Genomic DNA, 55,974 nt, shown 5'->3' with positions numbered 1-55,974 from the left:
CCGATCGAGCGGTACGTCACCTGGCGAAGGGACGACGGCGAGCTGCTCGACCCGTGGATGCGTGTGCACGAGCGCCTCGGCGCACGGGTCTCGCGCCCGCTGCCCAGGTCGCTGCTGATCACCGGGACGGTCGCGGAGTGGTCGGAGTGGACCGGGTTGGCCTACCCCGAGTCCGGCGACTACGTGTTCCCCGAGGGCCTGGCCCCGCTCACCGTCGACGTGACCTCCGACACCTGCACCTACTGGGAGCCCAACGTCTGGATGGTGCACCCCGACATCTGACCCGCCGAGGAGTCACAAACTCAGCCCCCTCAGCGGCGTGTCGCCGCACCAGTGACCCCTCGGTCGCAGGTCAGCGCCGGATCAGCATCAGCTGCAGCACCGGGAAGGCGAGGACGCTGACGACGGCCGCGGCCAGCCTGGCCTCCCAGTCGGGCCGGATCACCCAGACCAGGATGTTCAGCGCCAGCAGCAGGGCCAGCAGCAGACCGCGCTGCCGCCGGCGTCGTCGCGCGAGCGTGCCGGTGTCGCGGCCGACGGGACGGAAGCCCGGCAGCCGGCCGGTGGTGTGTCGACGTACTGCCTGCGCACGGGACCTCCTGCGCTCGCGTCGTTCGGCCTCGGCGGCCTTGGCGGCCGACCTGATCGCGGCCTCCCGCTCGCGCTCGGTGCGGCGCTGGGCGCGTTCCTTGCTCATGGCCGTGCCGCCGAGGGGTCACTCGTGCAGCGACACGCCGCCGAGAGGCCTGAAGAAGTGACTCCTCGCGCGGTCACAGGGTCGCCACCCAGTTGGCCAGCAGCCGGGCGCCGGCGTCGCCGGACTTCTCGGGGTGGAACTGGGTGGCGCTGAGCGGACCGTTCTCCACGGCGGCGACGAACCGGTCACCGCCGTGCTCGGCCCAGGTCACCAGGGGCTCCTTCGTGCGGCCGCTGGTGCGCAGCAGCCACTCACGGACACCGTAGGAGTGCACGAAGTAGAACCGCTCCCCCTCGACGCCCTCGAACAGCCGGCTGCCGGAAGGGACCTCGACGGTGTTCCACCCCATGTGCGGTACGACGGGGGCGCGCAACCGCTCCACCACGCCGGGCCACTCGTCGAGCCCCTCGGTGTCGACGCCGTGCTCGACGCCGTGCGCGAACAGCACCTGCATGCCGACACAGATGCCGAGCACCGGCCGCCCGCCGGCGAGGCGGCGATCGACGATCTCGTGGCCCTTCACCGCGCGGATCCCCTCGACGCAGGCGGCGAAGGCGCCGACCCCCGGCACGACGAGCCCGTCGGCGTCCTGAGCGGCGGAGCGGTCGGCCGTCAGGGTCACGTCGGCGCCGGCCCGCTCCAGGGCGCGCACCGCCGACCGGAGGTTGCCCGAGCCGTAGTCGAGGACGACCACCGACGCCCGGCCCTCGCCAGGAGAGCCCAGCGTCACAGGCTGCCCTTGGTGGACGGCACGCCCAGCTCGCGCGGGTCGATCGCGACCGCGTCGCGCAGCGCCCGCGCAACCGCCTTGAACTGCGCCTCGACCAGATGGTGCGGGTCGCGGCCGGACAGCACCCGCACGTGCAGCGCGATCTGGGCGTGGAAGGCCAGGGTCTCGAACACGTGCCGGGTCAGCGAGCCGACGAACGGCGCGCCGGTGCCGCCGATCGTCGCGTAGGCCTGCGCGTCGGGCTCGCCGGTGTGCACGCAGTAGGGACGACCCGACACGTCGACGACGCCCTGCACCAGGGCTTCGTCGAGCGGGACGGTGGCGTCGCCGAACCGGCGGATGCCGCGCTTGTCGCCCAGCGCCTCGCGCAGGGCGTCGCCGAGCACGATGGCGGTGTCCTCGACGGAGTGGTGCGCGTCGATGTGGGTGTCGCCGTCGGTCTGCACGGTCAGGTCGATCAGCGAGTGTCGTGAGAACGAGTCGAGCATGTGGTCGTAGAAACCCACGCCCGTGTGCACGTCCGCACGGCCGGTGCCGTCGATGTCGAGCTCGACCAGGACCTTGGACTCCTTGGTCGCACGCTCGATGCGGGCTCGACGCGTCATCCCACTACCTCCACTAGGGCCGCCTTGAAGGCGGCCATCTCGTCGGGCGTCCCGATGGACACCCGCAACCAGCCGTCCGGGCCGGTCTCCCGGATCAGCACCCCCCGGTCGAGCAGGCCCTGCCACACAGCATGCCGGTCGGGGAACCGGCCGAACAACGCGAAGTTGGCGTCGGAGTCGGCGACCTCGTGGCCACGCCCGCGCAGCCACTCCACGGTGCGGTCGCGCTCCGCGCGCAGGTCGTCGACCCTGCCCAGCAGCTCCCCGGTGTGCCGCAGAGCCGCCAGCGCGACGGCCTGGGTGACCGCCGAGAGGTGGTAGGGCAGCCGCACCACGCGCAGCGCGTCCACGATCTCGGCGGACGCGGCCAGGTAGCCGAGCCGGGCTCCGGCCAGCGCAAACGCCTTGCTCATCGTGCGCGACACCGCGAGGTTCGGGGTGGTCGGGAGCAGCTCGAGCGCGCTCGGCGTACCTTCGCGCCGGAACTCCCCGTAGGCCTCGTCGATCACCACGACACCGCCCACCTCGGCGGCCGCCGCACACACCGACGCGACCGTGTCGAGGGGCAGTGCGGTGCCGGTGGGGTTGTTCGGCGACGGGAGCAGCACCACCGAGGGCCGGTGCTCCTTGACCACGGTCACCGCGTGCTCCACGTCGAGCGAGAAGTCCTCAGCACGGTGGCCGACGACCCAGCCGGTCATCGCGTCGCGTGCGTACTCCGGGTACATGGAGTACGTCGGCGCGAAGGACACCGCGGTCCGGCCCGGCCCGCCGAACGCCTGCAGGAGCTGGAGCATCACCTCGTTGGACCCGTTGGCCGCCCACACCTGCCGCGCCGTCACGCCGTGACCGAGGTAGCCGGCCAGCGCCTCTCGCAGCGCGGTGGCCTCGCGGTCCGGGTACCGGTTCAGCGTCCGCGTCGCGTCCGCCACCGCCGCCGCGACGTCGGCCACGACGGCCTCGCTCGGCGGGTAGGGGTTCTCGTTGACGTTCAGGGCGACCGGGACGTCGAGCTGGGGTGCGCCGTACGGCTCGATCCCCCGCAGCTCCTCACGCAGAGGAAGCTCCATCAGGCGTCCTTGCCGGCGAACCGCACCCGGATCGCCGCGCCGTGGCCGGGCAGGTCCTCGGCCTCGGCGAGGTTCACGACGTGGTCGGCGACGTCGCGCAGTGCGGCCTGGTCGTACTCGACGACGTGTACGGCCTTGCGGAACGCCCGCACCGACAGCCCGCCGGAGTGGCAGGCGCAGCCGCCGGTCGGCAGCACGTGGTTGGAGCCGGCGGCGTAGTCGCCCAGCGAGACCGGCGCGAACGCCCCGACGAAGACGGCCCCGGCGTTGACCACCCGGGCCGCCCACGCGGACGCGTCGCGGGTCTGGATCTCGAGGTGCTCGGCAGCGTAGGAGTTGACCACCGCGAGGCCCTGGTCGAGGTCGTCGACGAGGACGATCCCGGACTGCCGGCCGCCGAGCGCGGTGCGGACCCGCTCCCCGTGCCTGGTCACCGACACCTGCTTGTCGAGCTCGGCCTCCACGTCGGAGGCCAGCCCCTCGGACGGCGTCACCAGGACGGACGCGGCCATCGGGTCGTGCTCGGCCTGGCTGACCAGGTCGGCGGCGACGTGCGCCGGGTCGGCGGTCTCGTCGGCGAGGATCGCGATCTCGGTGGGACCCGCCTCCGAGTCGATGCCGACGACGCCCTTGAGCAGCCGCTTCGCGGAGACGGTGTAGATGTTGCCCGGTCCGGTGACCAGGTCGACCTTGCGGCACGGGCCGGCGCCGTAGGCGAACATCGCGATCGCCTGGGCGCCTCCGACGGCGTACACCTCCTCGACCCCGAGCAGCGCACACGCCGCCAGGATCGTCGGGTGCGGCAGCCCGGTGTCTCGCTGGGGGGACGACGTGAGCGCGATCGACCCGACCCCGGCGATCTGTGCGGGTACGACGTTCATCACCACGCTGGACACCAGCGGAGCCAGGCCGCCGGGGACGTAGAGCCCGACCCGCTCGACGGGGATCATGCGCTGGGTGACGGTGCCGCCGGGGACGACCTTGGTGACCTTGTCGTGCTCGAGCTCGGCCACACAGGTACGCCGAAGCCGGGCGATCGCCTCCTCCAGGCCGGCCCGCACCGCGGGGTCGAGGCCGTCGAGCGCCGCCCGCAGCGCGACCGATGGCACCGCGATGTCGCTCTGCTCGACCCCGTCGAAGCGGGCCGAGAACTCGAGGATCGCCTTGACCCCGCGATGGCGGACCGCGTCGCAGATCGGGCGCACGACGTCGAGGGCGGCCTCGACGTCGAAGTCCGCGCGCGGCACCACGGCGCGGTGGTCAGCGGCCTCGCGGCCCCTGAGGTCGATGCGGCGAATCATGCCCCGAGTCTAGGTGTCGGGGCGGTGCGGAGCGGGACCCGTTCCGAGCCGGGAGATGTGGCTATGTTGAGAGACGTGCAGGTGCAGCTACCGATCTTCCCCCTGAACACCGTCGTGTTCCCGGGCGTGACGGTGCCGCTGCACGTGTTCGAGGAGCGCTACCGCGCCCTGGTCCACCACCTGCTCACCATCTCCGAGAAGCCCGAGCGGCTGTTCGGCATCGTCGCGATCCGCGAGGGCTACGAGGTCGGCTCGCACGGCGTGCAGTCGGTGCACCGGGTCGGCTGTGTCGTGCAGATGACCTCGGTCGACCCCTACCCCGACGGTCGCTTCGACATCGAGGTGGTGGGGCGTCGCCGGCTCCGGCTGGACGCGCTCGACACCTCGGGCAGCTACCTGGTCGGCGACGTCGAGACCGTCGACGAGGCCCGGATCGACACCCCCGAGGGCGTGCACGAGGCCCTCCGCACGCGCGAGACGTTCGAGGAGTACCGGCGCCGGCTCAGCCACCTGCGCGGCGACGACGTGCTCGACGGGGACCTCCCTCGGGACCCGGAGTTCCTCTCCTACAGCCTGGCCGCGACCTGCCTGCTCACCCTGCAGGAGCGGCAGGCCCTGCTGGAGGCCTCCGGCCCGCTCGACCGGCTGATCATGCTCCGGCACGCCCTGCGCGAGGAGATGCGCGCGATGCGGGCGATCCCGTCCCTCCCGGCGACCGAGGTGGCCCGCACCAGCTGGTCGCCCAACTAGGCGCGCGGGTGGCGAGGAAGGGGCCGGCCGGTGGCACGCCCGCGACGGTGGCGCTGACCCGCGCGGGCATCGAGCACACCGTGCACACCTACGACCACGACCCGGGCGCCGCGTCGTACGGCCTGGAGGCGGCCGAGGCGATGGGCATCGACCCCGGCCGCGTGTTCAAGACCCTGCTGGCCTCGGTGGACCGCCGGCTGGTCGTCGCCGTCGTCCCGGTGTCGGGACAGCTCGACCTCAAGGCCGTCGCGGCCGCGGTCGGCGGCAAGAAGGCGGTGATGGCCGATCCCGCCGACGCGGAGCGGGCCACCGGGTACGTCGTCGGGGGAATCTCGCCGATCGGCCAGAAGCGGCCGCTGCCGACCGTGGTGGACGAGACCGCGCTGGGGCACGACACGGTCTTCGTGTCGGGCGGCCGGCGGGGCATGGAGATCGAGCTCGCCCCCGTCGACCTCGTCGGCGCAACCGGCGCGACGGTCGCCGGCATCGGCCGCTGACCCGTCGGGTCGGGGTCAACGCGTCGCGACGAGCTCCTCGAGGAGGGGTACGCCGCTCGCCGGGTCCGGGAGGGCGGCGATCTCGTCGGCCACGGCCCGCGCGCTGCGGCGGATCCGCTCGTCGCGCAGCGCCGCGAGGACCGCCTCGGGCAGCCGGTCCAGCACGGCCGGGCCGGCCGGCACCATGTCCCCCGCTCGCCGGTCGGCGACGCCGTCGACCTGCAGGGCGACGCCGGCCCCGACCGCGTCCACGCGCGAGGCGTTCTCGAACTGGTCGCCGGCGAACAGCGGCACCACGACCTGGGGCAGACCCGCGGCGAGCGCCGTCATGGTGGTCCCGAAACCGCCGTGGCCGAGGATCGCACCGGCATGAGGCATCACCCGGTCCTGCGGCCACCACTGTTCCACGTGCACGTTGCCGGGGAGGGCGCCCAGGGCCGCCGGGTCACCGGCCTCGCCGAGGGTCATCAGCACCCGGGCGGGGACCTCCCGGAGCGCCTCGAGGACGGAGGCGTAGAAGACCGGGAACAGCCCGATCGCGGCGGCCACGCTCCCGAACGTGACGTAGACGAGCGGGTCGTCGTGGTTCGCCCACCAGGCGGGCAGGGGCTCGGAGGCATGCTGCTCGGGCGCGGCGTAACGGAACCTGCGCGGCTCCCCGGCCGTGACCGTGGCGTCGACGTCGAACGACCGGGGCAGCAGCGTCCAGCGGGTCGCGTCCCGCAGCCCGGCCGACCCGCTCTCGCAGCCGAGCGCGCGCAGCGGCTCGTCGAGAAGGCTCACGAAGTCGTCGACGAAGCGGTCGAGACCGGGGTTCACCTCAACGGAGGGGATGCCGAGCCGCGTCGCCACCACGAAGGAGCTCAGCTCGCCCGGTTCGCGCAGGACGACGTCGGGCCGCCAGGCCTCGAAGATCGCCCGCATGGCCGGCAGCGCCGACTCGGCGTCGACGCGACCGAAGACCTCGCGGACGACCACCTCGTTGGCCTCCCGCATGGTCAGGGCCGGGACCCTGCCCATCACCGCTCCGAGCGCCTCCGGCGGAGCGTCGGCGACCGGAGACAGCTCCAGCCCGGCGCGCTCGACGGTGTCCCGGAACGACTCCGGCGCCGCGACGCGCACCTCGTGGCCGGCCGCGACGCAAGCGGCGGCGAACGGGACCAGCGGTGCGAAGTGTCCGGCGCCCGCAGTGGTGGCGACCAGGACCCGCACGACGGCGCTCCTCCTCCTCCTCAGTCCGTGGACAGCCGGAACAGGCCGTGCTGGACGTCCTCGTCGTCGAGCCAGGACGACAGCCCGAGGGCGTCGAGCGGCGCCACGTTGGCCACCACCTCCGGGTCGTCGCCGAGCTGCTCCGCGAGCCGGGTGGCCCAGTCCTCCGCGTCGAAGTTGACGTAGACACCGCCGGAGACCCGGTCCGCCTCCGGAACGACGCCGGCGAACGTCTCGTCGTCGCCGAGCCCACCGTCGGTGGTCAGACGGTCGACGTACGCCGGGTCGAGCCCGAGCACCACGAAGCCGTCGCCGGCGCGTTGCAGCAGCACGTCGTCGGACCCCTCCGGCACCAGCGCGCGCAGCCGGTCGAGCACCCGGACGATCTCGGTCTCGTCGCCGTTGATCCGGACGCCGACCGGTGCCCGCGGCACGTCGCCGCCGTCGAGGTCCGCCACGTCGACGGAGCCGTCCACCGACACCCGGAGCCCGTCGCCGAGCAGCGCCTCGAGGTCCTCGGGCAGCTGCAGCCCGGTCTGGGCCTCGAGGTCCTGCCAGAGGTCCGGATCGGTGCCACCGACCGCGGCGCCACCGAAGAGCTCGCCGAGCGACCCGACCCAGTCCTCCAGCCACCCGTCGCGGAACGACATCGTGAACGCGGCGGCCGTGCTGCCGGGCAGCTCCGCCAGGGACGGGGCGCCGGGTTCACCCACCGGCGCCACCCCGGCGGGCATCCCCTTGGTGACCACCTCGGCCTCGATGCGGCCGTCCTGGAACCGGATGACGCCGGCGGCGCCCTCGAAGTTCCGGTAGAGCTCGGTGGCGCCCTCACCGAGGGCGTCCTCGCCCGGGGCCAGGTCGGCCATCCGGGCCGGTGCGTCGGCGGCGACGTAGGCGTTGACGACACCCGGGTCACCGGCACGGTCGGTCCAGGTCCCGAAGTCCGCGTCCTCCGCCAGCGGCGAGGCCTCGGCGGCGGCCGCGTAGGAGTCGGCATCGGCCTGCTTCTCCATCAGCAGGGCATAGTCGTCGACGAAGGCGACGCCCAGCTTCTCGTCGGCGCAGTCGGCGAGTGCCGTCAGCCCGGCGGTCGCGGCGTCCTGGTCGTCCACCTGGACGAGGAAGAGGGGCGAGACTGTTGCGCCCTGGTCGGGCACCGCCGCCACCGCCATCCGGTTGCCGAGCCACGGCTCGACGTCGTCGGCGTAGGTGACGTCCTCGCAGTCGCTGTCCGCCAGCACGGCCTCGAAGGCCCATCTTCGGACGTCGTCGCGGGCATCGAGGTCGAGCTCCTCCTCGAGGGCCGGGAACTTCTGCAGCGTCCGGATCGCGGCGATCTTCTGGCTCGCGGACGGGTCGAGGTCGAGGCTGAGGTAGGCCAGGGCGCTGGCCGGTACGGCGTCGGCCGGTGATCCCGGCGCGGCCATCAGCTGGGCGAGGCCCCACCCGCCCGCGGCCACCGTCGCCACCACGGCCACGGCGGCACCGCCCACCAGACCCCAGCGCGGGCCGGTCCGGGGCGCGTCACCGGGCGACCCGAGGTACTCCGGCTCGCCGGGTCCGGGTGCGGGTGGCTGCTGGTCCGACACGTCGCGGCTCCTCAGATCGGCTCGGACGTCCAGGCTAGCCGCGGCCGAAGGGACGGACCGGCGAATGCGTCAGCCCGTCCGCGAGCGTCGGGTCACTCCGGGGCGGCCGGCGACCAGAGCACGACCAGGGCGCCGAGCAGCACCGTCACCGGCCACACGAGGTAGGTCACCGCCGCGTCGACCGTCAACGCGGCGGACAGCTGCGCACCGGTCTCCGCGGTGGCGGCGAGCGTGCTCGGGTCGGCGGGGCCGAGCCAGCCGCCGAGGACCGACATCAGCGCCGCGGCGACCGCGGAGCCGACGATCAGCAGCCCGCTGGTGAGCAGGTGGTCGCGGGAGCGCCACCAGGTGACCGCGGTCCCGGAGACGAGACCGAGCACGGCGGCGATCACGGCATACCAGGCATCCGGGTCGAACCGCTTGGCGAGCTCCACCTCGCCCATCGCGATCCCGCCGTCGCCGGTGACCGTGAACGCGGCGGGTTCGCACAGCGCCCACCAGAGCACGCCGCCGACCAGACCGAGCGCGACGTAGGTGCCGAGCACGGCGACCACGTCGTCCACCACGGCCGACCGCCGGGTGCGACCGTCGGTGGCGTCGGGTGGGCTCGCGACGCCGGTCACTGCCCGCTGAGGCAGTGCGGCCCGAGCAGCGCCTTGAGGTCGGCGAACAGGGCCGGGCTCGGCGCCACCCGGAGGCGGTCGTCGAGCTTCATCACGGTCGTCGCGGTCTTGGTCATCAGCCGCAACCGTACTTCGGTGACGCCGGGATGCGTGGCGAGGACCTCTTTGAGCTGCTCGATCACGGGCGGCGTGCACCGGGTGGACGGCATCGAGATGGTGACCGGTCCGGAGGGGCCGTCCGACAGGTCGGGGACGCTGACCTCCTGGCCGTGCAGCTCGGGCTGGTCCTTGGAGCGGGACAGCCGGCCCTTGACCGTGATGATCGCGTCTTCCTGGAGGAGCGTGCTCGCGAGCTGGTAGGCGCTGGGGAAGAGGAGCACGTCGATCGCGCCCTCGAGATCCTCCAGCGACACCATCGCCCACGCGTCACCGCGCTTGGTGATCTTGCGCTGCACCGAGGTGACCAGGCCGGAGACCGTGACCGTCGAGCCGTCGGGGCGCTCCTCGTCGAGCAGCAGCTGGCCGATCGTGCAGTCGGTGCCGTTGGAGAGCAGGTGCTCGAGGCCGAGCAGCGGGTGGTCGGAGACGTAGAGGCCGAGCATCTCCCGCTCGTGGCCGAGCAGGGTCATCTTGTCCCACTCGTCGATCTCGGGGATCCCCACGGCCATGTCGAAGATCGGCTCGGCGCCTCCCATGCCCCCCTCGTTGAACACAGAGTCGAACAGGGAGTCCTGTCCCCCGCCGGCGTCCTTCTTGATCGTGGCGTAGCGGTCGACCGCCTCCTCGTGGATGCTGACCAGGGCCCGCCGCTTGTGCTTCATGTCGTCGAACGCGCCGGCCTTGGCCAGCGACTCGATCACGCGCTTGTTGCAGACCAGCGCGTCGACCTTGTCCATGAAGTCGTTGAAGTCCTCGTAGCGACCCCTGGTCTCGCGGGCCTCGACGATCTTGTCGACGACGTTGCTGCCGACGTTGCGGATCGCGGTCAGGCCGAAGCGGATGTCGCGGCCGACCGGCGTGAAGTTGGCGGCCGACTCGTTGACGTCGGGCGGCAGCACCTGGATCTTCATGCGGCGGCACTCGTTGAGGTAGATCGCCATCTTGTCCTTGTCGTCGCGGACGGACGTCAGGAGCGCGGCCATGTACTCGGCCGGGTAGTTGGCCTTGAGGTACGCCGTCCAGTAGGAGACCAGGCCGTAGGCGGCGGAGTGGGCCTTGTTGAAGGCGTAGTCGGAGAACGGCAGCAGGATGTCCCACAGGGTCTGCACGGCGTTCATGGAGTAGCCGCGCTCGACCATGCCGGCGGAGAAGCCGGCGAACTGCTTGTCCAGCTCCTCCTTCTTCTTCTTGCCCATCGCGCGGCGCAGGATGTCGGCCTGGCCGAGGCTGTAGCCGGCCAGCTTCTGCGCGATCGCCATGACCTGCTCCTGGTAGACGATCAGACCGTAGGTCTCACCCAGGATGTCCTCGAGCGGCTCGGCGAGCTCGGGGTGGATCGCCTCGACCGGCTCGCGGCCGGTCTTGCGGCGGGCGTACTTGTTGTGGGAGTCGGCGCCCATCGGACCCGGCCGGTAGAGCGCACCGACCGCGGAGATGTCCTCGAAGGTGTCGGGCCGCATGGAGCGCAGCAGCGCGCGCATCGGCCCACCGTCGAGCTGGAAGACGCCGAGGGTGTCGCCCTTGGCGAGCAGGCGGTAGGTCGCCTCGTCGTTGAGCTCCAGGTCCTCGAGCACCACCGTCTCACCGCGGTTGGCCTCGATGTTGCGCACCGCGTCGTCGAGGACGGTCAGGTTGCGCAGCCCGAGGAAGTCCATCTTGATCAGGCCGAGACCCTCACAGGTGGGGTAGTCGAACTGCGTGATCATCGCGCCGTCGGCGGGCCGCTTGAGCAGCGGGATCACGTCGACGAGCGGCTCGCTCGACATGATCACCCCGGCGGCGTGCACACCCCACTGGCGCTTGAGGCCCTCGATGCCGATGGCGGTGTCGACGACCCGCTTGACGTCGTGGTCGGTCTCGTAGAGCGAGCGGAACTCGCCGCCCTCGCCGAAGCGCTTGTGTCCGCTGTCGAAGATGTCCTGGAGCGGGACGTCCTTGCCCATGACCGCCGCGGGCATCGCCTTGGTGATCCGGTCGCCCATCGCGAACGGGTAGCCGAGGATCCGCGAGGAGTCCTTGACGGCCTGCTTCGCCTTGATGGTGCCGTAGGTGACGATGTAGGAGACCCGGTCGTCGCCGTACTTGTCGGTCACGTAACGGATCACCTCGCCGCGCCGACGCTCGTCGAAGTCGATGTCGAAGTCGGGCATCGAGACGCGGTCGGGGTTGAGGAACCGCTCGAAGATCAGGCCGTGCTCGAGCGGGTCGAGGTCGGTGATCCGCATGGCGAAGGCGACCATCGAGCCCGCGCCCGAGCCCCGGCCAGGTCCGACCCGGATGCCGTTGCGCTTGGCCCAGTTGATGAAGTCGGCGACGACGAGGAAGTAGCCGCTGAACCCCATCTGGGTGATGACGCCGAGCTCGAAGTCGGCCTGCTTGCGGACCTCGTCGGGGACGCCGCCCGGGTAGCGGTGCGAGAGGCCGGTCTCGACCTCCTTGACCAGCCAGGAGTCCTCGCTCTCCCCCGGCGGGCAGGGGAACCGCGGCATGTACTTGCCGGGCGCCTCGGAGAACTCCACGTCACAGCGCTCGGCGACCAGCAGGGTGTTGTCGCAGGCCTCGGGCAGGTCGCGCCAGATCTGGCGCATCTCCGCGGCGGACTTGAGGTAGTAGCCGTCGCCGTTGAACGCGAACCGCTGGCCCGGGCCGTCGCCGGCCGGGATGTCCATCGTGCTGCCGGAGTTGATGCAGAGCAGGTGCTCCTGGGAGGGGGCGTCCTCGCGGTTGACGTAGTGGGAGTCGTTGGTCGCGAGCAGCGGGATGCGCAGGTCCTTGCTGAGCCGGAGCAGGCCGTCGCGGACCCGGGCCTCGATCGGGAGCCCGTGGTCCATCAGCTCGAGGAAGTAGTTGTCCCGGCCGAGGATGTCCTGGAACTCCCCCGCGGCCTGACGTGCCGCGTCGTACTGCCCGTAGCGCAGGTGCACCTGCACCTCGCCGGACGGGCAACCGGTCGTGCCGATGATGCCCTTGCCGTGCCGGGCGAGCAGCTCGCGATCCATGCGGGGCTGCTTGAAGAAGCCGTCGCGCCACGCCCCGGTGGAGAGCCGGAACAGGTTGTGCATGCCCTCGGTCGTCTCCGAGAGCAGCGTCATGTGGGTGTAGGCGCCGCGGGCGGAGACGTCGTCGGGGCCGCCGTCGTAGAAGTTCACGCCCTTCTTGTCGAAGCGCGAGATGTTGGGCGTGAAGTAGGCCTCGATGCCGATGATCGGCTTGACCCCGGCCGCCTTGGCCTTGCGGTAGAACTCGTGGGCCCCGAAGACGTTGCCGTGGTCGGTCATCGCTACGGCCGGCATGCCGAGCTCGGCGGCCTTCTCGGTGAGCTGGGTGAGCCGGGCTGCGCCGTCGAGCATGGAGTACTCGGTGTGCACGTGCAGGTGCACGAAGCTCGGGTCCGACGCTGCTGCCGTCATCTGCGGAGATGACCCCTTCCGGACTGGCTGGCTGTGACTGGTGCGGGCATGCCTGGGACGACCGGGGACGGTGACCGGCCGCACCTTCTGGGGAAGGCCGTCAGCCTACGCGACCGCGGGACCCACGTTGGCAGGACCCGCCGACAATCTCGGGGACCGGGTCAGGACCGGGCCGGGGTCCCGGCGGCGACGCTGGTGCGGCCCCACCCGTGGATCCGGTCGATCGCGATCCACGCGTCCACGCGGGCCCGGTCGCGGCGCTTGTACGGCGAGCCGGTGTAGTGCACGGCGAGCCGGTCGATGCCGGCAAGGTCCGGGTCGGCACGCATCTCCACGACCCGCCCGGTCAGCGAGACGTGGGTGTACCAGCCGGCCTCGTCGAGCACGGTCAGCGCCACTCGCGGGTCGGCCCGGAGGTGGTCCAGACGTTTGCGGCCCTCGTCCATGTTCACGTGGATCCGGTCGCCGTGCTCCTCGGAGCTGTCCAGCAGGTACCAGGTCGCGACCGACACGGGCTGGCCGTCCCTCCTCAGCGTCGTGATCGTCGCGGGGTTGGCCTTGGCGAGCAGGGCACGGACGTCGTCGGGCAGCCTGAACGGTGCGGTGTCGGCCATGCCCGGAACCTACCCGCCGGCGGTTCCGGCTACTCGTCGGCGGCGTCGAGGCTCTCGGAGATGACCACGTGCATGATCCGGGCGAGCTGGTCCCGGCTCAGCGGGCCGCCCTGCCTTGCGGCGAGCTCGGCCATCCGGTCCGCGATCTCCGCCTCGCGGTCGGGGTCGCGCCCGGCGTGGCCGGGGACCTCCTTGAGACGTTGCACGACGGCGGTGAGCGTGGCGCGCTCGGCGAGGAGGGCGGCCAGCCGGTCGTCCACGTCGTCGATCCGCCGCCGCAGGCTCGCGACCGGGTCAGCGCCGAGCCAGGCCATCTCCAGGTCGGGCTCGTGCTCCTCGTTGTCGGACCCGTCGGTGCGGCGTACGACGACCAGGCCCTGTCGCCGGTAGAAGTCCTGCGCGCGGGTGTTGGTCTCGAAGACCCAGAGGCCGAAGCCGTCGGGGCGCAGGCCCTTGACCAGGTCGAGCAGCGCCGACCCGATGCCGGCACCGGTCAGGTCGGGGCGGACGTAGAGCGAGTCCAGCCAGGCCGGGTCGACCACGGTGTACCCGACCAGGGAGCCGTCGCGCTCGGCGACCCAGGTCTCCCGCGTCGCCGGCATGGGGATCGTGCGCGGCTCCAGCCCGAGCACCTCGCGGAACCAGTGCCGGCACTCCTCGGGGGTGTGCACGCTGCGCGGCATCGCCGGGTACGCCGCCTCCCGTGCGGACACGAACATCGCGGCCAGCGCCTCCGCGTCGTCGCCGGTGGCCGGCCGCAGGGTCAGGTCGGCGCCGTCAGTGGGCATCGCGGATGGCGTCGAGGGCGCTCTGCAGGTCGGCGGGATACTCGGACTCGTACTCGACGTACTCGCCCTCGTCGGGGTGCTCGAAGCCGAGGCGTACGGCGTGCAGCCACTGCCGCTCCAGCCCGACCCTGGCCGCGAGCTTGGGGTCGGCGCCGTAGGTGAGGTCGCCGACGCAGGGGTGCTTGAGCGCCGCCATGTGCACCCGGATCTGGTGGGTGCGGCCGGTCTCGAGGTGGATCTCGAGCAGGCTCGCGAACCGGTGCGCCTCGAGCGTCTCGTAGTGGGTGACGCTGTGTTTGCCGTCGGCGCGGACCGCGAACTTGTAGTCGTACTTGGGGTTCCGGCCGATGGGTGCGTCGATCGTGCCGCGCAGCGGGTCGGGGTGACCCTGCACGAGGGCGTGGTAGGTCTTGTCCACCGTGCGGGACCGGAAGGCGTTCTTGAGCCGGGAGTAGGCGTACTCCGACTTGGCGATCACCATCACGCCGGAGGTGCCCACGTCGAGCCGCTGCACGATGCCCTGCCGCTCCGCCGCGCCGCTGGTGGCGATCCGGAACCCGGCCGCGACCAGGTGCCCCACCACGGTGGGGCCGGACCACCCGGGGCTGGGGTGCACGGCGACGCCGATCGGCTTGTCGATCACGACCAGCGCGTCGTCGTCGTGGATGATCTTGATGCCCTCGACCATCTCCGGGACGATCGCCACCGGGTCGGCGGTGGGCGGGATCTCGACCTCGAGGACGGCGCCGGCGAGGACCCGCTCGGACTTGGCGACCGAGCGGCCGTCGAGCACCACGTTTCCGGCGGCGACCAGCTCGGCGGCGCGGGACCTGGAGAACCCGAAGATCCGGGCCATCGCGGCGTCAAGGCGCTCGCCGGCGAGCGAGTCGGGCACCGTGACGCTGCGGTGCTCCGGACGGCCCGAGCCCTGCGGGACCGCCGTCACTGCTCGCGGCCCTCCCGGCGGCCGTCGACACGCATCGAGCGCAGCGCCTGGATGATGATGAACGCCGCCGCGACGTTGATGCAGATGTCGGCGACGTTGAAGACCGGGAAGTTGGGCAGCTGGAGGAAGTCGACGACGTGCCCGCGGAGCGGGCTCGGGTCCCTGAACAGCCGGTCGGTCAGGTTGCCCAGGATGCCGGCGAGCAGGAAGCCCAGGCCCAGGGCCCAGCCGGTGCTGCCGAGCCGGCGTACCGTCCAGAGCACCGCCAGCGCCGCGACGATCGCCACGCAGGTCAGGACCAGGGTGTAGGACGTGCCGAGACTGAACGCCGCACCGCTGTTGAAGGTCAGGTAGAAGCCGAACCAGTCACCGATGAGGGGTACGGCGGTGCCGGGCTCGAGCCGCGCCAGGGCCAGCTCCTTGGTGCCCAGGTCGGCGGCGTAGCCGAGAGCCGCCACCAGGGCGAACACCTGCAGCAGACGGGTGCGCCGTCGCCGGTCGGGTGGGCTGGTGGTGGTCGTGTCGTCGCGGGTCAGCGACGCTCCTCGCGCTGCTTGCATGGCAGGCACAGTGTCGCACGCGGGAATGCCATCAACCGCATCTTGCCGATCGGCTGCCCGCAGCTCTCGCAGATGCCGTAGGTGCCGTGCTCGATGCGCGCGAGGGCCTTGTTGGTCTGGCTGAGCATGCCGCGCGCGTTGTTGGCGAGCGTCATCTCGTGGTCTCGCTCGAAGGTGGTGGAGCCCACGTCGGCCTGGTCGTTGCCGGCCCCGTCGCCGGCGTCGCGCATCAGGTCGTGCAGCTCGTGCTCGGCGAGGTTGAGCTCGCTGGCCAGCCGCTCGCGGTCGGCGAGCAGCTCACCGCGGACCTCGTCGAGCTCCTTCTTGGTCCATGGCTTCTCGTCGGCCTTGACGGCCAGCTTCTTGGTGGTCTTGCGCGCCGGGGCGGTCGCCTTCTTGGCCGGCGCCGCCTTCGAGACCGCCTTCTTCGCCGTTGCCTTCTTCGCCGCTACCTTCTTCGCCGTCGCCTGCTTGACCGGGGCCTTCTTCGCGGCCGCCTTCTTGGTCGTCTTCTTGGCGGCAGCCTTCGTCGCCGTGGCCGTCTTGGCCGGCGCCTTCTTGGCGGGGGCCTTCGTGACTGTCGCCTTCTTGGCCGTCGTCTTCTTGGCGGCAGCCTTCTTGGCGGGGGCCTTCTTGGCGGGCGCCTTCGCGGCCTTCTTCGCCGTCGTCTTCGTCGTCGCCTTCTTGGCGGTCTTGGTCGCGGGGGCCTTGGTCGAGGCCTTCTTGGTGGCGGTGGTCTTGGCGGCCGTCGCCTTCTTGCCCTTCTCCTGGGCGCTCCCTGCCGAGCCGCGGGACGTGATCCGTTTCGCGGCCGCCGCGGTCCTACCGGCGATCTTCCGTGCCGTCGCTCGCGCCATGGAACTGGCCCCCTCAAGCCGGTACGCACCCGCGCCGACAGGCGGTGGATACGAAAGTCACGTGTGGCAGCCGCCACACGCGTGCGGCGAGGATAGACCCGTGGTGCGGACCAGACAACCGAGCACGCACACGAATCGGTAACTTTCTGGCGCCTTCGGACTTTGCACTGCCGAAACCGGGATGAGCCGGACCGCCCCCGTCTGGCAGAATCGGAGGTACCGCAAGGCGTGGACGGGACGAGTAGCTCCGAGCACAGCCGGCAGCGACCCGGGGGTGGTGAGAGCCCGGGGGTGTTGTCCGGAGCGAAGATCACCCCGAGCCGCCGGAAGAGCGCCCCGCGAGGGGTGGGTAGAACCGGCAGCGGTACGCAAGAGAGGGCGCCTCAGCAGGACCGGGACGTCAAGGAGGGTGGTACCGCGGAGCGGCTCGACGAGCCGCCTTCGTCCCTTCGGTCGAACGAGTGGCGGCAGACCCGGCCACCCGACGCGAAGGGCGAGCAGTGAGCGACTACACCCCGGTCCCTCCGCAGGTGGACCTCCCGGCGATGGAGCATGACGTGCTCGCGTTCTGGGAGGCCGACAAGACGTTCGAGAGGTCGGTGGACGCGGCCGCCGGCCGGCCCCGCTGGACGTTCTACGAGGGGCCGCCGACCGCGAACGGCATGCCCGGCACCCACCATGTCGAGGCCCGCGTCTTCAAGGACGTGTTCCCGCGGTTCAAGACCATGCAGGGCTACCAGGTCGAGCGGAAGGGTGGCTGGGACTGCCACGGCCTGCCGGTCGAGCTCGCGGTCGAGAAGGAGCTCGGCTTCTCCGGCAAGGGCGACATCGAGGCGTACGGCGTCGCCGAGTTCAACGCCAGGTGCCGAGAGTCCGTGCTCCGGCACGTCGACGCGTTCGCGCAGATGTCGGACCGGATGGGCTTCTGGGTGGACACCGAGGACCCGTACGTGACGATGACCCCCGGCTACGTGCAGTCGGTGTGGTGGGCGCTCAAGCAGATCTACGACAAGGGCCTGCTCGTCGAGGACTACCGGGTGGCGCCGTACTGCCCGCGCTGCGGCACCGGCCTGTCCGACCACGAGCTGGCCCAGGGCTACGAGACCGTCACGGACCCGTCGGTCTACGTCCGCCTCCCGCTGACCACGGGCACATACGCCGGGAAGGCCTCCCTCCTGGTCTGGACGACGACCCCGTGGACGCTGGTGTCCAACACCGCCGTCGCGGCGCACCCGGACGTCGACTACGTGGTCGCGGGCAACGGCGAGGAGACCCTCGTGGTGGCCGAGCCGCTCTTCGCGCAGGTCCTCGGCGACGGCTGGACCGTCGAGGCGACGGTGTCCGGCCGCGACATGGAGCGGTGGGGCTACCAGCGACCGTTCGAGCTCGTCTCGTTCGACGAGCCGGCCCACTTCGTCGTACTCGCCGACTACGTCACCACCGAGGACGGCACCGGGCTGGTGCACCAGTCCCCCGCGTTCGGCGAGGACGACATGAAGGTCTGCAAGGCCTACGGGCTGCCCGTGGTCAACCCGGTGCGAGCCGACGGCCACTTCGAGGACGGCCTCGACCTCGTCGGTGGCCAGTTCTTCAAGCACGCCGACACCGCGCTGGTGAAGGACCTCGACGACCGCGGCCTGATGTTCCTGCACGTCGCCTACGAGCACTCCTACCCGCACTGCTGGCGCTGCCACACCGCGTTGCTCTACTACGCCCAGCCGTCGTGGTACGTCCGCACCACCGCCGTCAAGGAAGCCCTGCTCCGCGAGAACGAGGGGACCAACTGGTTCCCCGACACGATCAAGTGGGGACGCTACGGCGACTGGCTCAACAACAACATCGACTGGGCGCTGTCGCGCAGCCGCTACTGGGGCACACCGCTGCCGATCTGGCGCTGCGCCGAGGACCACCGGACGTGTGTCGGCTCGCTCGCCGAGCTGTCCGAGCTCACCGGCACCGACCAGTCCGGCCTCGACCCGCATCGTCCGTTCGTCGACGAGGTGGTCTTCGACTGCCCGACCTGCGGCGGCGAGGCGAAGCGCGTGCCCGAGGTGATCGACGCCTGGTTCGACAGCGGTTCGATGCCGTTCGCGCAGTGGGGCTACCCGCACGCACCCGGCTCGAAGGAGCGGTTCGAGGAGGCCTACCCGGCCGACTTCATCTGCGAGGCGATCGACCAGACGCGCGGATGGTTCTACACGCTGATGGCGATCGGCACGATCGTGTTCGACCGGTCGTCGTACCGCAACGTCCTGGTCCTGGGCCACATCCTGGCCGAGGACGGCCGCAAGATGTCCAAGCACCTCGGCAACATCCTCGAACCGATGCCGCTGATGGACCAGCACGGCGCGGACGCGGTGCGCTGGTTCATGGCCGCCTCCGGGTCGCCGTGGGCGTCCCGCCGCGTCGGACATGCCTCCATCCAGGAGACCGTGCGCAAGGTCCTGCTGACCTACTGGAACACCGTGGCCTTCCACGTCCTCTACGCGCGCACCGCGAAGTGGACCCCGGGCGACGGTGCGCCGCCCGTCGCCGAGCGGCCGGTGCTCGACCGCTGGGTGCACGCCGAGACGGCGCGGCTGGTCGGCCGGGTCACCGCCGCGCTCGAGGAGTTCGACACCCAGCGCGCCGGCGCGCTGCTTGCGCAGTTCGTCGACGACCTGTCCAACTGGTACGTCCGGCGTTCGCGCCGTCGCTTCTGGGACGGCGACCCCGCCGCGCTCGCCACCCTGCACGACACCCTCGACGTCGTCACCCGGCTGATGGCACCGCTGGTGCCGTTCATCACCGAGCGCGTGTGGCAGGACGTCGTCCGGTCGGTCGACCCGTCGGCGCCGGCGTCGGTGCACCTCGCGCCCTGGCCGTCGTACGACGAGAGTGCGGTCGACGAGCGGCTGTCCGACGGGGTGGCCCTGGCCCGCCGGCTCGTCGAGCTCGGCCGGGCCGCCCGTGCCGACGCGAAGGTGCGCACCCGGCAGCCTCTCCGCCGGGCCCTGGTCGCATCGTCGGCCCACGCCCGGCTCAGCGACGAGCTGCGCGCCGAGGTGGCCGAGGAGCTCAACATCGGCTCGGTGGAACCGCTGTCGTCCGCGGAGGGACTGGTCGACTTCTCCGCCAAGGGCAACTTCCGGGCGCTCGGCAAGCGCTTCGCCAAGCAGACCCCGGTGGTCGCCGCGGCCATCGCCGCCGCCGACGCCTCGGCCCTGGCCGCCACCCTGCACGCCGAGGGCAGGGCCACCGTGAGCGTGGACGGCGAGGAGGTGGAGGTGCTCGCAGACGAGGTGATCGTCTCCGAGCGTCCGCGCGAGGGCTGGTCGGTCGTCAACGAGCAGGGCGAGACCGTGGCCCTCGACCTCGAGCTGACTCCCGAGCTGGTCCGCGCCGGTCTCGCCCGCGAGGTGGTACGGCTGGTCCAGGAGGCCCGCAAGGCCAGCGGCTTCGAGGTCAGCGACCGGATCACTCTTCGCTGGAGCGCGTCGGGTGACACCGCGGCGGCGCTCCGCGAGCACGAGGCGCTGATCCGCGGTGAGGTGCTGGCCACCGAGGTGGAGGAGACCGCCGACCTCGACGGCTCAGCCGTCCGCGACGCGGACCTCGGGCTGGCGTTCACGGTGACCAGGGTCTGACCGGGCGAGGTCGGTCGACCCCCAGAGGGTCGGGCCCGTCGAACCCATTCCCGTTGTGCACAGGGGATTCCGGCTCGCAGATTCTGTCGGCGGTCACCTCTAGGTTGATCGGTATGGAACCGGTGGCAGACGACCTCGAGCGACAGCGCATCGCTGCTGCTTTGGTGTCCAACCACGCCACCCTCGTCGAGGCGGAGTGCCGCGAGCTGGTGTTGGCCGCGCAGTGGGCGGACCTACACCCCTTGTCGTCGGGCACGGTGCTGCCGGGCACCGAACGATGCAAGCGGTACGGCGGGGACGGGACGCCGTTCGCGGGTGAGTTCGCGGCCGCCGAGCTCGGGGTGCTGCTCGGCCGCTCGCACGTCGCCGCGGCCACGTTGATGGCCGACGCCCTCGATGTCCGGCACCGGCTCCCCCAGCTGTGGGCCGCGTTGATGGCCGGCCAAGTCCGGGTCTGGCAGGCCCGGCACGTCGCCTCCCGGACCCGGGCCACCGGCCTGTCACTGGCTCAGGCCCGGCAGGTGGACGCGGCCACGACGCCGTACCTGGCCACGCTGCCGTGGGGCCGGTTCGTCGACCTGCTGGAGGCGCGGATCATCGCCGCCGACCCCGACGCCGCCGAGCAACGCCGGGTGGCCGCGGAGCTGGAGCGGTTCGTGGTCACCGGCCAGTCCAACGAGCACGGCCTGAAGACCCTGGTGGCGAAGGCCACCGCGGGTGAGGTGATCTACCTGGTCGCGATGGTGGACCGGATCGCCGAGATCCTCCTCCAACACGGCGACACCGACCCGGTCGGCGCCCGCCGCTCCAAGGCCCTCGGCATCCTCGCGCACCCGACCCAGGCACTCGCCCTGCTGCGGTCGGCCAGCTCGATGGGCGGTGACCAGGTCTCGACGGGCTCGACCACCGGTAGTGAAGTGCCGCTGCCGCCGGCCATCCTCTACGTGCACGTCTCCCGGGAGTCGATGCAGAACGGGGCCGGGGTGGCGCGGATGGAGGGCGTCGGGCCGATCACGATCGGCCAGGCCTCGGAGTTCCTCCGGCACTCCCGGGTGACCATCCGGCCGGTGATCGACCTCGACCAGGACCGGCCGGTGGACGGCTACGAGGTCCCGGACCGGCTCCGCGAACGGCTCCACCTACGCTCCCCGGCGTCGGCGTTCCCGTACTCATCGGCCACCGGACGACGGATGGACCTCGACCACACCATCCCCTGGGCCGACACCGGGCCGCCCGATCAGACGAGGATCGGGAACCTCGGCAAGCTCACCCGCTACGAACACCGGGTCAAGACCCACGGCAAGGGCTGGCGACACCGACAACCCGAGCCCGGGATCCACCACTGGCGGACACCCACGGGCCACCAGTTCACCGTCGACCACACCGGCACCCGGGTCTCGAAGAGCTCGACCACCGAAGGAACGGGCTCGACCACCGAGTCGGCGTACGAACGTGCCTTCGCGGACCTGGTCGGCGCGTACCGACGCTGACTACTGCGCGAGCCCGGGGAATGTCCACCGACCGTCGAGGATCTCGGGACGCGGGCGGTAGAGGCGGACCAGGTAGTTCCAGCCCTCGGTGATCGGGAGCGAGTTCCGCGTCGGATCGCCGTCCCCGCCGAACCGGACCGTGACGCTGCCGTCGGTGTTGTGGGTGGCGGTGATGCTGTTGACGCTGTACGCGCCGCTCTCGTTGGGCTCGAAGAACCCATCGGCGTTGTAGACCGAGATCGACCAGAACCCGTCGACCGGGACGTCGCCGACGGTGAGCTCGTACTCGCCGACCGGGAGGCCAGGTGACACGCCCACATAGGTGGCCTCGGCGTCGGGGAGGCCACCCCAGCCTGCCGCCGCGCCGATGAGGTGGTGCACCGGGTCGACGTCCTGGGCACGACCGAAGCTGCGCTCGAACGAGGTCATGTCCGCGGCCAGCGCCAGCAGCGCACTCCTGGTGCGGTCGAAGCTCCCGGGGTCGTAGTCGGGCAACTCGAACTGTCTTGCGGCCACGGCGTCGATCTCGAGCCGGTCCTGGACCGCCGCCACGGCCGCCAGGTCGTTCGGGTCCCGGGGGTCGACGAGGGTGCGGGCGGCGATGAGAACGTACGGGCTGCCGAGCTCTTCCACCCTGAGCTGGTGGCGACCAGGGTCGTGGAAGACCCGGTTGATGTAGTGGTGCTCGTTGACCACCATCACCGACAGGTAGCGCTGCCCGGCGTCGGGCACGGTGAGCGTGGCGCCGGCGGAGATGTCGACCACCGCGAAGCTGTAGAGCGTGTCCCGGTTCATCCGGATCACCGGCTGCTCGTCGACGGAGGCGGGCGTCCGGTTGTGCGCGAACCGGTTCACGCCGCCCGCATTGCTCTGCAGGTCGGCGAACATCCGGTGACTCTCGGCGCGGGCGAAGTTGTCGGCGTTGACCTTGAGCTGCGGCATGTCCTCACACTGGTGCTCCGGCGGCGCGGCTGAGATCATCCCGGCCAGGTGAACGGGACTCGCACACCACGGGTCCGGACGCGACGAGGCCGGGCTCCCCGTGAAGGGGGCCCGGCCTCGTCGTAGCTGGGGTGGGTCAGCCGTTGTTGCTGTCGGCGTCGTCGCCGAGCAGCGACTTGAGCCGCTTCGGAGCATGGTCGCTCGTGGTGAGCGAACCGCCGCCCTCGCCACTGTTGTCGAGCGCCTCGAGCTGCTGGGTGAAGTAGGACTTCAGCCGGCTGCGGTACTCGCGCTCGAAGGAACGGAGCGTCTCGACCTCGCCGTTGAGCTTGTCCTTCTCCTTCTCCAGGTCGCCGAAGAGCTGCTGGCGGCGCTCGGCGGTCTCGGAGTCGAGCATCTGCGCGCGGGTGCGGGCATCGGCCTCCAGCCGGTCGGCCTTGACCTTGCTCTCGGCCTCGAGCCGCTCGGCCTTGGTGCGGGCCTCGCCGATGATCTTGTCGGCCTCGTTCTTCGCCTCGCCGACGAGCTCGTCGGCGTTGCGGGTCGCGATCTCGAGCAGGCGGGCGGCGGCGCTGGAGGCGTCGGCGACGGTGGCGACCTTGATGGTCTCCACCGGGGCCGCGGCCGGGGTGGGAGCGGGGGCCGCCTTGACGGGCTCCGGCTCGGGCTCCTTGACCGGGGCCTTCTCCTGCACCGGGGCGGGTGCCGGGGTGGAGGCGCCGCCCTGCTGGGCCGCGGAGAGCTTGCTGCGGAGGTCGTCGTTCTCGCGCGTCAGCCGAGCCAGCTCGGCCTCGACCTCGTCGAGGAACTGGTCGACCTCGCCCATGTCGTAACCCTCACGGAGGCGGACCGGAGTAAAGCGCTTGTTGCTCACGTCCTCAGGCGTCAGCGGCATGACCTCACCCTTACTCGTTGTCGTCAGTTCTGCGTCGGTAGCGGCACGGCCGCGTCTCGCCCACCGTACTCCGAGAAGGCGGAGCGGGGTGTGGCGGGGCGACGACCGGGCAGTCCCGGGAAGCCTACCCGGGGCCGGACTGGTTCGTCACACACAGGCCACGTCGTGGCGAGGCGCGTCCGCGCTGGTCAGGGCCCGGGTGACGGACGGCGCGAGGGCCGGTCAGGCGCTGAGGAAGACCATCCGGTTGAGGATCTGCAAGAGGTACACGACCACCAGCACGATCAGGAAGCTGGTGTCGAGGGCGATGCTGCCGATGCGCAGCGGCGGCACGAACCGGCGCACGAACATGATCGGCGGATCGGTGATCGAGTACACGATCTCCAGGACGAAGAGCACCGGCCCCTTCGGAGTCCAGGAGCGCGCGAAGATCTGGACCCAGTCCACGACCAGGCGGATCAGCATCAGCGCCAGGAAGATGAACAGGATCGTGTCGATGATCGATCCGAGCAGAAACACGTGGAGATCCTATCCAGGCAGATCCAGTGCCCCGCCGACTCGGCCTCGTCGAAAGTCCATCGAGTCCGCACCGAAGGGCCGGGGTGGCCCTGCGCCGCTTGAAAACCTCACGACTGGTTGAAAAAGCCACCCTCGGCGATGCGCTGCTTGTCCTCGGCGGCCACCGACACGTTGGGCGGCGAGAGCAGGAACACCTTGTTGGTGACGCGCTCGATGCTTCCGCGCACGGCGAACACCAGGCCGGCCGAGAAGTCGACGAGACGCTTGGCGTCGGAGTCGTCCATCTCGGAGAGGTTCATGATCACCGGCACGCCCTCGCGGAAGTTCTCGCCGATGGTGCGCGCCTCGTTGTAGGTGCGCGGGTGAAGGGTCGTGATCCGGGACAGCTCGGCCACCACGGAGGCCGGACCCTGCGGACGGCGACGCTCGGACAGGTCGGCCACCGGTGCGGGACGGGCGGGCTCGACGCGGTCGGCGCGGGCCTCACGACGGGCGGGCTGCTCGTCGTACTCGTCGTAGTACTCGTCGTCGTAGCGCTCGGTGTCCTCGAGCAGGCCGAGGTAGACACCCATCTTGCGCATCGCGCTGCCCATGACTCTTTGCCTTCCGGTACGGCACCTCGGCCCCGTCGACCTGGTGCTGCTGGCGTGCTCTGACCCTACCGTTCGGGAGGCCTCGGTCCGAGGACCGCGGAGCCAATCCGAACGTGTGTCGCACCTGTCTTGACGGCGTCCTCGAGGTCGCCGCTCATGCCTGCCGAGACCCAGATCGCGGCAGCGTCCACCCGGCGGACCTCATCGGCCAGCCGGGCGAGTCGTTCGAAGGCCGGGCGGGGGTCCTCACCCAGCGGTGCGACCGCCATCACACCGCGCAGCCGCAGGCCTTCGGCCTCGGCGACCCGCTCCGCGAGCGGCACCACCTCGGCCGGTGCCGCGCCGCCGCGAGCGGTCCCGGCGCCCGCGTCAGGGTCGAGGTTGACCTGCACCAGGCAGTCCACGATGGTGTCGCGCTCGTGCGCGCCCCGGGACAGCCCGGGCAGCAGCTTGGCGCGGTCGACCGACTCGACCACGTCGGCGTAGCCGGCCACGGCCTTCGCCTTGTTGCTCTGCAGGGTGCCCACGAAGTGCCAGCGCAGCCGCAGGTCGGCGCACTCGCGCGCCTTGGCCTCGGCCTCCTGGTGCCGGTTCTCCCCCACGTCCCGGACTCCCAGGTCGGCGAGCAGGTGTACGTCGGACGCCGGGAAGAACTTGGTGATCACCGTGAGCGTGACCTCGTCGGAGGAGCGACCCACCTCGGCACACGCGTCGGCGATCCGGGAGCGTACGTCGGCGAGCCGGGCGGCGACCTCGTCGCGCCGCGCGTCGGTGTAGCCGGGGACGTTCGTCGGGCCGGTCACGGCCGCACCCTCACGACCCCGGCGAGGCGGCCCGACTCGGGGCCCTGCCGGCGGTAGGAGAAGAGGTCGTCGTCCTCCCTGGTGCACCGGCCCACGTCGACCACCTCGACCGGGGCGTCCGACCGGCCGCCCGCGCCTCGCAGCTGCGCCAGGACGCCGGCACCGAGGTCGACGGACGGCGTGCCCCACGACGTCTCGGCGTAGGACTCCGGCACGGAGGCGGCGACCTCAGCACGCATCTCCTCGGGCACCTCGTAGCAGGCACCACACACGTGCGGCCCGACCCACGCGACCAGGCGTCGCGCCCCGAGCTCCCACATGGCCGCCAGCGCCGCGGGCACCACGCCGGCCACCAGTCCCGGTCGCCCGGCGTGCACCGCGCCCGCCACGCCACGGTCGGGGTCGGCGAGCAGCACGGGCACGCAGTCCGCGGCCCGTGCCGCGAGCACGATGCCGGGAACGGCGGTGACCAGGGCGTCGGCCTCCGGCGCCGGCGAGGCGGACTGCTCCTCGACGACGGCCACGGAGGCTCCGTGCACCTGGCGCATCAGCGCCACCGGGGTGTTGGGTGTGCCGGTGAACGCCTCGGCCAGGATCGCCAGGTTGGCGCGCAGGTCCCCGGACCGGTCGCCCAGGTCGAGCGACGCGTACGGACCGCCACTGACTCCTCCGTGGCGGTCCGTGAACGCGACGTCGACGCGTCCGCGCGTGTCCTGGTAGGCGAGCAAGGCCGAGGTCGACTCCCTACTTCAGGAAGTCGGGTACGTCGAGCTCGTCGTCGTCGAACTGCACCGGACGCGGCTGCCGCTGCGGCTGGGCCGGCTGGGCGGGCTGCGCCGTGCGCTCGGGCTGCTGCGCGGCGGCCGGGGCCTGCCGGGTCGGCTGCGGCCGGCTGCCCTCTCCGCCGGCGGGCTCGGACGGGTGAAAGGTGACCTGCGCCGGTGTCGTCGCCCTCGCTGCTCCGGCCTGCGTCGCCGCCGCCCGGGTGTCGGCCTGGCCCTGCTGCGGCAGCGGGTCCCGGCGCAGCACGGTGCCGGAGTCCCGGCGCTTCGGCATGCCGCCGTCGAAGCCGGCCGCGATCACGGTCACCCGCACCTCGTCGCCGAGGGCGTCGTCGATGACCGCACCGAAGATGATGTTGGCCTCGGCGTGCGCGGACTGGGACACCAGGGCGGCCGCCTCGTTGATCTCGAACAGGCCGAGGTCGGAGCCGCCGGCGATCGACAGCAGCACGCCGTGGGCGCCGTCGATGGAGGCCTCGAGAAGCGGGCTGGAGACCGCCATCTCGGCCGCCGCGACCGCACGGTCCTCGCCCCGCGCCGAGCCGATCCCCATCAGCGCCGAGCCGGCGTTGGCCATCACCGACTTGACGTCGGCGAAGTCGAGGTTGATCAGGCCCGGGGTCGTGATCAGGTCGGTGATGCCGGAGACACCCTGCAGCAGCACCTGGTCGGCCTGCTTGAAGGCGTCGAGCACCGACACGCTGCGGTCGCTGATGGACAGCAGCCGGTCGTTGGGGATCACGATGAGGGTGTCGACCTCCTCGCGGAGCTGGGAGATGCCCTCCTCGGCGGAGTTCGCGCGGCGGCGACCCTCGAAGGAGAACGGGCGGGTCACGACGCCGATGGTCAGCGCCCCGAGCGACCGCGCGATCCGAGCCACGACGGGCGCGCCACCGGTGCCGGTGCCGCCACCCTCTCCGGCGGTCACGAACACCATGTCGGCGCCCTTGATGACCTCCTCGATCTCCTCGGCGTGGTCCTCGGCGGCCTTGCCGCCGACCTCCGGGTTGGCCCCGGCGCCGAGTCCGCGGGTGAGCTCGCGGCCGATGTCGAGCTTGACGTCGGCGTCGCTCATGAGGAGGGCCTGGGCGTCGGTGTTGATCGCGATGAACTCGACGCCCTTGAGGCCGACCTCGATCATCCGGTTGACGGCGTTGACTCCACCTCCACCGATACCTACGACCTTGATCACGGCCAGGTAGTTCTGCGGTGCTGCCACGGCAGGTGCCTCTCACTGCTCGGGCTGCCCGACGTCGGGCAGACGGTGTATGTCGGTGGGGAAGTCGCCCGAGGCCTTCAAGAACCCTAACCCTGAAGTAGAGGGTTATAGTTATGTCAACCTCGTGCTTGTTGAAGAAACTAGGTGACCCGAGCACGGGCATCGGGCAAACACGCCGCGCGTCGCGGAAGTTTCTGGGGTTTGCTGCGTCAGCGCCGGATCACGGGCTGGCCGGGCACGCTGACGTCGTACAGCGAGGCGGGCTGGTCGAGCAGGACGGCGAGCACCTTCGCCTTGTCGGCGGTGTCCTCCGCGCTCCCCCAGCGCACCACCTTGCCGTTGCGCAGCCGCAGGGAGATCGTGTCCACGGTGTAGGCGCTGAGGTAGGCCACCCGGCCCGCGAGCCCGTCGGGCAAGGCATCGATGACCAGCGCCGCCTCGGCGAGCGCGTCGGTCTGGGTGTTGGCCCCCATCCGGATCAGCGGGAGGCTCGGCGGGCGGGACGGGTACCTGCGGAAGATCACGCCCTCGTCGTCGACCCCCTGCACCACCCCGTCACGGATGACGACGGCCACGGCGGTGCGCTCGGTGAGGTCGATGCGGACCCGGTCGGGCCAGGACCGGGAGACGTCGGCGTCGAGCACCGGCGTCAGCCGCTCGACCCGGGCCGCCACCGCACCGAGGTCGACAGTGGCCAGCGGCGAGCCCGTGGGGACGGCGGCGACCCGGCGCACCTCGCGCGGGTCGAGCACGCCCGCGCCGGCGATCTGGACCCCCGACACGGCGAGGACCGAGGAGAAGAACACCGTCCAGACCACACCGGCCACCAGGCCGGCGAGGGCGAGCACGGCGAGTACGACGCGCCAGGCGAGCCAGCGACGGGCCCACTGCCGGCGCGCGAACCGCTTGCGCGCCACCTGGATCGTGCGCTCGTCGGGGTCAACGGTCTTCGTCGGCACCTGGTCCCCCTTCGACGTCTGCGGTCTCGCGCTCTGCGAGCAGCTCCAGCACCTCGGGTCCCACGAGGGTCACGTCGCCGGCGCCGAGCGTCAGCACGAGGTCACCCGGACGCGCCCGCTCGACCAGTGCCGCCGGGGTGGCCGACCAGGACGGCACGAAGACGACCCGGTCGTCGGGCAACGGGACGTGCGCGGCCACGAGCTTGCCGTCGACACCGGGCTCGGGGTCCTCGCGGGCGACGTACACGTCCATGACGACGACCTCGTCGGCGGCGCCGAGCGCGCGGCCCATGCCGGCGCCGAAGAGCCGGGTGCGCGAGACCAGGTGCGGCTGGAACGCGACGACGACCCGACCGTCCCCGGCGAGCGCGCGGGCCGCCTGCAGGTCGCCGGTGATCTCGTTGGGGTGGTGGGCGTAGCTGTCGTAGACGCGCACGCCGCCGACCTGGCCCTTGAGCTCCATCCGGCGCCGGGTGCCGGTGAACGCCTCGAGGCCGCGCTTCAGGTCGGCGAACGAGAAGCCCAGCCGGAGGCCGGCGGCGAGGGCGGCGAGGGCGTCGAGGACGTAGTGCCGACCCGGGATCTGCAGGGCGATCTCGCCGAGCCGCCGGCCGCGGTCGATGACCGTGAACGTGGACGTCGACCCCACGAACGTCAGACCCTCGGCGCGCAGGTCGGCCCCCGCCGCCTCCCCCACCGCGACCACGCTCATCCCCTTCGCCCGGGCCTGGTCGACGAGGTCGGCCGCACCGGCATCGTCGGCACAGGCGACCAGGAAGCCGTCGTCGTCGATCCGGTCGAGGAACTGCGTGAACGCCTCGTGGTAGGCCTCCTCGGTCCCCCAGTTGTCGAGGTGGTCGGCCTCGACGTTGGTCACGATGGCGCCGTGCGGGGAGTACACCAGGAACGCCCCGTCGCTCTCGTCGGCCTCCGCGACGAACACGTCGCCACTGCCGTCGTGGGCGTTGGAGCCGGACTCGTTGAGCTCGCCACCGATCGCGAACGACGGGTCGGCGCCGCAGTGCTGGAGTGCCACGGTCAGCAGGGACGTTGTGGTGGTCTTGCCGTGCGTGCCGGCGACCGCGATCACGCGCCGGCCCTGCATCACCGACTCCAGCGCCGCCGAGCGCGGCAGGATCCTCAAGCCCCGCTCGTGCGCCTCCACCACCTCGGGGTTGTCCTCGCGCACCGCGGTGGAGACGACGAGCGTCTCGGCGTCGCGCACCTGGTCGGCGGCGTGGCCGACGTGGCAGCGTGCGCCGAGCGCCCGCAGCGCCTCGAGCGTGCGCGACTCCTTGGCGTCGCTGCCGCTGACCGTGATCCCCCGCGCGAGCATGATCCGGGCGATACCGGAGAGGCCGGCGCCGCCGATGCCGACGAAGTGCACCCGGCCGAGCTGGTCGGCGGGCAGCAGCACCTCGGGGACGGGAACCCTCACCGGGCCGCCTCGACGATCATTTGGGCGAGCCGCTCGTCGGCGTCGCGGGGGATCAGGTCCGCGGCGGCCGAGGACATCTCTTTCAGCCGGTCGTGGTCGGTGGCCAGACCGGGCACGGTGGCGGCGACCCACTCCGGCGTGAGCGCGGCGTCCTGGACGAGCAGCCCACCGCCCGCGTCCACCACGGGGCGGGCGTTGAGCGCCTGCTCGCCGTTGCCGATCGGCAGCGGCACGAAGATCGCCGGCAGGCCGGTCGCGGCCACCTCGGTGACCGTGTTGGCTCCGGCGCGGCACACCACCAGGTCGGCGGCGGCGTAGGCGAGGTCCATCCGGTCGACGTACGGCAGCACGACGTACGGCGGCAGACCGTCGGCACCCGGCTCGCCACCCGCCGGCGTCACCTCGTTGGCCGGGCCGATCACATGCAGCACCTGCACGCCGGCCGCGGCGAGGGCGGGTGCGGAGGCCGAGACGGCCTCGTTGATCCGGCGCGCCCCCTGCGAGCCGCCGGTCACCAGCAGCGTGGGACGGTCGGCGTCGAGCCCGAACGTCCGGCGTGCCTCGGCCCGCGACCCGGCCCGGTCGAGCGTCGAGATCATCCGGCGGATCGGCAGCCCGACGTAGCGGGCGTGCCTGAGCGGCGTGTCCGGGAAGCTGGTGGCGACGTGGGTGGTGAACCGGGCGCCGAGCTTGTTCGCGATGCCGGGCAGCGCGTTTCCCTCGTGCACGACCAGGGGCAGCCTGCGGCGGCGGGCCGCGAAGTACGCCGGCACGGAGACGTAGCCACCGAAGCCCACGACCACGTCCGGCCGGACCCGGTCGACCACCTCGAGGGCGCCCTTGACGGCGCCGCGCAGCCGCGCCGGCACCCGGACCAGGTCGGCGTTGGGCCGGCGCGGCAGCGGCACCGGAGGGATCAGCTCCAGCGGGTACCCGGCCTCCGGCACCACCCGGGTCTCGAGGCCGCGAGGCGTGCCCAGCGCGGTCACCTCCAGGTCCGGATCGAGACGGCGCAGCGCGTCGGCGGTGGCCAGCAGCGGAGACGTGTGCCCCGCGGTGCCCCCGCCGGCGAGAAGTACCTTCATGAATCCTTGCCCTGCTTGTCTGGCTGGAACGGGTGGTCGATCGGCTCCATCATCGCCCTCGGCGTGCCGGCCCTCCCCCGGCGGTCACCCCGGCCGGCGTACGACGACGGCGCTTGGCGCGCAGCGCCGCCCGGGCGCCGGGCTCCGAGCGGGCGAAGGAGACGAGCAGGCCGAGCGCGACCAGCGACGGCAGCAGCGCCGAGCCGCCGTAGGACACCAACGGGAGCGGGATCCCGATCACCGGAAGCAGCGCGAGCACCATGCCGACGTTGATCATCATCTGCACGGTGAGCCAGATCGTGATGCCGGCCGCCATGTAGCGCACGAACGGGTCCCGGGTGCGCACCGCGACCCGGATGCCGGCGTAGGCGATGGTCAGGAACAACGCCAGCACCAGGAGCGTGCCGACCAGGCCGAGCTCCTCGCCGAGCACCGCGAAGATGAAGTCGGTGTGCGCCTCGGGCAGGCTGCCCCACTTCTGCTGGCTGGCCGAGATCCCCTTGCCGAAGATGCCGCCGCTGGACATCGCGAACAGGCCGTGAGCGGGCTGCCAGCCGGCCCCCTCGTAGTCCTTGAACGGGTCGGCGAAGTTGGTCAGTCGCTCGAGCCGCTCCTGGCTGGTGGTGGCCAGCCAGAGCACGAGCACCCCGACCACGCTGATGCCCAGCACGAACAGGCGACCCGGCGCGCCGACCACCCAGAGCATGCCGAGCACGATCGCGAGCAGCACCAGCGCGGTGCCGAGGTCCTTCTGCGCCACGACCAGGGCGACGACGACCCCGGTGACCGGCGCCATCGGGATCAGCGCGTGTCTCCAGTCGCCGAGCAGCCGCTCCTTGCGCGCGTAGAGGTCGGCGCACCAGAGGACCACCGCGAGCTTGGCCAGCTCCGACGGCTGGATCTGGACCGGGCCGAGGTCGAGCCAATTGGTGTTGCCGTTGACCTCCACGCCCATGCCCGGCACCCGGGTGAGGGCGAGCAGCACGATGGCCGCGAGGATGCCGGGCCAGGCGAGGCCGCGGATCAGCCGGTGCGGCAGCCTGGACACCACGAAGGCGATCGGCAGCGCCAGGAGCACCCAGGTCAGCTGGCGCAGGAAGATGTGATAGCTGTCGTCGTAGATCTTGAACGACCGCACGCTCGAGGCGCTGAGCACCATCATCAGACCGATGGTCAGCAGCAGCGTGGACGCGCCGAGCAGCAGGTAGTACGACGTCAACGGCCGGTCGAGCGCGTGCCGCACGGACGCGAGCCAGCCCGACGGCTCGGGGTCGCGGGAGGACGGACGGGGGCCGGGGCGAAGGCCGCTGCGCGGGTCCCCTGCCGTCGTGGTCAACGCTGCTCCTCGGTCGAAGGTCTCGACGGGCTCGACCACCCTGGTCAGGGCTACCGGTCGCGGAGGCGGAGCACCGACTCGGCGAAGGCATCCCCGCGAGCACCGTAGTTCGCGAACATGTCCATGGACGCGCATCCCGGGGCCAGCAGCACGGTGTCTCCCGGTTGGGCCAGGCCGGCCGCGGCACCGACGACGCGGTCCATGACAGAAGTGTCGCCGCCCTCGACCGCGATCACCCGGACATCCGGCGCGTGTCGCGCGAGGGCGTCCGCGATCAGGTCGCGGTCGCGGCCGAGCAGCACGACCCCGCGCAGCCGCTCGCGCACGCCAGTGACCAGGTCGTCGAACGAGGCCCCCTTGGCCAAGCCGCCGGCGACCCAGACGACCGGGTCGTAGGCCTGCAGGGACGACTTCGCCGCGTGCGGGTTGGTGGCCTTTGAGTCGTCGACCCAGCGCACACCGTCGACGATCGCGACCTCCGCGATCCGGTGACCGTCGGGCTTGAACGCTCGCAGCCCGTCGCGGACGGCCGTCGCAGGGACACCGACCGACCGGGCCAACGCCGACGCCGCCAGGGCGTTGGCCACGAAGTGCGGCGCGTCGGAGGCGAGGTCGGCCACCGTGCACAGCTCGGCGGCGGTGCCGGCCCGTTCCTCGACGAACGCCCGGTCGGCCAGGACGTCGTCCACGAGTCCGACCATGCCGACACCCGGCGTACCGAGGGTGAAGCCGATGGCGCGTGCGCCCTCCACCACGTCGGCGTCGCGGACGAGCTGCTCGGTCACCGGGTCGGCGACGTTGTAGACGCACGCGGTGCGGACCCGTTCGTAGATGCGGCCCTTGTCCGCGGCGTAGTCGGCCATCCCCTGGGGGCCGGTGTACCAGTCCAGGTGGTCCTGGGCGACGTTGAGCACGGCGGCCGACTCGGCCGCCATCGTGTGCGTGTAGTGCAGCTGGAAGCTGGACAGCTCCACGGCGTAGACGGCGTACGGCTCGGGGTCCATCACCGCCTCGACGATCGGCAGCCCGACGTTGCCGCAGGCGACCGACCGCAGGCCGGCGGTCCTCAGGATGCCGTCGAGCATCTGCACGGTGGTGGTCTTGCCGTTGGTCCCGGTCACGCACAGCCAACGACCGGGGTGCTCCGGGTCGCGCAGCCGCCAGGCGAGCTCGACCTCGCCCCAGACCGGCAGGCCGCGGGCGTACGCCGCCACCAGCGCGGGCGCGGTGGGAGGGACGCCGGGTGACGTGACGAGCACGTCGACGTCGTCGGGCAGCGCGGCGGAGGCGCCGGCGCCGATGCGGACCGTCGCGCCGAGGACCTCGAGCAGCTCGGCCTTCTCCTGCTGCTCGGGGGTGGCGGACTCGGCCACGACGGTCACCGACGCGCCGACGTGGAGCAGGTTGTCGGCGGCGGCGAAGCCGGAGACGCCGATGCCGACGACGACGGCGCGGACGCCGGACCACGGGGTGGAGCGGTCGAGCCGGCCCAGGTCAGGCACCGGAGACCCACTCGGCGTAGAAGATTCCGAGGCCGGCCGCGACCGAGAGCCCGTTGATGATCCAGAACCGGATGACCACGGTGATCTCGTCCCAGCCCTTGAGCTCGAAGTGGTGGTGCAGGGGCGCCATCCGGAAGATCCGCTTGCCACCGCTGAGCTTGAAGTAGCCGACCTGCATCATCACCGACAGCGCCTGGATCACGAACAGGCCGCCGAGGATCGCGAGCAGGAACTCGGTGCGGGTCAGGATCGCCAGCCCGGCGAGCGCGCCGCCGAGCGCCAGGGATCCGGTGTCGCCCATGAAGATCTTCGCCGGCGAGGCGTTCCACCACAGGAACCCGAAGCAGGCGCCGGTGAGGGCGGCCGCGATGACGGCGAGGTCGAGCGGGTCGCGTACCTCGTAGCACTTCGGGCCGGGGCTGATCACGCAGGACTGGTTGTTCTGCCAGATGTTCACCAGCGTGTAGGCGCCGAAGACCATCGTCGACGCGCCGGTCGCCAGGCCGTCCAGACCGTCGGTCAGGTTCACCGCGTTGCTGGCGCCGGAGATCATCACCAGGATCAGGAGGACGACGAGCACTGTCGGCAACGTCCACCGCTCCATGTCCCGGGTGAACGAGATGGCCTTGGACGCCGGGGTCTCACCGCGGGCGTCGGGCATGGTCAGGGCCAGCCACCCGAAGGCGACCGCGATGATGGTCTGGCCGGCCATCTTCGCCTTGCTGCGCAGGCCCAGGCTGCGCTGCTTGGCGATCTTGATGTAGTCGTCGAGGAAGCCGACGGTGCCGAGCCCGACGAGCAGGCCGAGCAGGAGCACGCCGGACCACGACGGCATGTCCTGGGTGATCAGCTTGGCCAGCGCGTAGGCGAGCACCACCGAGAGGATGATGACCAGGCCGCCCATCGTCGGCGTCCCGCGCTTGGTGTGGTGCGTGGTCGGACCGTCGTCGCGGATGAGCTGGCCGTAGCCCTTGGCCACCAGCACGCGGATCGCCACCCGGGTGCCGAGCAGCGTGAAGAGCAGCGAAAGGCCGCCGGCGAGCAGGATTGCCCTCATCGGCCCGCCTCTCCCATCTCCGGTGTCTCGGTGAGCAGTGCCTCGGCCACCTGTTCGAGCGCGGCGGCGCGGGACGCCTTGAGCAGCACCACGTCGCCCGCGGACAGGTGCTCGCGCAACCAGGCGAGGGCCGCGTCGTTGTCGTCGACGTAGACGGACTCCCCGCCCCAGGAACCCTCGAGACACGCGCCCAGGTGGATCGGTCGCGCCGGTTCACCCACCACCACGAGCTGTTGGATGTCCAGGCGCACGGCCAGTCTGCCAACCGTGTCGTGCTCCTCGGTCGCCGACGCGCCCAGCTCGCGCATCTCTCCGAGAACCGCGACCGTGCGCGCGCCGGGCCGGCCGCGGCCGATCTCGGCCAGCGACTTCAGCGCCGCCCGCATCGAGTCGGGGTTCGCGTTGTAGGCGTCGTTGAGCACGGTGACGCCGTCGGCCCGCTCGTGGACCTCCATGCGCCAGCGCGAGACGTTGTCGGCCTCGGAGAGCCAGCGCGCGACGTCGCGCAGGCGCAGGCCGACGGCCAAGGCGACGGCAGCGGCGGCGGCGGCGTTGCCGGCCTGGTGCTCCCCGAGGCCGCGCAGGGACACCCGGGCGCGGTCGTCGGCGGTGACCAGGTCGAACGACGCACGGGTCATCTCGTCGGTGGCCAGCCCCTCGATCCGTACGTCGGACGTGGCGGCCTCGCCGAACGTGAGCACGGCCTCCCGGGTCCGCGAGGCCATCGCCGACACCAGGGGGTCGTCGGCGTTGAGCACCGACGTACCGCCCGGGACGACCGCCTCGACGAGCTCGCCCTTCGCCTGGGCGATCGCCTCCTGGGAGCCGAACTCCCCCACGTGCGCCTTGCCGACGTTGAGCACCAGCCCCACGTGCGGCGGCGCGACCTCGCACAGCTCGCGGATGTGCCCGATGCCCCGCGCGCCCATCTCCAGGACGAGGTAGCGCGTCGAGGCGTCGGCCCGCAGCGCGGTGAGCGGCATGCCCAGCTCGTTGTTGAAGGAACCGAAGGTGGCGACCGTGCGGCCGGCCCGCGAGAGCACCTGCGCCAGCAGGTCCTTGGTGCTGGTCTTGCCCTGTGACCCGGTCAGGCCGATCACGGTGAGGTCGGGCAGGGCCGCGACCACGTGCCGGGCCAGGGCGGCCAGCGCGGCCATGACGTCGTCGACGACGACGGCCGGGACGCCGACCGGTCGCGACGCGAGCACCGCCGCGGCGCCGGCCCCGACCGCCGTGGCGGCGTACTCGTGGCCGTCCACCCGCTCCCCGGCGAGCGCGACGAAGAGCCCGTCCTGCTCGGCGACCCGGCTGTCGATGAAGGCCGGTCCGCCGACGGTGCCACCGGCGTCGTCGTGGACGGTGCCGCCCACCACCTCGGCGATCTCGGGCAGCGTCATCGGGATCATCGGCGCACTCCTCGGCGCAGCTCCTCGAGCAGCACCTCACGGTCGTCGAACGGGTGCACGGTGCCGTGCACCTCCTGCCCGGTCTCGTGGCCCTTGCCGGCGACCACCAGGACGTCCCCGTCCGCGGCCAGCGAGACGGCCAGCCGGATCGCGGCCCGCCGGTCGCCCTGCTCGTGGAGCTCGGCGCGCTCGCCGTCTGGGACCTGGTCGGCACCCGCCAGCATCGCGGCCCGGATCGTCGCCGGGTCCTCCGACCGCGGGTTGTCGTCGGTCACCACCAGGACGTCCGCCAGCCGAGCCGCGATCTCACCCATCAGGGGTCGCTTGCCGGGGTCGCGGTCGCCGCCGGCGCCGAGCACGACCAGGAGACGCCGCGCCTGCGGGCGGAGCGCGGTGAGCGCGGCGGCGACGGCGTCGGGCTTGTGCGCGTAGTCGACGACGGCGAGGAAACCCTGGCCCGCGTCGACGCGCTCGAGCCGGCCCGGGACCCCGGTGGACGCCGCCATCCCCTCGGCGACCAGCCGCGGGTCGATGCCGGCCTCGCCCAGCGCGGCGATCGCGCAGAGGGCGTTGGACACGTTGTAGTCACCGGTCAGCGGCACCCGTGCCGGGACTGAGTCGCCCGTCGGGGTGTGCACGGTGAACGTCGACCCGGCGGGCTCGACGCGGACGTCGTCGGCCCACCAGTCCGCGTCCGCGCCCTCGGTGGAGAACGTGCGGACCGGGATCGTTGCCTCGTCGCGCAACCGGCGGCCGTGCTCGTCGTCGATGTTGACCAGGCCCAGCCGCGCCCGCTCCGGGGTGAACAGGTCGGCCTTGGCGTCGAAGTACTCCTCCTCGTCGGCGTGGAAGTCGAGGTGGTCGCGGCCGAGGTTGGTGAAGCACGCCACGTCGAAGACGACGCCGTCGACGCGGCCCATCACGAGGGCGTGGCTGGACACCTCCATCGCGCAGGCCGCGACCTGTTCCTCCACCATCACCCCGAACAGCGCGTGCAGGTCGGGCGCCTCGGGCGTGGTCAGGGAGCTGGCCACGTCGGTGCCGTTGACGCGGGTGCCGACCGTGCCGACCACCGCCGCGCGCAGCCCGGCCTCGGTGAGGGCGGCCTCCGCCAGGCGCGTGGTCGTGGTCTTTCCCTGGGTGCCGGTGACGGCCACCAGCTTCAGCCGGGCGGCGGGCCGGCCGTAGACCCGGGCGGCGAGCTCTCCCACGACGGCCCGCGGCCGCTCCACGACGAGCACCGGCACGTCCAGCCCGTCGCAGATGTCGGCGCCGGCCGGGTCGGTCAGCACGGCCCGGGCGCCGGACGAGACGGCCTGGACGGCGTAGCTCGCGCCGTGGCTGCGGGCGCCCGCCGGGGCCACGTACAGGTCTCCGGACAGCACCCGCTCGGAGCTGATCGTGATGCCGGTGACGGTCATCTCCGGGTCGCTGCCGCGGATCTCGAGGAGTGCGTCCTTCAGCCACTCGGCGACCGTCCGGAGAGACGTCTCCCGGGGACTGCGGGGTCGCGTCGGGATCACGCCTGCGGGTCCGGCCACAGCCGAGAGGCTAGCCCCGTGGCGGTCACCACTCGACGACGGGGCGGGGCGCGACCGAGCCGGTCGGCGGCACGGCGTACTTCTGCAGCAGGTGCGTCATGATCTTGCGGAACGCCGGTCCCCCGACCGAGCCGCCGCCACCTCCGTTGCGGGGGTTCTGCACCACCACGTACACCACGAACCGCGGGTCGTCGGCGGGCGCGAAGCCCGCGAACGACACGGTGAACGTGCCGTCGTAGCAGCCGCACTTCGCGCCGACACGCTGCGCGGTGCCGGTCTTGCCGGCCACCCGGTAGCCGGGGATCGCGGCCCCCGGCGCGGTGCCCTCCTCCAGGTCCGTGACCGCCTCCATCATCGCCGCCGTCTGCCGCGCCGCGTCCTCGCTGACCACCCGGTGCCGGGTCGCGGTGTCGGACCCGACCTCGACGCCGGCGGACGTGGTGGCGCGGCCCTTGACCAGGCTCGGCTGCACGTAGACGCCCCCGTTGGCGATGGCATTGACGGCCGCGGTCATCTGCACCGCACTGACCGCGACACCTTGGCCGAAGGAGATGGTGTCCTTGGTCAGGGTGCCCCAGGACCGCCACGGCGGCAGCACACCGGCGGACTCGCCGTCGACGCCGAGCCCGGTCCGCCGGCCGAGGCCGAACGCCCGCAAGTAGCGGTAGTAGGGGCGCTGCCTCATCTCGCGGGCGGCGAGCACGGTGCCGATGTTGGACGACTTGGCGATCACGCCGGTCATCGTCAGCCGCAGCCTGCCGTGCGTGAAGTAGTCGCGCAGGGGCGCCTCACCGGGTCGCGGCAGCGAGGGCGGCACCGTGATCCGGGTGTCGGGGGTGACCTTGCCCGCGTCGAGCAGAGCCGCCACGGTGAGCACCTTGTTGACGGAGCCTGGCTCGTAGGCGTCGCGCAGCGCCCGGGCGCCGAGGTCGGACTCCGGCGACAGGGTCGGCTGGTTGGCGTCGTACGTCGGGTAGTCGGCGACGCTGAGCAGCTCGCCGCTGCGGGTGTCCATGACCACCGCCGACCCGGAGTCGCCGCCCGCCCCCTGCACCGCGGTGCGGAGCACGCGCTGGGTGTACCACTGCACGTCGCGGTCGATGGTGAGCGCGATGTCCTCGCCGGACTTCGGGGCGATCACCTCGTTGTCGCCCAGCGGCAGCCGGTTGCCGTCGCCCTGCTCGTAGGTGGTCGAGCCGTCGACGCCGGCGAGCACCTCGTCGAACATCAGCTCCGTGCCCTCGGCGGCGTGGCCCTCGGCGTTCGTGAAGCCGACCAGGTTGGCGGCGACGTCCTTGGCGGGGTAGTCGCGCACGGGGTCGCGCTGGGTGGTCACGCCGGAGAAGCCGCGAGCCTCGATCTCGGCGAGCACCTCCCGGGCCACGGTCGAGGGGACCCGGCGGGCGAGGTACTGGAAGCGGGTGTCGGGCTTGCGCAGCCGGGTGAGCAGCTCGAAGTAGTCGACCTGGAGCCGCCGGCCGACGATCGTCGCGATCTCGCTGGCGTGCTGCTTGGTCAGCGTGGGGTCGGCGACCAGCATCAGCCCGTCGACGGACTCGGCGAGCGGCACGCCGTTGCGGTCGGTGATCGCGCCGCGGGTGGCGGGCAGGTCGATGCTGACCACGCCGCCCTCGGCCTCGGCCTTGGCGACGTACACCTGGGCGTCGATGCCCTGCAGCTGGAACAGCCGCGCGGCGAACACCGACACGATCATCGCGATCAGGATCAGGCCCACGCGCAGCCGGAGGATGGTCGCGCCCCGTCGCGAGGACCGGCGCGGGCGGCGTCTGCCTGCGGTCAACGATTGCTCCCCTGCTGGCCTGCGGCCCGTCCCTCCCGGTCCCGCTGGCTCTTTGTACCTGCTCGGTCGCCCCGGTCCCGGCTCGCCGCGCCGTCGTCGTCGCTGCCGGTCTCGGCCGGGACGATCACCACGTCGGGGCGCAGCACCTTGGGCTTCGGGGCGGGCAGCGGTGCCACGCGGATCCCGTCCTGGGGCACGGCGGGGGTCGGGTTGCCGAGCACCTGTCCGTCGGAGAGCCGGATGAACGCGGGGTTGGCGGGCGGCACCATGCCGATGCTCCGGGCCTCGGCCGCCACCCGCTGCGGGTCGCGGAGGGTCTCGAGCTCCATCTGCAGCGACTGCTCCTCCGCGGCGAGGAGCTGCGCCTGCTGCTCGAGCGCGGTCGCCTGGAACGACGCCTGCTGCATGGACGTGTTGAACAGCAGCAGTCCGACGACACCACCCACGAGCAGCAGCGAAACCAGCGCCACGAACGGCACCCGCGGCGCCCGGCCGGCGCGACGGGGTACGACGGTGAGCCGGGCCCGCTCGACGGCGGCCTCGGCGATCCGCGGCACCCGGCTGCGCGGTGAGAACTCGTTCGACATCTGCTGGCTGGCCGGCTGGCTCATGCCGCTCCCCCTCTGGTCATGGAGACCCGTTCCACGGCCCGCAGCCGCACCGACGCGGCTCGCGGGTTCTGCTCGATCTCCTCGTCGGACGCCTTCTCCGCCCCGCGCGTCACCAGCCGGTAGGCGGGTTCGCTCCCCTCGGGCACGAACGGCATGTCGGGAGGTACGTCGCTCCTGGTCACCTCGACGAACGCCTGCTTGGTCAGCCGGTCCTCCAGCGAGTGGTAGGACATGACCACCACCCGGCCACCGACCCCGACCGCCTCGATCGCCGCCGGCAGCGCCCGGCGCAGCACCGACAGCTCGTCGTTGACCTCGATGCGCAGCGCCTGGAAGGTGCGCTTCGCGGGGTGGCCGCCGGTGCGGCGAGCCGGCGCGGGGATCGCCTCGTAGAGCAGCTCGACCAGGCGCGCCGAGCGGGTGAACGGCTCGCGGGCCCGCTCCCGGACCACCGCCTCGGCGATCCGGCGCGCGAACTTCTCCTCGCCGTACTGCCGGAGGATGCGCGCCAGCTCCTCGACCGGGTACTCGTTGAGCACGTCGGCCGCCGTGGGGCCCGTCGTGTCGTCCATCCGCATGTCGAGCGGTGCGTCCTCGGCGTAGGCGAAGCCACGCTCCCGGACGTCGAGCTGCATCGAGGAGACGCCGAGGTCGAACAGCACGCCCTCGACGTGCGCCAGGCCGAGGTCCGCGAGCACCTCGGCGACCTCGTCGTAGACCGCGTGCACGAGGGTCAGCCGCTCGGCGTACGGCGCGAGCCGCTCGCGGCTGCGGTCCAGGGCGTGCGTGTCGCGGTCGATGCCGACGACCCGGGCCTCGGGGAACCGCTCCAGCACGGCTTCGCTGTGCCCGCCGAGGCCCAGGGTGGCGTCGACGAGCACGGCACCCGGCCGCGCGAGCGCGGGCGCGACGAGGGCGACGACCCGGTCGAGGAGCACCGGGACGTGGGCGGCGGCGGCCATGGGCTAGGCGCCCTGCCCGGCGAGGGTGACCAGCAGGAGCATCGCGCCGGCCAGCGCCGTGGACGCGGCGGCGGTGAAGACGATGACGGCCATCCCGTCGCGCACCTCGTGCCGCACCCGGCGTACCGCCTTCGGCTGCGGACGCGGCGGCGTCAGCCGCTGTGCCAGTGACGTGCTGCTCATGAGCTCGACCCCTCGGGTTGGCCCCGAGGGGGCCGGTGGCAGATGTACTGGTCGCGCGGGTCTCACGGAGATCTCGGTGTTCTCGTCGGTTCGCCGAACCAGGTCCGGCGTCCGCCCGTCTCGGAGGGAAGTTGCCTTCTGGCACCGGGGAAGGTGTGCCAGACGGCTCCGAGGGGGCGGACGCAAGACCTCGCCCGGCGACCCTTTTCGGTGAGCCCGCTGTTCGGTTGTCTGAGTTGTCTGGGTTGGCTGAGTCGTCGTGGCGGCTGTCACAGGCCCGGGAAGAGGTCCTCGGACAGGTCCGCGAAGGCCTGTTCCTGCTCGTCGGAGTAGGTCTGCCACGAGGCGGCGTCCCAGATCTCGACCCGGTTCATCGCCCCGATGACGATGCAGTCCTTCGAAAGCGACGCGTAGTCCCGCAGCATCGGCGGGATGGTCACGCGGCCCTGCTTGTCCGGCGTCTCGTCGGAGGCGCCGGCGAAGAACATGCGGACGTAGTCCCGCGCGGCCTTGTTGGTGACGGGCACCTCGCGCAGCCGCTCGGTGAGCTTGCCGAACTCGTCCATCGACCACACGTAGAGGCAGCGCTCCTGCCCTCGAGTGACCACAAGACCCTCCGCAAGCTCGTCCCGGAACTTCGCCGGGAGGAACAGGCGCCCCTTGTCATCGAGCCGGGGTGTGTAGGTGCCGAAGAACATCAGCACCCTCCCCAGCTCGATGCGAAAGAGGCTCCCTCTCCTCCACTGCGCCCCACTCTACTCCACTTCCCTCCACCGTCAACCATTTCCACCGTTTCCAGCGGGTGTTTCGGGGCTGTTTCGGAGGCTGTCTCGGGCGCCGCAGGGACGCCGGCCGGGCGGGTGGAGCGGGTGGCGAGCCGCGGTGGAGCGAAGTGGGGGGACCGTGGAGCAGACCCCTCGGGCGTGCGGGTGCCGGGATGTGGTCCGGCTCGGCACACTGGGAGGTAGCCCGGTCGGCCAACGACCTGGTAACGGTGTCCGCCTGGGTTCGCGGGGAGCGGTGACAGCCCGTCGGTGGATGAGGTTGACTACCTCCACCGATCAGGGGGAGACACCGCACCGGTGTGGCCGAGGACAGGAAGAGGAGCGCGTGACCTCAACAGGAGCGCAGACGCACGGCGGCAGCACCGGCTCGGCCGGCGGCGGCGCCGACCTCGACACGCTGGCCCGGGTCACCGGCCGGGTCCGCACCGGCATCGAGAAGGTCATCGAGGGCAAGCCCGAGGTGGCGAAGCTGGCGCTCGTGGTTCTGCTCGCAGAGGGCCACCTGCTCATCGAGGACGTGCCCGGCGTCGGCAAGACGATGCTCGCCAAGACCCTGGCCCGCTCCATCGACTGCTCGGTGCGGCGGATCCAGTTCACCCCCGACCTGCTGCCCTCCGACGTCACGGGCGTCTCCGTGTTCAACCAGGACTCCCGCGAGTTCGAGTTCCGTCCGGGCGGGGTCTTCGCGAACATCGTGGTCGGCGACGAGATCAACCGCGCCAGCCCCAAGACGCAGTCGGCCCTGCTCGAGTGCATGGAGGAGCGTCAGGTCACGGTCGACGGTTCGACATACCACCTCGAGGCGCCGTTCATGGTCGTCGCGACCCAGAACCCCATCGAGATGGAGGGCACTTACGCCCTGCCGGAGGCGCAGCGCGACCGGTTCATGGCCCGGGTGTCGATGGGCTACCCGGTAGAGGCGGCCGAGATCGCGATGCTCGACAGCCACACCCGGACCAACCCCCTCGACGACCTCGAGCCCGTCACCGACGCCGCCGAGATCCGCAAGCTGATCGCCATCGTCGGCGACGTCTACGTCTCCGACGCCGTGCAGCGCTACGCGGTCGCGATCGCGACCGCCACCCGGCGCTCCCCCGAGCTGATGCTCGGTGCCTCTCCTCGCGCCACGCTGCACCTGGTGCGCGCGGCGAAGGCCTCGGCCGCGATCGCCGGGCGTGACTACGTCATCCCCGACGACGTCCAGGACCTCGCCGGGCAGGTGCTCGCGCACCGGCTGCTGCCGACGGTGGAGGCGTCGATGAGCGGCCGTACGCCGGAGGCGGCGCTGCGCCAGATCGTGGCTGGCGTGCCGATGCCCGAGAGCCGACGCACCTCCTAGAGGATCGACCACCATGCGTGAGGCACTGTCCGCCCTGACCACCCGAGGCCGGGCGTTCCTCGCCGCCGGGATCACCGCAACGGTGTGCGCGATCTTCCTCGGCTACGACGAGCTGGTGCGCGTCGGCGCGCTGCTCGTGCTGGTGCCGCTGGCCACCGCGTGGTTCCTGGGTCGCAGCCGCTACCGGCTCGGTCTGGTGCGCACGCTCACCCCCTCACAGGTCACGGCCGGCCAGCAGTCGCGGGTGACCATCGACCTGACCAACGACGGCCGGATGCCGACCGGGCTGCTGCTGCTCGAGGACCAGGTCCCCTACGTGCTCGGCAGCCGTCCGCGGTTCGTGGTCGACCGGATGGGGCCCCGGTGGAAGCGGCAGATCGGCTACGTCGTGCGCTCCGACGTGCGCGGCAAGTTCACCGTCGGCCCGATGAAGGTCCGGCTCAGCGACCCGTTCGGCATGGTCGAGCTGGACCGCACCTTCCAGACCGTGTCGAAGCTGGTGGTGACACCACGCGTGATCCCACTGCCGCCGGTGCCGCTGTCGGGCGCCTGGACCGGCTCCGGTGACAACCGGCCGCGCGCCTTCGCCAGCGGCAGTGCCGAGGACGTCACGGTGCGGGAGTACCGCCGGGGCGACGACCTGCGGCGCGTGCACTGGCGCAGCAGTGCGCACGCCGGCGAGCTGATGGTGCGACGCGAGGAGCAACCCTGGCAGTCCCGCGCCACGCTGTTCCTCGACAACCGCAAGATCGCGCACGCCGGCTCCGGCGCTGCCTCGTCGCTCGAGCACGCAGTGGTGGTCGCGGCTTCGATCGGGGTGCACCTCATCCAACGCGGTTTCAACGTGCGGCTGGTGACCGCGGCCGGCGAGGAGTCCGCACCGCAGTGGCACGAGCACGGCGCGATGGGTGCCGAGACCGGTCCGCTGCTCGAGTCGCTGGCCGTGGTCACCGAGGTGACGCACCCGCACATCGACGTGAAGTGGCTGCAGGACGGCGGGCACTCCGGGCTCCTGATCGGCGTGCTCGGGCTGGTCGCCGAGCACGACCAGCCGATCCTCACCCGGATGCGGCACTCGGCGGCCGCGGCGATGGCGTTCACCCTCGACGTACCCGCCTGGGGACGCGCCCACCAGGTCGTGGCCGGCACCCCGGTCGTGCCCTGGCTCACCGGCCACGGGTGGCGGGCGGTGTCCGCCGGCCCGAAGGACCCGGTGCCGTCGACCTGGCAGGAGCTCGGCCTGCTCGGGAAGACCCGGGTCGGCACCCGAGCGACCGCCCTCACCCCCCGGGGCGTGTCGTGAGGAACCGCCATCTCGGCCTGCCCGCCACCACCCTCGTCTCGGCGCTGGCGGCGCTGACCACCTGGGTCACCCTGCTGGCCTGGACGCCGTTCTCCGAACGTCCTAGCGCCTACATGGTGCCGCTGGCCTGGGCCGGGGTGCTGGTGGCCACCACCGGCGCGCTGCTCCGGGCCGCGCGGGTGCCCGCCGTGCCGGTGCTGCTCGGACAGGTCATCGTCGTGGGTGGCTGGCTGCACCACCGTTGGGCGGGCGAGGAGGCCTGGGGCGGCTGGGTGCCGACCGGCGACTCGCTCAGGCTCGTCGCCACGACCTTCGCCGACGCGGCCGAGGTGGCCCGGGCCTTCGCGGCACCGGTCCCGGCCAGCGTGGTCGGCTTCGCCCCGCTGCTGATCGTCTCCGGCGCGGCCACCCTGCTGCTCGTCGACTTCATCGCCTGCGGCCTGCGGCACGCGCCGGTGGCCGGCCTCCCACTCCTGGCGGCGTACACCGCGCCGATCAGCATCCTCGACGGCGGCGTCTCGTGGGTGAAGTTCGCGGTCGGGGCGATGTGCTTCCTGTTCCTCATCGCGGCCCAGGAGGCGACCCGGCTGGGCCACTGGGGCCGCCAGGTCACCGGCGGCCGGATCTTCGACAGCCAGAGCACCGAGGTGAGCAGCCAGGCGTTGTGGTCCTCCGCGCGCAAGATCGGTGCCACCGCCACCGGGCTGGCCGTGGTCGTCCCGCTGCTCGTGCCGACCTTCACGGTGAGCCTGTTCGACGGGCTCGGCAACGGACCCGGTGGCGGCGGCGACTCGGTGTCGCTGTCGAACCCGATGACCAACATGCAGCGCGACCTGTCCCGCGGGCTCGACGTCGACCTGGTCCGGGTGACCACCTCGGACCCCGACCCGTCGTACCTGCGGACGACGGTGCTCGACCGCTTCGACGGCGAGGCGTGGCGCCCGGCCGGACGGGCCATCCCGCAGACCCAGCGGGCCGACGGCCTGGTCCCCCGCCCGCCCGGCCTGGACGCCGGCATCGAGCGCGAGACGTTCCCGTGGCGGATCGACGTCAACCCGGACTTCGAGTCCCGCTGGCTGCCGGCGCCGTACCCGGTCGTCGCGATCAACGCACCCGGCGACTGGCGCTACGACCGCCGGACCTTGGACTTCATCTCGGCCGCCGAGGGGCAGGACACCGGCGGGATCAGCTACTCGCTCGACGCGCTCCGGGTGAGCCCGTCCGCCGCCGAGCTCGCCGACGCCGGGCCGGCGCCGGCCACCGTCTTCGGGCCGATGACCGAGCTGCCGGACATGCCCGCGTCGGTGACCGAGCTGGCCCGCAGCGTCACCGACTCGGTCGAGTCCAAGTTCGAGAAGGCGGTGGCGCTGCAGCAGTTCTTCCGCGTCGAGGGCGGCTTCGACTACTCCCTGGAGGTCGGACCCGGCAACGGCCTCGAGGAGCTGGAGACGTTCCTGACCGAGCGGAGGAGCGGCTACTGCGAGCAGTTCGCCACCGCGATGGCCCTGATGGGCCGCTCCCTCGCGATCCCGTCGCGGGTGGCCGTCGGGTTCCTCCGGCCCGACGACGGCGGCGAGAGCACCTACGTCTACAGCTCGCACGACCTGCATGCCTGGCCGGAGATGTACTTCGATGGAGTCGGCTGGGTGCGCTTCGAACCGACGCCCGGCGTGCGGGCCAACTCGGTCCCGACGTACACCCGTCAGGACGTCGCGCCCAGTGACCCGTCGGCACCGACGTCGTCCTCGTCACCGCAGCCGAGCCAGCTGAACCGGTTCGACGACCCGACCGTCGCGGCCGGCGGGGGCGCCGGCGGCGGCGGTGGCGGGATCGACCTCCGCGCCGTGCTGGCGTGGCTGGGCGGTCTGCTGGCCGTCGTCGCGCTGGCCGCCCTGCCCCGTTCGCTGCGGGCCTGGCTGCGGCGGCGCCGCTGGGAGGATGCCGGTGACCCGGTCCAGCTCGCCGAGGCCTCCTGGGCCGAGCTGCGCGACAGCGCCCTCGACCTCGGCATCGCCTGGGACGACACCGTCACCGTGCGCTCCCGGGCCCGCGGCCTGGTCACGTCGTTCGCGATGCCCGGCGCCGACGACGACGCGCTGGCCCGCGCCGAGCAGCGCGGACCGGACGCCAACCCCGACGCCACCCGGGCGCTCGACCGGCTGGTCCGGCTGGTCGAGCTGGCCCGCTACGCCCGGCGGGTGCCCCCGTCGGAGGCCGAGGTCGGTGCCGCCCAGGCCGACGTCGACACCTGTGTCGAGGCGATGCGCGCCGGGGCGAGCCGCCGGGCCCGGACCCGCGCCACCTGGCTGCCCGCCTCCCTGGTCGCCCAGTGGACCGCCTCCAGCGACGCCCGCCGACGCGCCGCGCGCGCCCGGCTCGACGAGCCCGGCGTGGACCGCGCGGTCTGACGGGGTGGGGGCAAATTCACTAGGTCCCCAGTGAATTGCCCGCTTCCCGGGGCGAGTTCACCACGGGAACCGGCAGATCACCGCGGGGAGTACGCCGCTGACATGACGAGACCCGGCCTGGGCCGGGTCTGGTGAGCGTCGTGGGTTGCGCGGGCGGAGGGCTCAGAAGCCGTTCTGGTCGCGACGGCGGCGCCACCGCTCCTCGAAGCGCTCCATCATCGAGCCGTGCGACTGCCGGCCACGTGCGGGCTTGGCGCCACGCTTGCCGCTCCGGCCGCCGTCGATGAGCGTGAACGGTGCGTGCGGGTCGACCTGCGCCTCACCCTCCTGGGCCGGGGCCTGTCCACGCCAGGACGTGAGGGCGACGTACGCCGCCCCGAGCATCACGACGAAGCCGACGATCCCGACGATGGTCTGGGAGGTGATGGCGCCGGTCATCAGGACCACGACGCCGAGGACGAACGCACCGGCGGCGATGTAGGCGCGGCGGCGCTGCTGGTGACGAAGCTTGGAGCCCCGCATCGTCGAGGCGAGCTTGGGATCCTCCGCGACAAGTGCGCGTTCCATCTGCTCGAGCAGTCGCAACTCTTCTTCCGAGAGCGGCACGGCTACCTCCCGCCAGCGTTCCTGATGGTGTCAGTCTAGGCAGCACTTCAATACCGCGGTACCCGACCCAGAAAATTTCACGCTGCGGGACTGGCCACCTGCCTGCGCGGTTGGCCTACGCGGTGTCGAGCGCCACGATCTTGTTGCGCAGCGTGGCGGTCGCGCGGCTGTGCAGCTGGCTCACCCGGGACTCGGTGACGCCGAGCACCTGGCCGATCTCGGCGAGGGTCAGGCCTTCGAAGTAGTACAGGGCGATCACGACCTGGTCGCGCTCGGCCAGCTCCTGGACCACCTTCATCAGCAGCGCCTTGTCGTCACCCTGCTCCACCGCGTGGTCGGCGGCGGAGGCGAGCTCGTCGGCGAGGTCGAAGTCCTCGAGGCTGGCGTGGTTGCCCGAGGCCTGCTTGGTGAGGTCGCGGACCTGGTGGACCGGCATGCCGGCCTCGCGGGCCACCTCCTCCACCTCCGGGATCCGGCCCAGACGCTCCTCGAGGGCCGCCTGGGCGCGCTGTACGACGCGGAGCTTGTCGCGCACCGACCGCGGCACGAAGTCCATCGCGCGCATCCCGTCGATGATCGCGCCGCGGATCCGGGGCACCGCGAAGGTCTGGAAGGTCAGGCCGCGACCGGGGTCGAACCGCTCCACCGCGTCCATGAGGCCGAGCACGCCGTCGGAGACCAGGTCGTCCTGGTCGACGGTGTCGGGCAGCCGGGTGCGCATCCTGCCGGCGACGTACTTGACCAGCGGCGCGTACTGCATCACCAGCCGGTTGCGCAGCATCGTGTCGCCGGTCCGCTGGTACTCCTTCCACAGCTGCAGGACGGAGTCCTGCTCGACCGGTGGCGTCATGAGGGGCCCCCGCGGCGGTGCGAGCGAAGCGAGCAGCGTCGTGGGGTGCTCATGCCAGCCTCCCGGTGCGGGTGTGCGGACGGGCCAGGGCGACCAACGCACTCGCCGGGTCCTCCCGGTAGCGGCGGATCAGCTCCGCCGTCGCGTCGTCCAGCCGGACGTGCAGCGCGTGCCGGTAGTCGGTGAGCTGCTTCTCGGCGACCCGGAGTCGCCGCAGCGCGTCCGCCACCGCCTCCGCGTCGTTGGCGTCGAGCTCGGTCACCCACATCTCCTGCAGGATCGGCAGGTCCGGCAGCGGCTCGGCGGCGTGCACGCTCACCAGCGCGGTCCGGCCGCGACCCTGTCCGGTGTCACCCAGGACCCGGACCAGCTCGTCGATGTGCAGCGGACGCTCGTGGTGCGCCTCGGCCTCCAGCACGTCGATGCGGGCGTGGACGAGACGGCGCCAGTAGGAGACCCGCTCCTCCTCGTCGGCGAGGCGGCGGCGGTAGCCGCGCAGCCCGTCGAGCGACAGCTCGGACCAGTGCCGCGGCGGGTCCTCGAACCCGGGAACGGCGCCCGGCGCGGGCCGTGGTTGCTTGCTCATGATGCCGGTGACACCTCGTCGGGGCGGAGCGATGACGATCCGTGGCGTGCCATGCAGTTTTCTTCAACATGGCCGGACGCTGTCAACCCTCCCACCATTTGTCGGTGTGTGCGGGGATCTGTCCACGCCTGGCCGGACGGTTTTTCCCAAATAGTTCGTTCTGACTATCAAGCATGGTCGGCCGGGCGCCGATGCTTCCTGTGACTGACTCACAGCGCCGCTCTTGGGAGGAGCGACGCTGAGAGCTCACGATTCCCACCCACGGGAAGCAACCCCCCTGCCGACCGTGGAGCCGGAACGCACCAGCCCCCCGGTGCACCCGGCACAGCGGCCCTCAGTCCGATCTCGAGACGGACCGGGGGCCGCGGCGTTTCCCGGGCCCGTTGACGGTGCCGGCGTCACTCCCCCAGCAGCGTGGCCGGTCGCACCGCCCGGTCCCCGAACCTCAGCATCGCCCGGTCGACGGCGCGGTCGGCCTCGGACCAGCCGTGCTCCCGGGCACCGAGCACCAGCTGGCGCTGCACCCGGCTTCGCGGCAACAAGCCCTCGACGCGTACGCCGACGAGACGGATCCGGGCCCGCTGGAGACCGAGCGCGCCGAACAGCTCGGCCGCGGTCCGGTAGATCTCCTGGGTCACGTCGGTGGCCTCGCCCATGGTCCGGGTGCGGGTGATCGTGGTGAAGTCGGCGAAGCGCACCTTGAGCGTCACGGTGCGGCCGGCCACCTGTGCGGTGCGCATCCGACCGGCCACCTTGGCCGAGAGCCGCAGCAGCTCGCGGAGGATCACCTCGTGGTCGTCGGTGTCGCGCCCGAACGTCTCGTCGGCCCCGATGCTCTTGTCCGGCTCGTCGAGGCTGCGACGTGCGACGACCGTGCGGCTGTCGTGCCCCCAGGCCAGCTGGTGCAGCTGGGTGCCCATCGCGACCCCGACCGCGCGGTGCAGCGTCGGCAGCGGTGTGTGGGCCACGTCGCCGACGGTCATCAGCCCGAGCCGGTGCAGCAGCGTGGCGGTCTTCTCACCCACGCCCCACAGCTCCTCGACCCCGAGCGGGTGCAGGAAGGTGGTGACCGCCTCCGGTGGCACCACCACCACGCCGTCGGGCTTGGCCCGCCGGGAGGCGAGCTTGGCGGTGCCGACCGTGCTCGCCACCCCCACCGAGCAGGCGACCCGCTGCTCGTCATGGATCCGGGCGCGCAGGTGCTCGGCGATGGCGTACGGCGACCCGAGCCGGCGTACCGACCCCGACACGTCGAGGAACGCCTCGTCGAGGGAGAGCACCTGCACCACCGGGGTCACCTGCCGGAACGTCTCCATCACCGAGGACGACACCGCGCTGAAGACGTCGTAGTCGGGCGTGACGACGACCAGCCCGGGGCAGAGCCGTCGCGCCCGGGTCATCGGCATCGCGGACCGGACACCGTGCACCCGGGCGGGGTAGTTGGCCGAGAGCACCACACCCCGGTGCCCGCCGCCGACCGCGACCGGCACGTCGTGGAGCTCGGGCCGGTCGCGCAGCATCACCGACGCGTAGAAGGCGTCCATGTCGGCGTGCAGGACCGGGCAGTCCCAGGACCGGTCGACCACGGGTCCGATCACGACCGCCCCCGGTCGATGAGGTGGGGTCGGTCAGCCCGCCCGGCGGGCCGCCAGGGTGTGGACCTGGGTGCCGAGCGGGAGGTACTCCGGCCGCTCCGCGACGGCCTGCTCGAGCTCGACAAGCCGCTCGGCGGCACCGGGCTCGAGGTCGACCAGCGAGCTCGGCACCAGGTCGACGAAGACCCGCACCGCGTGCATCGCCCGGGTGTCGAACCCGGCGGCGTCGAGCACCGCGGTGACCTCCTCGGCGGTGAACCGGCGGCCCGTGCCGCCCGGCTGCCCGCTGCCGGCCGGGTCCGGCTCGTGGTCGAGGATCGCGCGGGCCTGGCCGAAGTGACCGGCCATCGCCCGGGTGATGACGGCGGCGTGCCGCTGGTTGACCAGCAGGCTGAGCACGCCGCCGGGACGGAGCACCCCGGCGATCGCGGCCAGCGCGGCCGGGACGTCGTCGACGATCTCGAGCACCCCGTGGCAGAGCACCACGTCGACCCCACCCCCGGGCACGAGGTCCCCCAGGGTGCCGAGGTCGCCCTGGTGGGCGGTGACCAGGTCGGCGACGCCGCTCTCCTCGGCCCGGCGGGCCAGGATCGCGAGGGCGTCGGGGCTGGGGTCGACGACGGTGACCCGGTGGCCGAGCTCGGCGGCCCGGACGGCGAGCCCGCCGGTGCCGCCACCGATGTCGACGACCCGGGCCACCCCGTCGGCGCCGGCGGCGTCAGCAAGGGCCCCCCGCAGGGCGTCCCAGACCACCGCGGTGCGGGCGGCGCTGCGGCGCTGCAGGCTCGTGGCGCTGTGCTGGTCCGGCATGGGCACAACCCTAGGGGGTGCAAGCTCGTCACCCTCCTGAGCTGCCCGGGGAGGAGTGCCACAGCTTGCGGGGTGCGGCCTTGACGTCCTCGCCGGCGGGCTTGATGTCGGCGTACGGCGACATCTTGAAGCCGCTGGAGTGCACCAGCACCCGGCGACGGCCCATCCCACCGGCCGCACCGGCCGCACCACCCGGGCGGGCCACGACGGGGCGGGTGGCCCGGCTTTCCGCCGCGCCCTGGGTGGCCTCCTCCGCGGCTCCTCCCGCGAAGCCCTCGGGCACCGCGGCCAGCACCTCACGCACCCCGGCCCGACCCTCGCGCTGCCAGACGTCGTGCAGCGCGGACAGCTCCCAGCACCCGGTCGCCCGCAGCGAGACTCCGCGCCGGCCGGTGCGGCGCAGCTCGCCCCGCACCAGCAGCAGCCAGGACCCGAACACGGTGGCGGCATAGGGTCCCTGGGCGTCCTCGAAGAAGGTGGCGTCGACCGGGCCGGTGCCGTCGTCGAGGGTGAGGAAGACGACGCGTCGCCCGGAGCGGATCGGCGGGGTCTGGGTGGCGACCTTGACCCCGGCCACCAACAGCTCGGACCGGCTGCGGCGGTGCAGCAGGTCGGCGGACCGGGTCACCCCGAGGTCGTCGAGGAATCGGGCGTAGAAGTCCACGACGTGATGGCTGACGTCGAGGCCGAGGATCTCCAGCTCGGCCCGGACCCGCTCGGAGGCGTTCATCTCCGGCAGCCCGGAGACCTCCCCCGAGTAGAGACTGTCGACCGGAGCATCGCCCAGGTCGAGGGCGAGCTGGACCGAGGTGACCGGCGCGGCCTTCTTCGTCGCCCGGGACTGCCGGGCGGCCTGCTCCCACACCCCGGCCTTCTGCCGGCTCGGGTGCAGGTGCGAGGCGTCGGCCGGGTTGGAGGGCTCCTCCCACGGCTCCCGGCCCTGCCGCGCGCCGGCCGGCCGGGGTGCCATCTGGTCGCGCTGCTGGGCGCGGACCAGGTCGTCGGAGCTGTTGGCGCGGGCGGCCTCGTCGGCACGCGCGGCCGCGGCCACCCGGCCGCCCGGTGGTGCCCCGCGGGCCGCCAGCCCGCGGCCGCGGCCCTTGCTGGCCCGATCGACCGCCCGGGTGTGCCGGTCGAGGTCGGCCACCTGGAGAAGCAGGTCGCGGCGGGTCACCTTGCCGCGGCGGCGGACCGCCACCGGCGACCCGATGCCGTAGACGGAGTCGAACGCGCCGGCGAGCACCAGCCGCTCCAGCACCGGCCGGGAGACCCGGGCGCGGTGCCAGAAGTCGGTGAGCGAGTGGTAGGGCCGCGCCGCCACCACCCTCAGCACCTCTGCCTCCGAGATCCCCTTCACCTCCGCCAGCGCCAGCCGGATGCCGTAGGCCCGCCCGTCGGGAAGGCCCTCCTCCGGCTTCGGCCGGGGCGGCTGACCGAGCACCTCGGGGGGCGGCTCGTCGTAGATCCCGACCTTCTCCACGACGTACTCCTTCTCGCTGAGGTTCACGTCGAGGCCGAGCACGGCGATGCCGAGCCGGCGGGCGTCGTCGAGGATCAGCCGCTTGGGGTACATGCCCGGGTCGTGGGTCAGCACGCCGGCGAGGAAGTGCGCCGGCCAGTGCGTCTTGAGCCAGGCCGACTGGTAGGTGGGCAGCGCGAACGCGGCGGCGTGGGCCTTGCAGAAGCCGAACGACGCGAACGCCTCCAGCACCTTCCAGACTTCCTCGACCAGCCGCCGGGAGTAGCCGCGCCCGACCGCCCGCGGGAAGAACCACAGCTTGGTCTCGGCCATCCCCTCCACGTCGCCGAGGGCCCGGCGGGCCTCGTCGGCCTCGGCCAGCGTGCAGCCGGTGAACTGGGCGATCATCTCGATCACCTGCTCGTGGAAGACCACCACGCCGTGGGTCTCGCCGAGGATCGGGCGCAGGTCGTCGTGCAGGTAGTGCGGCATCCGCCAGCCCTGCTTGGCGTTGAGGTACGGCGTGATCATGTCGCTCTTGACCGGTCCGGGCCGGAACAGCGAGATGTCGGCGATCACCTCCTCGAAGGTGTCGATGCCGGACTTGCCGACGAGCTCGCGCTGGCCGGGGCTCTCGATCTGGAAGCAGCCGAGGGTCTTGCCGGTGGAGATCATCTGGAAGGTCGGCTCGTCGTCGAAGGGCACCTGCGACTCGTCCTCGAGGTCGACCTCGACGCCGTCGACGCGGCGGATCTCGGCCAAGGCGTGCGCCATCGAGGACTGCATCCGGATGCCGAGCACGTCGAGCTTGAGCAGGCCGAGGTCCTCGACGTCCTCCTTGTCGAACTGGCTCATCGGGAAGCCGGCGTAGGAAGCCTCGACCGGGGTGCGGTCGAGCAGGGTGGCGTCGGAGAGGATGACGCCGCACGGGTGCACGGCGATGTGCCGGGGCAGGCCGTCGAGACGCTCGGCGAGCCGGAACAGCAGGTCCAACCGGTCCTCTCCCAGCCCCGAGGCCCGCAGCTCGGGCAGCTCGCGCAGCGCCACCCGGGCGTCGCGGGCGCGGATGTGCGGGAACGCCTTGGCGATCGCGTCGATCTCGCCCAGGGGCATGCCGAGCGCGGCCCCGACGTCGCGGACGGCGTGCCGGACCCGGTAGGTGTCCATCATCGAGACGCACACGCAGCGCTCGCCGCCGTAGCGGTCGAGGATCGCCTCGTAGACCTCGAGCCGGCGGGCGGACTCGACGTCGATGTCGATGTCGGGCAGCGCCTGCCGGAGCGGGGAGAGGAACCGCTCCATCAGCAGGTTGTGCCGCAGCGGGTCCACCCCGGAGACGCCGAGCAGGTAGTTGACCAGGCTGCCGGCGCCCGAGCCGCGGGCCGCGGAGCGCACCCCCATCTGCCGGATCAGGTCGGTGACGTCTCCGACGGTGAGGAAGTAGGAGGCGTAGCCGAGCCGGGCGATCACGTCGAGCTCGTCGTCGAGGCGTTTCCACACCCGCATCTTCGGACCGTTGCCGTAGCGGCGGCCGATCCCGGCCTCGCACCGGGCCCGCAGCGCCTGGTCGGCCGCCCGCCGTCGGTCGGGCTCGCCGGGACCCGGCCCGGAGCTGCCGGGCGCAATCACCGAAAGCTCGGGGAGGTGCACCTCCCCGAGCCCCAGGTCGGCGCGCGGGTCGACGGCACACCGGTCGGCGACCGCCCGGGTGCGGGACAGCAGCCGGCGCGCCTCCCCGCCGCTGTCGCCGAGACCGGCGAACCGGCAGATCTCGTCGGCCACCTCGTGCATCTGCTTGCCGGACTTCAAGAACCCCTCGGCGTTGCCCCGATCGACGTGTCGCAGGTCGAGCGGCACCAGCCGCCGGGCGGCGTCGAGTACGTCGACGGTGGCGGCGTCGGCCCGGTCGGCGTAGCGGACCGCGTTGGTGAGCACCGCGGCGAGGTGCTGCTCCCGGGCCAGCCCCAGCATCCGGGCGGCGTGCGGCGACGACCCCGGGCCGGACCCGGCCAGCCGGTGGGAGACCACCTCGACGACGAGGTCGGCGGGGTCGACGACCTCACGCCAGGCCGTGAGCACCGCCCGGGCCAGGTCGTCACGGCGCAGCGTGGCCGCCCGCCCCAGCTCGGAGCCGGGACCGAGCAGCACCAGCACCTCGCCGTCGCCGGCGGCGAGGTGCTCGGCGACGATCTCCAGGCTGGTGACCGGGGTGCCGCGCTCCCCCGCCAGGTGGGTGGCCGAGACCAGCCGGCACACCGTGGCCCAGCCTTTCTTGCCGGCGCCCAGGAAGGTGACCCGCGGCAGACCGCCGCGGGCGGGCCCGGGGTCGCGGAACGCGCCACCCCGGACCGGGGTCCGGGTCGCCCGTCCCGGCCGGCCGGGGCCGCCGCCGGGGAGTGAGCCAGGGAGCGCGGACGGGACCAGGCCGGAGGGCGCGACCGCGAGGTCCACCCCCAGGACCGGCCGCACCCCGCCCTGCAGGCAAGCCTTGGCGAAGCGGACCGCGCCGTAGGTGCCGTCGCGGTCGGTCAGCGCGAGGGTGTCCATCTCCTGCTCGACGGCCCGCTCGACCAGGACATGGGGATGGGAGGCGCCGTACTGCAGGGAGTAGCCGGACGCCACATGCAGGTGCACGAACGGATCTGGCACGGCTCAGCTCGCTCGCACGGAGGATGCCGCGGCTGAGGCGGGCAGGCGCTCCTGGAAGGGGGCGTGCCGGGTGAGGCCGAGTGCCTCCTCGACCAGGCCGAGGAAGCGGTCGGCGTCGCGGACCAGGTCGTCGGCCTCACGCTCGGTCACCGCGCGCACCGAGCCAGCCTCGGCCGCGGCCCGCTTGGCCGCCCCCGCGGAGAAGAACGCCGCCCACTCGGCGAGCTCGGGGGCGACCTCGGCGAGGAGCACCCAGGCGTTCTTCTGCGCGGGGCGGCGCCGGCCGGTGCGGCTCGGCGGGACCCGGGTGGCACGGGCGGCGAGCAGGGCGGCGGTGGCGCGCAGCGCGGCGACGTGGGCGTGGGCGTAGCGCATCGGCACGTCGTGGCCGGTCATCGCCTCGCGCAGGGACTCCGCGGCACGGGC

Annotated in this window: 48 protein-coding genes and 1 pseudogene; 8 read left to right on the top strand and 41 right to left on the bottom strand. The window is 72.3% G+C overall.

Annotated features, from left to right (window positions below; translation table 11 throughout):
* Positions 1–282: pseudogene (locus tag VFH10_RS13330) on the top strand (hypothetical protein); the annotation flags it as partial.
* A 70-nt stretch (positions 283–352) separates the two neighbouring features.
* Here VFH10_RS13330 and VFH10_RS13325 read toward each other — a convergent pair.
* The 5 genes from VFH10_RS13325 to hisD all read right to left on the bottom strand — a co-directional run bounded on the left by VFH10_RS13325 (position 353) and on the right by hisD (position 4,403).
* Positions 353–697 (bottom strand): hypothetical protein, encoded by a 345-nt coding sequence (locus VFH10_RS13325; protein ID WP_325129309.1) that lies wholly within the window; start codon positions 695–697, stop codon positions 353–355.
* Positions 698–770: 73 nt separating this feature from the next.
* Positions 771–1,427, bottom strand: a complete 657-nt coding sequence (gene hisH / locus VFH10_RS13320) for an imidazole glycerol phosphate synthase subunit HisH (RefSeq protein ID WP_349256533.1) — start codon at positions 1,425–1,427, stop codon at positions 771–773.
* A complete protein-coding gene (gene hisB, locus VFH10_RS13315; RefSeq protein WP_325129307.1) occupies positions 1,424–2,032 on the bottom strand; it encodes an imidazoleglycerol-phosphate dehydratase HisB in 609 nt (202 codons plus the stop codon). Before hisB ends, hisH begins: the two co-directional genes overlap by 4 nt.
* Positions 2,029–3,102 (bottom strand): histidinol-phosphate transaminase, encoded by a 1,074-nt coding sequence (locus VFH10_RS13310; protein ID WP_325129304.1) that lies wholly within the window; start codon positions 3,100–3,102, stop codon positions 2,029–2,031. Before VFH10_RS13310 ends, hisB begins: the two co-directional genes overlap by 4 nt.
* Positions 3,102–4,403, bottom strand: coding sequence for a histidinol dehydrogenase (hisD, locus tag VFH10_RS13305; RefSeq protein ID WP_325129302.1), 1,302 nt, complete (start codon positions 4,401–4,403; stop codon positions 3,102–3,104). The genes VFH10_RS13310 and hisD overlap by 1 nt, the downstream gene beginning before the upstream one ends.
* 75 nt (positions 4,404–4,478) lie before the next feature.
* Between hisD and VFH10_RS13300 the strand changes: the two genes are divergently transcribed.
* Both VFH10_RS13300 and ybaK read left to right on the top strand, forming a co-directional pair.
* Positions 4,479–5,153, top strand: a complete 675-nt coding sequence (locus VFH10_RS13300) for an LON peptidase substrate-binding domain-containing protein (RefSeq protein WP_325129300.1) — start codon at positions 4,479–4,481, stop codon at positions 5,151–5,153.
* 8 nt (positions 5,154–5,161) lie between these two features.
* Entirely contained in the window at positions 5,162–5,650 is a 489-nt protein-coding gene (ybaK, locus tag VFH10_RS13295; RefSeq protein ID WP_325129297.1) for a Cys-tRNA(Pro) deacylase, read from the top strand.
* Positions 5,651–5,665: 15 nt separating this feature from the next.
* Here the strand turns inward: ybaK and VFH10_RS13290 are convergent, their stop codons facing one another.
* From VFH10_RS13290 to VFH10_RS13250, 9 genes are all read right to left on the bottom strand, one after another.
* On the bottom strand, positions 5,666–6,862 hold the full coding sequence (locus tag VFH10_RS13290) for a glycosyltransferase (RefSeq protein ID WP_325129296.1): 1,197 nt from the start codon (positions 6,860–6,862) through the stop codon (positions 5,666–5,668).
* A 20-nt stretch (positions 6,863–6,882) separates the two neighbouring features.
* Positions 6,883–8,451 carry a DUF3352 domain-containing protein gene (locus tag VFH10_RS13285; protein WP_325129294.1) on the bottom strand — a complete coding sequence of 523 codons (1,569 nt, stop codon included), beginning with the start codon at positions 8,449–8,451 and terminating at the stop codon, positions 6,883–6,885.
* Positions 8,452–8,543: 92 nt separating this feature from the next.
* Positions 8,544–9,074: a hypothetical protein gene (locus tag VFH10_RS13280; protein WP_325129292.1), complete on the bottom strand. Its 531-nt coding sequence runs from the start codon at positions 9,072–9,074 to the stop codon at positions 8,544–8,546.
* The gene (gene dnaE / locus VFH10_RS13275) at positions 9,071–12,643 is read right to left on the bottom strand and encodes a DNA polymerase III subunit alpha (RefSeq protein WP_325129290.1); all 3,573 of its coding nucleotides are present in this window, start codon (positions 12,641–12,643) and stop codon (positions 9,071–9,073) included. Before dnaE ends, VFH10_RS13280 begins: the two co-directional genes overlap by 4 nt.
* Positions 12,644–12,804: 161 nt before the next feature.
* On the bottom strand, positions 12,805–13,257 hold the full coding sequence (locus tag VFH10_RS13270) for a TIGR03618 family F420-dependent PPOX class oxidoreductase (protein ID WP_325129288.1): 453 nt from the start codon (positions 13,255–13,257) through the stop codon (positions 12,805–12,807).
* A gap of 29 nt (positions 13,258–13,286) precedes the next feature.
* Positions 13,287–14,045, bottom strand: coding sequence for a GNAT family N-acetyltransferase (locus VFH10_RS13265; protein ID WP_325129287.1), 759 nt, complete (start codon positions 14,043–14,045; stop codon positions 13,287–13,289).
* Positions 14,035–14,991, bottom strand: coding sequence for an RluA family pseudouridine synthase (locus tag VFH10_RS13260; RefSeq protein ID WP_325129285.1), 957 nt, complete (start codon positions 14,989–14,991; stop codon positions 14,035–14,037). The genes VFH10_RS13265 and VFH10_RS13260 overlap by 11 nt, the downstream gene beginning before the upstream one ends.
* Positions 14,988–15,551, bottom strand: a complete 564-nt coding sequence (gene lspA / locus VFH10_RS13255) for a signal peptidase II (RefSeq protein WP_325129283.1) — start codon at positions 15,549–15,551, stop codon at positions 14,988–14,990. Before lspA ends, VFH10_RS13260 begins: the two co-directional genes overlap by 4 nt.
* The gene (locus tag VFH10_RS13250) at positions 15,524–16,408 is read right to left on the bottom strand and encodes a TraR/DksA family transcriptional regulator (RefSeq protein ID WP_325129281.1); all 885 of its coding nucleotides are present in this window, start codon (positions 16,406–16,408) and stop codon (positions 15,524–15,526) included. Before VFH10_RS13250 ends, lspA begins: the two co-directional genes overlap by 28 nt.
* Before the next feature lie 500 nt (positions 16,409–16,908).
* Here VFH10_RS13250 and ileS point away from each other — a divergent pair, with 500 nt between their 5' ends.
* Together ileS and VFH10_RS13240 are read left to right on the top strand one after the other, a co-directional pair.
* Complete coding sequence (gene ileS, locus VFH10_RS13245; protein ID WP_325129279.1) at positions 16,909–20,034, top strand: isoleucine--tRNA ligase; 3,126 nt, start codon at positions 16,909–16,911, stop codon at positions 20,032–20,034.
* A 113-nt stretch (positions 20,035–20,147) separates the two neighbouring features.
* Entirely contained in the window at positions 20,148–21,524 is a 1,377-nt protein-coding gene (locus VFH10_RS13240; RefSeq protein WP_325129277.1) for a DUF222 domain-containing protein, read from the top strand.
* On the opposite strand, the gene VFH10_RS13235 is transcribed toward VFH10_RS13240, so the two are convergent.
* The 20 genes from VFH10_RS13235 to mraZ form a co-directional block, all read right to left on the bottom strand.
* Complete coding sequence (locus VFH10_RS13235) at positions 21,525–22,466, bottom strand: DUF1214 domain-containing protein (protein WP_325129276.1); 942 nt, start codon at positions 22,464–22,466, stop codon at positions 21,525–21,527.
* A gap of 136 nt (positions 22,467–22,602) precedes the next feature.
* Positions 22,603–23,361: a DivIVA domain-containing protein gene (locus VFH10_RS13230; RefSeq protein ID WP_325129274.1), complete on the bottom strand. Its 759-nt coding sequence runs from the start codon at positions 23,359–23,361 to the stop codon at positions 22,603–22,605.
* Positions 23,362–23,583: 222 nt separating this feature from the next.
* Complete coding sequence (locus VFH10_RS13225) at positions 23,584–23,880, bottom strand: YggT family protein (RefSeq protein WP_325129272.1); 297 nt, start codon at positions 23,878–23,880, stop codon at positions 23,584–23,586.
* A gap of 107 nt (positions 23,881–23,987) precedes the next feature.
* Positions 23,988–24,473, bottom strand: coding sequence for a cell division protein SepF (locus tag VFH10_RS13220; RefSeq protein WP_325129270.1), 486 nt, complete (start codon positions 24,471–24,473; stop codon positions 23,988–23,990).
* A 65-nt stretch (positions 24,474–24,538) separates the two neighbouring features.
* The gene (locus VFH10_RS13215) at positions 24,539–25,276 is read right to left on the bottom strand and encodes a YggS family pyridoxal phosphate-dependent enzyme (protein ID WP_325129268.1); all 738 of its coding nucleotides are present in this window, start codon (positions 25,274–25,276) and stop codon (positions 24,539–24,541) included.
* Complete coding sequence (locus VFH10_RS13210) at positions 25,273–26,004, bottom strand: polyphenol oxidase family protein (RefSeq protein WP_325129266.1); 732 nt, start codon at positions 26,002–26,004, stop codon at positions 25,273–25,275. The genes VFH10_RS13215 and VFH10_RS13210 overlap by 4 nt, the downstream gene beginning before the upstream one ends.
* 16 nt (positions 26,005–26,020) lie before the next feature.
* Complete coding sequence (gene ftsZ, locus VFH10_RS13205) at positions 26,021–27,277, bottom strand: cell division protein FtsZ (protein WP_325129264.1); 1,257 nt, start codon at positions 27,275–27,277, stop codon at positions 26,021–26,023.
* A gap of 209 nt (positions 27,278–27,486) precedes the next feature.
* Complete coding sequence (locus VFH10_RS13200) at positions 27,487–28,236, bottom strand: cell division protein FtsQ/DivIB (protein ID WP_325129261.1); 750 nt, start codon at positions 28,234–28,236, stop codon at positions 27,487–27,489.
* A complete protein-coding gene (gene murC / locus VFH10_RS13195; RefSeq protein WP_325129258.1) occupies positions 28,217–29,674 on the bottom strand; it encodes a UDP-N-acetylmuramate--L-alanine ligase in 1,458 nt (485 codons plus the stop codon). Before murC ends, VFH10_RS13200 begins: the two co-directional genes overlap by 20 nt.
* Positions 29,671–30,759 (bottom strand): undecaprenyldiphospho-muramoylpentapeptide beta-N-acetylglucosaminyltransferase, encoded by a 1,089-nt coding sequence (gene murG, locus VFH10_RS13190; RefSeq protein WP_325129256.1) that lies wholly within the window; start codon positions 30,757–30,759, stop codon positions 29,671–29,673. Before murG ends, murC begins: the two co-directional genes overlap by 4 nt.
* 49 nt (positions 30,760–30,808) lie before the next feature.
* On the bottom strand, positions 30,809–32,095 hold the full coding sequence (gene ftsW, locus VFH10_RS13185) for a putative lipid II flippase FtsW (RefSeq protein WP_325129254.1): 1,287 nt from the start codon (positions 32,093–32,095) through the stop codon (positions 30,809–30,811).
* Between the two features lie 50 nt (positions 32,096–32,145).
* Positions 32,146–33,597: a UDP-N-acetylmuramoyl-L-alanine--D-glutamate ligase gene (gene murD / locus VFH10_RS13180; protein ID WP_325129252.1), complete on the bottom strand. Its 1,452-nt coding sequence runs from the start codon at positions 33,595–33,597 to the stop codon at positions 32,146–32,148.
* Entirely contained in the window at positions 33,590–34,654 is a 1,065-nt protein-coding gene (gene mraY / locus VFH10_RS13175) for a phospho-N-acetylmuramoyl-pentapeptide-transferase (protein ID WP_325129251.1), read from the bottom strand. The genes murD and mraY overlap by 8 nt, the downstream gene beginning before the upstream one ends.
* A complete protein-coding gene (locus tag VFH10_RS13170) occupies positions 34,651–36,060 on the bottom strand; it encodes a UDP-N-acetylmuramoyl-tripeptide--D-alanyl-D-alanine ligase (protein WP_325129249.1) in 1,410 nt (469 codons plus the stop codon). Before VFH10_RS13170 ends, mraY begins: the two co-directional genes overlap by 4 nt.
* On the bottom strand, positions 36,057–37,601 hold the full coding sequence (locus tag VFH10_RS13165; RefSeq protein WP_325129247.1) for a UDP-N-acetylmuramoyl-L-alanyl-D-glutamate--2,6-diaminopimelate ligase: 1,545 nt from the start codon (positions 37,599–37,601) through the stop codon (positions 36,057–36,059). The genes VFH10_RS13170 and VFH10_RS13165 overlap by 4 nt, the downstream gene beginning before the upstream one ends.
* 25 nt (positions 37,602–37,626) lie before the next feature.
* Positions 37,627–39,402 (bottom strand): penicillin-binding protein 2, encoded by a 1,776-nt coding sequence (locus VFH10_RS13160; protein WP_325129245.1) that lies wholly within the window; start codon positions 39,400–39,402, stop codon positions 37,627–37,629.
* Complete coding sequence (locus VFH10_RS13155; RefSeq protein WP_325129243.1) at positions 39,399–40,013, bottom strand: hypothetical protein; 615 nt, start codon at positions 40,011–40,013, stop codon at positions 39,399–39,401. The genes VFH10_RS13160 and VFH10_RS13155 overlap by 4 nt, the downstream gene beginning before the upstream one ends.
* Entirely contained in the window at positions 40,010–40,975 is a 966-nt protein-coding gene (gene rsmH / locus VFH10_RS13150) for a 16S rRNA (cytosine(1402)-N(4))-methyltransferase RsmH (protein ID WP_325129241.1), read from the bottom strand. Before rsmH ends, VFH10_RS13155 begins: the two co-directional genes overlap by 4 nt.
* A gap of 3 nt (positions 40,976–40,978) precedes the next feature.
* Complete coding sequence (locus VFH10_RS13145; RefSeq protein WP_325129239.1) at positions 40,979–41,158, bottom strand: hypothetical protein; 180 nt, start codon at positions 41,156–41,158, stop codon at positions 40,979–40,981.
* A gap of 269 nt (positions 41,159–41,427) precedes the next feature.
* Entirely contained in the window at positions 41,428–41,856 is a 429-nt protein-coding gene (mraZ, locus tag VFH10_RS13140) for a division/cell wall cluster transcriptional repressor MraZ (RefSeq protein ID WP_325129237.1), read from the bottom strand.
* 412 nt (positions 41,857–42,268) lie between these two features.
* Between mraZ and VFH10_RS13135 the strand changes: the two genes are divergently transcribed.
* Genes VFH10_RS13135 through VFH10_RS13125 form a run of 3 tightly spaced genes read left to right on the top strand, consistent with a single transcriptional unit; the run spans position 42,269 to position 46,993 of the window.
* On the top strand, positions 42,269–43,282 hold the full coding sequence (locus VFH10_RS13135; RefSeq protein WP_325129235.1) for a MoxR family ATPase: 1,014 nt from the start codon (positions 42,269–42,271) through the stop codon (positions 43,280–43,282).
* 13 nt (positions 43,283–43,295) lie between these two features.
* Positions 43,296–44,585: a DUF58 domain-containing protein gene (locus VFH10_RS13130; protein WP_325129233.1), complete on the top strand. Its 1,290-nt coding sequence runs from the start codon at positions 43,296–43,298 to the stop codon at positions 44,583–44,585.
* The gene (locus VFH10_RS13125; protein WP_325129231.1) at positions 44,582–46,993 is read left to right on the top strand and encodes a DUF3488 and transglutaminase-like domain-containing protein; all 2,412 of its coding nucleotides are present in this window, start codon (positions 44,582–44,584) and stop codon (positions 46,991–46,993) included. The genes VFH10_RS13130 and VFH10_RS13125 overlap by 4 nt, the downstream gene beginning before the upstream one ends.
* 162 nt (positions 46,994–47,155) lie before the next feature.
* Here the strand turns inward: VFH10_RS13125 and VFH10_RS13120 are convergent, their stop codons facing one another.
* From VFH10_RS13120 to VFH10_RS13090, 7 genes are all read right to left on the bottom strand, one after another.
* Positions 47,156–47,599 carry a DUF3040 domain-containing protein gene (locus tag VFH10_RS13120; RefSeq protein WP_325129230.1) on the bottom strand — a complete coding sequence of 148 codons (444 nt, stop codon included), beginning with the start codon at positions 47,597–47,599 and terminating at the stop codon, positions 47,156–47,158.
* A gap of 115 nt (positions 47,600–47,714) precedes the next feature.
* On the bottom strand, positions 47,715–48,449 hold the full coding sequence (locus VFH10_RS13115) for a FliA/WhiG family RNA polymerase sigma factor (RefSeq protein WP_325129229.1): 735 nt from the start codon (positions 48,447–48,449) through the stop codon (positions 47,715–47,717).
* A 49-nt stretch (positions 48,450–48,498) separates the two neighbouring features.
* The gene (locus VFH10_RS13110; protein ID WP_325129228.1) at positions 48,499–49,035 is read right to left on the bottom strand and encodes a hypothetical protein; all 537 of its coding nucleotides are present in this window, start codon (positions 49,033–49,035) and stop codon (positions 48,499–48,501) included.
* A gap of 398 nt (positions 49,036–49,433) precedes the next feature.
* Positions 49,434–50,633 carry a DNA polymerase IV gene (gene dinB / locus VFH10_RS13105; protein ID WP_325129226.1) on the bottom strand — a complete coding sequence of 400 codons (1,200 nt, stop codon included), beginning with the start codon at positions 50,631–50,633 and terminating at the stop codon, positions 49,434–49,436.
* A 30-nt stretch (positions 50,634–50,663) separates the two neighbouring features.
* Positions 50,664–51,440, bottom strand: a complete 777-nt coding sequence (locus VFH10_RS13100) for a methyltransferase domain-containing protein (protein ID WP_325129224.1) — start codon at positions 51,438–51,440, stop codon at positions 50,664–50,666.
* Positions 51,441–51,468: 28 nt separating this feature from the next.
* A complete protein-coding gene (locus VFH10_RS13095) occupies positions 51,469–55,533 on the bottom strand; it encodes a DNA polymerase III subunit alpha (RefSeq protein WP_325129223.1) in 4,065 nt (1,354 codons plus the stop codon).
* 18 nt (positions 55,534–55,551) lie between these two features.
* A partial coding sequence (locus tag VFH10_RS13090; RefSeq protein ID WP_325129221.1) for an SAV_6107 family HEPN domain-containing protein occupies positions 55,552–55,974 on the bottom strand: 423 nt, incomplete at its 5' end.

It is taken from the genome of Nocardioides sp., assembly GCF_035697785.1.
Classification (GTDB): Bacteria; Actinomycetota; Actinomycetes; order Propionibacteriales; family Nocardioidaceae; genus Nocardioides_B.
This window is presented reverse-complemented; position numbering and strand designations above follow the sequence as displayed.

What these genes read in the sequence shown, in the direction of transcription:
- VFH10_RS13325 (WP_325129309.1), bottom strand. Translation starts at nt 697, where the DNA reads ATGAGCAAGGAACGCGCCCAGCGCCGCACCGAGCGCGAGCGGGAGGCC.
- hisB (WP_325129307.1), bottom strand. Translation starts at nt 2,032, where the DNA reads ATGACGCGTCGAGCCCGCATCGAGCGTGCGACCAAGGAGTCCAAGGTC.
- VFH10_RS13310 (WP_325129304.1), bottom strand. Translation starts at nt 3,102, where the DNA reads ATGGAGCTTCCTCTGCGTGAGGAGCTGCGGGGGATCGAGCCGTACGGC.
- hisD (WP_325129302.1), bottom strand. Translation starts at nt 4,403, where the DNA reads ATGATTCGCCGCATCGACCTCAGGGGCCGCGAGGCCGCTGACCACCGC.
- dnaE (WP_325129290.1), bottom strand. Translation starts at nt 12,643, where the DNA reads ATGACGGCAGCAGCGTCGGACCCGAGCTTCGTGCACCTGCACGTGCAC.
- VFH10_RS13270 (WP_325129288.1), bottom strand. Translation starts at nt 13,257, where the DNA reads ATGGCCGACACCGCACCGTTCAGGCTGCCCGACGACGTCCGTGCCCTG.
- VFH10_RS13265 (WP_325129287.1), bottom strand. Translation starts at nt 14,045, where the DNA reads ATGCCCACTGACGGCGCCGACCTGACCCTGCGGCCGGCCACCGGCGAC.
- lspA (WP_325129283.1), bottom strand. Translation starts at nt 15,551, where the DNA reads ATGCAAGCAGCGCGAGGAGCGTCGCTGACCCGCGACGACACGACCACC.
- VFH10_RS13250 (WP_325129281.1), bottom strand. Translation starts at nt 16,408, where the DNA reads ATGGCGCGAGCGACGGCACGGAAGATCGCCGGTAGGACCGCGGCGGCC.
- VFH10_RS13240 (WP_325129277.1), top strand. Translation starts at nt 20,148, where the DNA reads ATGGAACCGGTGGCAGACGACCTCGAGCGACAGCGCATCGCTGCTGCT.
- VFH10_RS13235 (WP_325129276.1), bottom strand. Translation starts at nt 22,466, where the DNA reads ATGCCGCAGCTCAAGGTCAACGCCGACAACTTCGCCCGCGCCGAGAGT.
- VFH10_RS13230 (WP_325129274.1), bottom strand. Translation starts at nt 23,361, where the DNA reads ATGCCGCTGACGCCTGAGGACGTGAGCAACAAGCGCTTTACTCCGGTC.
- VFH10_RS13220 (WP_325129270.1), bottom strand. Translation starts at nt 24,473, where the DNA reads ATGGGCAGCGCGATGCGCAAGATGGGTGTCTACCTCGGCCTGCTCGAG.
- murG (WP_325129256.1), bottom strand. Translation starts at nt 30,759, where the DNA reads ATGAAGGTACTTCTCGCCGGCGGGGGCACCGCGGGGCACACGTCTCCG.
- mraY (WP_325129251.1), bottom strand. Translation starts at nt 34,654, where the DNA reads ATGAGGGCAATCCTGCTCGCCGGCGGCCTTTCGCTGCTCTTCACGCTG.
- VFH10_RS13170 (WP_325129249.1), bottom strand. Translation starts at nt 36,060, where the DNA reads ATGATCCCGATGACGCTGCCCGAGATCGCCGAGGTGGTGGGCGGCACC.
- VFH10_RS13155 (WP_325129243.1), bottom strand. Translation starts at nt 40,013, where the DNA reads ATGAGCCAGCCGGCCAGCCAGCAGATGTCGAACGAGTTCTCACCGCGC.
- rsmH (WP_325129241.1), bottom strand. Translation starts at nt 40,975, where the DNA reads ATGGCCGCCGCCGCCCACGTCCCGGTGCTCCTCGACCGGGTCGTCGCC.
- VFH10_RS13145 (WP_325129239.1), bottom strand. Translation starts at nt 41,158, where the DNA reads ATGAGCAGCACGTCACTGGCACAGCGGCTGACGCCGCCGCGTCCGCAG.
- mraZ (WP_325129237.1), bottom strand. Translation starts at nt 41,856, where the DNA reads ATGTTCTTCGGCACCTACACACCCCGGCTCGATGACAAGGGGCGCCTG.
- VFH10_RS13130 (WP_325129233.1), top strand. Translation starts at nt 43,296, where the DNA reads ATGCGTGAGGCACTGTCCGCCCTGACCACCCGAGGCCGGGCGTTCCTC.
- VFH10_RS13115 (WP_325129229.1), bottom strand. Translation starts at nt 48,449, where the DNA reads ATGACGCCACCGGTCGAGCAGGACTCCGTCCTGCAGCTGTGGAAGGAG.
- VFH10_RS13110 (WP_325129228.1), bottom strand. Translation starts at nt 49,035, where the DNA reads ATGAGCAAGCAACCACGGCCCGCGCCGGGCGCCGTTCCCGGGTTCGAG.
- VFH10_RS13100 (WP_325129224.1), bottom strand. Translation starts at nt 51,440, where the DNA reads ATGCCGGACCAGCACAGCGCCACGAGCCTGCAGCGCCGCAGCGCCGCC.